Source organism: Neisseria subflava, from assembly GCF_003044645.1.
Classification (GTDB): Bacteria; Pseudomonadota; Gammaproteobacteria; order Burkholderiales; family Neisseriaceae; genus Neisseria; species Neisseria subflava_B.
Genome location: NZ_POXL01000008.1, coordinates 1 through 56,233, shown reverse-complemented (window position 1 = coordinate 56,233; position 56,233 = coordinate 1). Strand labels below are relative to the sequence as shown.

The following is a 56,233-nucleotide window of genomic DNA, read 5'->3' as shown; positions in this document are numbered from 1 at the left end:
TGCATTGGGCAAAGTCTCAAGGATTTCACCCTGCATCTGTATGGTATCTTCTTTAGCCATAAGCCTACTTACGTGACAAAGATTTCATATCTGGACGACTCATCAAGTCTTCATACTGACTACTCATTCGATACGAATTGATTTGCGTCCTAAAATCCATTGTAACGACAACCAAAATAAGCAAAGATGTTCCACCTAAATAGAAAGGAACCTTCAATGCTGTCGTTAAAAATTCAGGTATCAGACAGATTGTAGTAATGTACAAAGCACCAAATAATGTCAGTCTCAGTACCACTTTTTCCAAATATCTAGAGGTTTGCTCACCTGGGCGAATACCTGGCACAAATGCACCACTCTTCTTCAAATTTTCAGCCATCTCTTTAGGGCTAAATACTAAAGCAGTATAGAAATAGCAGAAAAAGATGATAGTTGTGGCAAATAATACAATATATAAAGGCTGTCCGTGTTGCAGCATTGCAGCAACCTTATGAAGAACAGAATTCGTACTATTTGAACCAAACCAACCTAAAAGTGTAGATGGAAATAAAATAATACTGGAAGCAAAAATAGGAGGAATAACACCTGCCATATTTAGCTTGAACGGCATATGAATGCTTTGTCCCGGCATCATTCCAGAGCCAAACTGTCTTTTAGCATAATGCACAGGAACTTTACGCTGAGCACTCTCAAAATAAACTACAGCATAGATCAACAGCAAAATACCAATCACAATTGATACCGCCATCAACATACTCATAGAGCCTTGTTCAGTCAAAGTTAATAACCGAACAATACCGGATGGGATACCCGATACAATGCCTGCTGTAATAATTAAAGAAATACCATTACCAATACCACGCTCGGTAATTTGTTCCCCTAACCACATTAGAAACATAGTACCTGTAACCAAACAGACTACTGTAGAAATATGAAACTCAAGCGAACTAGTTACAACAACACCTTGTTGATAAACAAATGTTGCAACACCAAAGCTTTGCAATACAGCCAATAATACCGTCCCATACCTAGTATATTTCGTAATTATTTTCCTACCAGCCTCACCTTCCTTCTTTAAAGCTTTTAAAGAAGGAACAATTTCAGAAGCAAGCTGAACAATAATCGACGATGAAATATAAGGCATGATACCTATTGCAAATATACTAAAGCGCTCCAACGAACCACCCGAGAACATATTTAACATTCCGAATATGCCGTTTGCAGCGCCTTCGTATAACTTAGCTAATGCAACAGCATCTACGCCCGGTACCGGTATATGAGCACCAATACGGAAAACGACTAAAGCACCTAAAAGGAACACCAGACGTTTTTTCAGATCACCAAATTTGGATAATCCTGATAAAGATTGTTGATTAGCCACTGTAGTGCAAGCCTTATTCTTCTACTTTACCACCGGTAGCTTCAATAGCAGCTTTAGCACCTTTAGTAGCTTTTACACCTTTCAAGGTAACTGCTTTTGAGATTTCACCAGAAGCAATAACTTTTACATTAGAAGCAGTTACAGGAATCAGACCAGCTTGTTTAAGAACCAAGACATCAATCTCGTTCACAGCAATCAGATTCAATTCACTCAAACGAACTTCAGCATTAGCGGCTGCAGTCAAAGATTTGAAACCACGTTTCGGCAGACGACGTTGCAAAGGCATTTGACCGCCTTCAAAACCTACCTTGTGGAAGCCACCAGAACGGCTTTTTTGACCTTTATGACCACGACCACCTGTCTTACCCAAGCCGCTACCAATACCACGGCCTACACGACGACTAGCGTGAGTAGCACCCTCAGCAGGTTGAATAGTATTCAAAAACATATTAAGACTCCACTTTCAACAAGTAGCTGATTTTATTGATCATGCCACGGTTTTCAGGGGTATCCAAAACCTCTACAGTATGTTCACGGCGGCGCAAACCTAAACCACGAGCACATGCACGATGAGATTCTATTGTACCAATCAGGCTCTTAACCAATGTAACTTTAATCTTTTTTTGCTCAGTCATGGTTAGCTCCCAAAATATCTTCTACTGTCAAGCCACGTTTAGCAGCAATATCAGCAGGGGTATACAGTTTAGACAAACCGTCTAATGTAGCGCGTACAATATTGTAAGGATTAGTAGAACCATGTACTTTAGCTGAAATGTTATGGATACCCATAGCATCAAATACTAAACGCATTGGACCACCAGCTTTTACACCGCTACCTTCTTTAGCAGGTTGCATAAATACCTTAGTAGCACCATGACGGCCAATAACCTCATGATGAATAGTACCGTTTTTCAAAGGTACTTTAATCATAGAGCGTCGAGCTTGATCCATTGCTTTTTGAACAGCAACTGGTACTTCTTTTGATTTACCTTTGCCCATACCGATCCGACCATCACCATCACCAACAACAGTCAGTGCAGAGAAAGCCATGATACGGCCACCTTTAACTACTTTAGTCACGCGATTAACTGCGACCATCTTTTCAATCAGGCCGTCACCGCGTTCTTCAATTTCATGTTTTGCCATCTGAAAGTCTCCAAATTTTAGAAGCTTAAACCATTTTCACGTGCAGCTTCAGCCAAAGCTTTCACACGACCGTGATATTGGAAACCTGAACGGTCAAAAGCAACTTTTTCAACACCCACTGCTTTAGCTTTTTCAGCAATACGCTTACCAACTACAGCCGCTGCTTCAACGTTGCTACCTGATTTCAGGCTACTACGTACTTCAGCTTCCAATGTAGAGGCTTGAGCCAATACTTTATCACCTTCAGCACTAATTACTTGAGCATAAATATGATTATTGCTGCGGAACACACATAATCTTACCATTTTCAAGTCCGCAATACGCGCACGGGTTTTACGTGCACGACGGAGTCGGGTTGTATGTTTATCCATTAGTGAACCTCAATTATTTTTTCTTGGCTTCTTTCATCACTACCACTTCACCTACATAACGAACACCTTTACCTTTATAAGGCTCAGGAGAACGGAATGCACGAATTTCAGCAGCGACTTGGCCAACCACTTGTTTATCTGCACCAGTCAAAACGATTTCTGTTTGGCTAGGAGTTTGAACAGAAACACCTTCAGGCATTTCATATACGATTGGATGAGAGAAACCCAAAGACAAGTTCAGAACTTTGCCTTGAGCTTGGGCACGATAACCCACACCAATCAATTGAAGTTTTTTCTCAAAACCTTCAGAAACACCCTTAACCATGTTATTAACCAATGCACGAGCAGTACCAGACATAGCATTAGCCTGTTTACTGTCATTTTTTGCAGCAAAAGTCAATTTACCATCGTTCAGTTCAATAGCAACATCGGAATGCAAAGGAAAAGACAATTCGCCGTTTTTACCTTTGATAACCAATGCATCTGTTCCGAATTTTACTTCTACACCAGCAGGAACAGTCACTGGGTTTTTTGCGACGCGTGACATTTACTTTTCTCCACTAGGCTACGATGCACAACAACTCACCACCAACACCCTCAGAACGGGCTTTGCGATCAGTCATTACACCTTTAGAAGTACTAACAATAGCGACACCCAGGCCATTCATTACGCTAGGGATCTCACTTGATGCTTTGTAAATACGCAAACCTGGACGTGAAACACGTTTAATTTGCTCAATCACAGGACGACCTGCATAGTATTTCAATTGAATTTCCAATACCGGTTTTGCATCAGCAGAAACCGCAAAATCCTCGATATAACCTTCTTCTTTCAGAACTTTTGCAATTGCACATTTCAGTTTAGAGGAAGGCATGGCAACTACTGCTTTATTAGCACGTTGCGCATTGCGAATACGAGTCAACATATCGGAAATAGGATCATGCATACTCATTATTTATACTCCTATTACCAGCTAGCTTTAACAACACCAGGGATCTCGCCACGCATAGCGATTTCACGGATTTTAATACGGCCCAAACCAAATTTACGGAAAGTGCCACGAGGACGACCTGTTAAAGCACAACGACGACGTTGACGTACAGGTGCTGCATTGCGAGGAATGGATTGAAATTTCAAACGTGCTTCAAAACGTTCTTCTTCAGTCGCATTAGCATCATTAATAACAGCGAAAATTGCCTCACGTTTAGCTGCAAACTTTTTCGCCAATGCTTGACGTTTCAGCTCACGATTAATAAGTGCTTTCTTAGCCATGATTATCCTTTAAACGGAAACTTAAACAGTGACAACAAAGCTTTCGCTTCTTCATCAGTTTTTGCAGTAGTTGTAATAGTAATATTCAAACCACGCAAAGCATCGATTTTATCGTATTCAATTTCCGGGAAAATAATTTGCTCACGAACGCCCATATTGTAATTGCCACGACCATCAAATGATTTACCGCTTACACCACGGAAGTCACGTACACGAGGCAACGCAATAGTAATCAAACGATCCAAGAATTCAAACATTTGATCACGACGCAATGTTACTTTGCAACCAACTGGATAGTTATCACGGATTTTAAAACCTGCGATAGATTTACGAGCAACAGTAACAACTGGTTTTTGACCAGCAATTTTCTCTAAATCAGAAACAGCGTGTTCCATAACTTTTTTATCAGCAACGGCTTCGCCTACACCCATATTCAAGGTGATTTTTTCAATACGCGGAACTTCCATTACTGATTTGTAACCAAATTGTTTAACCAATTCAGGAACAACTGTATCTTTATAAAACTCTCTCAAACGAGCCATGTTATCTCCTTATGCTCCAATGATAGAGCCATTTGATTTGAAGAAACGAACGCGTTTAACTTTGCCTTCATTTTCAATCAGCTTAATACCAACACGGTCTGCTTTATTAGTTTCCGGATTCAGGATAGCAATATTAGAAATATCCAAAGGCATTTCTTTAGTAATAATACCACCCTCAATACCACGCATTGGATTAGGTTTTTGATGGCGTTTCACAACATTAACACCCTCAACAACAACTTTATCACCCAACACTCGAACTACTTGACCTTGCTTACCTTTATCTTTACCGGTAATCACTACAACCTGATCGCCTTTAATGATCTTATTCATCGCGCTATTCCTTATAATACTTCAGGCGCCAATGAAACGATTTTCATAAATCGCTCAGTACGCAATTCACGGGTTACCGGACCAAAAATACGGGTACCCAGAGGTTCAAGTTTATTATTCAACAACACAGCAGCATTGTTATCGAATTTAATTAACGCACCATCAGGACGACGCACACCCTTAGCAGTACGAACAACTACCGCATTGTATACATCACCTTTTTTGACACGACCACGTGGGGCTGCATCTTTAACTGCAACTTTAATAATGTCGCCAACAGAAGCGTAGCGACGCTTAGATCCGCCCAATACTTTGATGCACATTACGCGACGCGCACCAGAGTTATCAGCCACATCTAAGATGGTCTGCATTTGAATCATATTAGTACCTTTAAATTAACCAACTTAATTTACCACTTTCATATAACTCGCACCTTACTTTAAGCTGCTTATTAAATGAAACCATCACGGTTCTAGTAAACCAGTCTTGGATCCCGAAGGGAGAGAAACTTCCATAAGAAGCTGGAAGATAAGAAACGAAGTTTACACGCAAATTAACTTTGCTGCAAGACTTCGTTTCTTATTAAGCTACATTACTGTGTTTTAAATCAAACAGTACGTGCTTTCTCAACCAATTCTTTTACAACCCAAGACTTGGTTTTTGACAAAGGACGAGATTCCTCGATTACCACTACATCACCAATGCCATATTGATTGTTTTCATCATGAGCATGGATTTTAGTTGATAAACGAATAATTTTACCGTACAGAGGATGTTTAACTTTACGTTCAACCAATACTGTAACAGTTTTGTCCATTTTGTCGCTTACCACTTTGCCTTGCAAAGTACGAACATTTTTAGCTTCGCTCATTACTTAGCACCTTTTTCAGTTAAAATGGTTTTAATACGAGCAATATCGCGACGTACACGTTTCAACTCGCTAGATTTACCCAACTGACCGGTTGCATTTTGCATGCGTAAGCCAAACTGAGCTTTCAACAAGTCCAACAAATCAGAGTTTAATTGCTCAATAGATTTGTCTTTCAATTCATTTGCTTTCATTATTGACCCACCTGTCTTACTACAAAGGTTGTAGGAATAGGCAATTTGGCAGCGGCCAATTCAAATGCTTCACGAGCCAAAGACTCAGGAACACCGTCCATTTCGTACAATACTTTGCCTGGTTTAACTTCAGCAATGTAATATTCCACATTACCTTTACCGCCACCCATACGAACTTGGATAGGTTTCTCAGTAATTGGTTTATCAGGGAATACACGAATCCAAATACGACCGCCACGTTTAATATGACGAGTCATAGTACGACGAGCAGCTTCGATTTGGCGGGCAGTCAAACGACCACGGCCTACGGCTTTCAAACCGAACTCACCGAAACTTACTTTGTTACCGCGAGTAGCAATACCGGTGTTACGGCCTTTTTGTTGCTTGCGATATTTCAGTCTAGTTGGCTGCAGCATTACGTCCACCTGCCTTTCTTTGTTTCTTCTCATGCTCAGGTTTAGAAGATTTAATATTACCTTCTGTATAAACCCAAACTTTCAGACCCAGTACACCATAAGTAGTGTGTGCTTCGCTAGTTGCATAATCTACGTTCGCACGCAAAGTATGCAAAGGCACGCGACCTTCACGGTACCATTCGCTACGAGCGATATCTGCACCATTCAGACGGCCTGAAGTCATGATCTTGATGCCTTTAGCACCAGAACGCATTGCATTTTGCATTGCACGTTTCATAGCGCGACGGAATTGAACACGTTTTTCAAGCTGCTGTGCAATACCATCAGCAATGATTTGCGCATCCAATTCAGGACGACGAATCTCTTCAATATTTACATGAACAGGCACACCCATCAGAGCTTGCAAGTCACGTTTCAAGATTTCGATATCCTCACCTTTTTTACCAATAACCACACCTGGACGAGCAGAGTGAATGGTAATACGTGCAGATTTAGCAGGACGTTCAATCACTACGCGACCAACTGAAGCATTGGCCAGTTTTTTACGCAAGTAATTACGAACATCAATATCTTGTTTCAAAACAGTAGAAAAGTCGGTGCTTTTAGCAAACCATTTTGAAGCCCAGTCTTTAGTTACCGCCAGGCGAAAGCCTGTAGGGTTAATCTTTTGTCCCATAGCTTTTCCTTAGTTGCCCACTGTCACGTTAATATGACAAGTTTGTTTCTCGATGCGGTTACCGCGACCTTTGGCACGAGCTTGGAAACGTTTCAAGCTTGGGCCTTTGTCAACAAAGATAGTTACCACTTTCAGTTCGTCAATGTCAGCACCATTATTGTGCTCGGCATTGGCGATTGCTGATTCCAATACTTTTTTAATCAGCTCAGCACCTTTTTTAGGGCTGAATGCCAAGATATTCAAAGCTTGGGCAACGTCTTTACCACGAATCAAATCAGCTACCAAACGAGCTTTTTGAGCTGAAATACGGGCGTTTTTATGTTGTGCACTTACTCTCATGATTCACCTTATTTCTTTTTAGCCTTTTTATCAGCCAAGTGGCCTTTAAAGGTACGGGTCAATGAGAACTCACCTAATTTATGACCAACCATGTTGTCGCTGATGAATACAGGCACGTGAGTGCGACCGTTGTGAACAGCGATAGTCAGACCGATGAAATCAGGCAAAATGGTAGAACGACGTGACCAAGTTTTAATTGGGCGTTTGTCGTTGCTTGCACGAGCAGCATCTACTTTTTTCAGCAAATGCAGGTCTACATATGGGCCTTTTTTTAATGAACGAGCCATACTAATTAACCTTTATTTGAGTAACGACGACGAACAATCATGTTATCCGTGCGTTTGTTATTACGAGTGCGGTAGCCCTTAGCAGGAGTACCCCATGGGCTAACCGGTTCGCGAGCCTCACCAGTACGGCCTTCACCACCACCATGTGGGTGATCAACAGGGTTCATTACAACACCACGAACGGTCGGACGAATACCACGCCAGCGGTTAGCACCAGCTTTACCGATTTTTTTCAGGCTTTGTTCTTCGTTACCAACTTCACCGATAGTTGCACGGCAATTTACGCTAATTTTGCGCACTTCACCAGAACGCAAACGAACTTGTGCGTAAGCACCTTCTTTTGCAAGCAATACCGCAGAAGCACCAGCAGAACGTGCAATTTGTGCACCTTTACCTGGTTTCATTTCGATACAGTGAATAGTTGTACCAACAGGAATATTGCGGATCGGCAGAGTGTTACCTACTTTGATAGCAGCTTCAGCACCGGAAACCAATACTGCACCGGCTTGAATACCACGAGGAGCAATGATGTAGCGACGCTCACCATCTGCATAGCACAACAGCGCAATAAATGCAGTACGGTTAGGGTCATATTCGATACGCTCTACTTTTGCAGGGATACCGTCTTTGTTACGTTTAAAATCTACAACGCGGTAATGATGTTTATGACCACCACCTTTATGACGAGTAGTGATATGACCATTGTTGTTACGACCGGCAGTAGAATTTTTCTTTTCCAGCAGAGGTGCATAAGGTGCACCTTTGTGCAAACCTTCTGTTACCACGCGAACCATGCCGCGACGGCCTGCAGAGGTCGGCTTCATTTTAACGATTGCCATTTTGTTTATTCCTTATCTGCAGCTGCAGCAGCGGCTTCCAAATCCAACTCTTGACCGGCAGCCAGGCTTACATAAGCCTTTTTAACATCGCTGCGACGACCTAAAGTGCGACCAAAACGTTTAACTTTACCTTTAATGGTAACAGTAGTAACGTCTGCAACTTGAACGCCGAATAGCAGCTCAACAGCCGCTTTAATTTCAGGTTTGGTTGCATTTGCCAAAACTTTAAACGTCATTTGGTTACGTTTTTCAGCCAATACGTTGCTTTTTTCAGAAACGATAGGTGCCAAGATTACTTGAGTCAAACGTTGTTGATTCATACCCATTGCTCCTCTAATTGTGCAACTGCATCTTTAGTGATAACGACTTTTTTGTAACGCAGCAAGCTGTAAGGATCAACTTGTTGAGCTTCCAAAACCAATACGTTAGGCAAGTTGCGTGAAGCCAAGTAAACATTCTCGTCGAGCTGTTTAGTTACAAACAGAACTTGCTCCAAACCCAAATTTTTCACTTGTTCAGCAAAAACTTTGGTTTTAGGAGTTTCAGCAGTCAATGCTTCGATTGCAAACAAACGTTCATCACGAGCCAATTGGGATAAAATAGTCGCCATACCGGCACGATACATTTTACGGTTCACTTTTTGAGTGAAGTTTTCGTCAGGTTTGTTTGGGAATGCACGACCACCTTTACGCCACAGCGGAGAAGAAGTCATACCGGAACGAGCACGACCGGTACCTTTTTGGCGCCATGGCTTTTTAGTAGAGTGGTTTACTTCGGCACGAGTTTTTTGAGCACGATTACCAGAACGGGCATTTGCCAAGTAAGCAGTAACCAGTTGGTGAACCAAAGCTTCATTGTATTCACGAGCAAACAAAGCATCAGAAACAGCCAAGCTGCCAGATACTTGTCCTTTAGCGTCAATTACTTTCAATTCCATTACGCACCTACTTTCACGCTAGGACGAACCACGACGTCGCTGTTAACCGAACCCGGAACAGCACCTTTAACCAACAAGAGTTGGCGTTCAGCATCAACACGTACAACTTCCAATTTTTGAACAGTTGCTTTAGTGTTACCGTATTGACCTGCCATACGTTTACCAGGGAACACGCGACCAGGGTCTTGTGCCATACCGATAGAACCAGGAACACGGTGAGAACGGGAGTTACCGTGGGAAGTACGTTGAGCACCGAAGTTATGACGTTTGATCGTACCAGAGAAACCTTTACCTTTAGAGGTACCGGTTACATCTACCAATTGACCAACTTCAAACATAGAAACGGTAATTTCATCACCGGCTTTCAATTCAGCCAGTTTTTCTTCAGTCAAAGCAAACTCAACCAAACCGCGACCAGCTTCAACACCTGCTTTAGCAAAGTGACCGGCTTCAGTTTTGTTGACACGATTAGCTTTTTTCTGACCAAAGGTAACTTGTACAGCAGTGTAGCCGTCAGTATCTTTGGATTTCACTTGTGTAACGCGGTTGGCAGACATATCCAAAACGGTTACCGGAACAGAAACACCCTGTTCGTCGAACACGCGAGTCATACCAACTTTGCGTCCAACCAGACCTAAAGTCATGATTATTTTCCTTTTAAGTAAAGGGGCGGGCTACGATTGGCCTGCCTTTCAGACAAAGTTAAACTTGATACGGATGTACCAAGTCCGCCATTATAATTGACAAATCAAAGAAATATCAACAAAAATTTCAATTTTACTTCTTAAACCCATCATTTTTTTCGGATGAAGTGTTGCCAAATATCTGAAAATTTTCAGACGGCCTAAGAATTCTATAAAAAACCGAACAGCCAAGCTGTTCGGTTTTTTAGTTCTTATTGAACTTTAATTTCTACATCCACACCTGCTGGAAGATCCAGTTTCATCAGTGCATCAGTAGTTTTGTCAGTCCAATCCACGATGTCCATCAGACGCAAGTGGGTACGGATTTCCAATTGTTCACGAGAAGTTTTGTTCACGTGGGGAGAACGCAAGATGTTGAAACGTTCGATTTTAGTTGGCAAAGGAATCGGACCTTTAACAACAGCGCCAGTACGTTTGGCAGTTTCAACAATTTCTTGCGCAGAACGGTCAATCAGACTGTAATCATAAGCTTTCAGGCGGATACGGATTTTTTGGTTTGCCATTTATCAATATCCCTCAATTAAGCAATTACAGAAGAAACCACACCCGCACCTACGGTACGACCACCTTCGCGAATCGCAAAGCGCAGACCTTCTTCCATAGCGATTGGCGCAATCAGTTCTACAGTAATGGTTACGTTCTCACCTGGCATTACCATTTCTACGCCTTCTTCCAAAGTAACTGCACCAGTTACGTCAGTAGTACGGAAGTAGAATTGTGGACGGTAGTTAGCGAAGAATGGAGTGTGACGACCACCCTCTTCTTTGCTCAGTACGTATACTTCTGCTTTGAACTTGGTGTGAGGAGTGATAGTACCTGGTTTAGCCAATACTTGACCACGCTCTACGTCTTCACGTTTAGTACCACGCAGCAATACGCCTACGTTGTCACCCGCTTGACCTTCGTCCAGCAGTTTGCGGAACATTTCAACGCCGGTGCAAGTGGTTTTTTGGGTTTCTTTCAAACCTACGATTTCGATCTCGTCACCAACGTGGATGATACCGCGCTCTACACGACCGGTTACTACTGTACCACGGCCGGAGATAGAGAATACGTCTTCGATAGGCAACAAGAAAGGTTTGTCCACAGCACGCTCAGGTGTTGGGATGTAGCTGTCCAAGGCAGCAGCCAATTCGAAGATTTTTTCTTCGTAAGCAGCATCACCTTCCAAAGCTTTCAGTGCAGAACCTTGTACGATTGGGCAGTCGTCGCCAGGGAAGTCGTAGCTTGACAACAAGTCACGGATTTCCATTTCAACCAGTTCCAACAGCTCGGCATCGTCAACCATGTCGCATTTGTTCATGAATACGATGATGTAAGGTACACCTACTTGGCGAGCCAACAGGATGTGTTCGCGAGTTTGAGGCATAGGACCGTCAGCGGCAGAACATACCAAGATCGCGCCGTCCATTTGGGCAGCACCGGTAATCATGTTTTTAACGTAGTCGGCGTGGCCCGGGCAGTCTACGTGTGCGTAGTGGCGGGTTTCAGTTTCGTATTCTACGTGTGAGGTATTAATGGTAATACCACGAGCTTTTTCTTCAGGAGCGTTGTCGATTTGGTCGTAAGCTTTTGCAGCGCCACCGAATTTTTTAGCCAAAATAGTAGTCAAAGCAGCAGTCAGAGTGGTTTTACCATGGTCAACGTGACCGATGGTGCCAACGTTTACGTGCGGTTTGCTACGTTCAAATTTTTCCTTAGCCATGAGCTAATTCCTTTACATATAAAGATCGATTAAAGAACAATGGCCGTCTGAAAATTTATTTTCAGTTTCAGACGGCCTTTTCTGATTAGCCTTTGCGGGCTTCAGTTACAGCAGCAGCTACGTGAGCAGGAGCTTCAGCGTATTTTTTGAACTCCATGGAGTAAGTAGCGCGACCTTGGGTTGCAGAACGCAAGTCGGTTGAGTAACCGAACATTTCTGCCAGAGGTACTTCGGCGCGAACTTTCTTACCACCGATACCGTCATCATCCATACCCAATACAACGCCACGACGACGGTTCAAGTCGCCCATTACGTCACCCATGTATTCTTCAGGTGTTTCCACCTCAACTGCCATGATTGGCTCCAACAAAGCTGGATTGGCTTTACGCATACCTTCTTTGAAGGCTTGAGACGCAGCCAATTCGAAGGCCAGTTGAGAGGAGTCAACATCGTGTGAAGAACCGAAGATCAGACGCACACGTACGTCAACTACTGGGTAACCGGCAACGATACCGTTAGGCAAAGTATCGCGAATACCTTTATCGACAGACGGAATAAATTCGCGAGGAATCACACCACCTTTAATTTCATCGATAAATTCGTAGCCCGCACCACCCGGCTCCATAGGTTCCATTTTGATCACAACGTGACCGTATTGACCTTTACCACCAGATTGTTTGGCATGTTTGTATTCAGCTTCAACTTCTTTGCGGATGGTTTCACGGTAAGCCACTTGAGGCGCACCGATGTTTGCTTCCACGCCGAATTCGCGTTTCATACGGTCAACAATAATTTCCAAGTGCAGCTCACCCATACCGGAAATAATGGTTTGACCGGACTCTTCGTCTGTACGAACGCGGAAAGAAGGGTCTTCTTTCGCCAGACGGTTCAGGGCGATACCCATTTTCTCTTGGTCGGCTTTGGTTTTCGGCTCAACGGCAATATGGATTACCGGCTCAGGGAATTCCATGCGTTCCAAGATGATCGGTGCACTTTCTGCACACAAAGTTTCACCAGTGGTAACGTCTTTCAGACCGATAGCGGCTGCGATATCGCCAGCGCGTACTTCTTCAATTTCAGTACGGTCTGCAGCAGTCATTTGCACCAAGCGACCGATACGTTCGCGAGTACCTTTTACAGAGTTCAATACGGTATCACCGGATTTCACCACACCAGAGTAAACGCGGATAAATGTCAATTGACCAACGTATTTATCATTCAACATTTTGAACGCCAATGCAGAGAATTTCTCTTCATCGCTGGCTTGACGGCTGTCAGCTTCTTCAGTGTTAGGGTTAACACCTTGAACTGGAGGAATGTCGGTAGGAGCAGGCAGTAATTCTACAACTGCATCCAGCATACGTTGAACACCTTTGTTTTTAAATGCTGAACCGCACAACATTGGTTGAATTTCACCGGCCAAAGTACGTTGACGCAATGCGCCTACGATTTCTTCTTCAGTCAGCTCATCACCGCCCAAGTATTTGTCCATCAATTCTTCGCTGGCTTCTGCTGCAGCTTCAATCATGTTTTGACGCCATTCTTCAGCAATCTCAACCAATTCAGCAGGAATATCGCCATAGGTAAAGGTTGTACCTTTATCGGCTTCATTCCAAATAATGGATTTCATTTTCAACAGGTCAACGACACCGCTGAAGCTGTCTTCCGCACCAACCGGGATCACGATAGGTACTGGATTTGCGCGCAAACGGGTTTTCATTTGCTCAACAACGCGGAAGAAGTTGGCACCTTGACGGTCCATTTTGTTTACAAATGCCAAGCGAGGTACTTGGTATTTGTTAGCTTGACGCCATACGGTTTCAGATTGAGGTTGAACACCGCCTACTGCACAGTAAACCATTACCGCGCCGTCCAATACACGCATAGAACGCTCTACCTCTACAGTAAAGTCAACGTGTCCCGGGGTGTCGATGATGTTGAAACGGTGCTCAGGAAACTGTTTCGCCATACCAGACCAATAAGAAGTCACAGCAGCAGAAGTAATGGTAATACCACGCTCTTGCTCTTGTTCCATGTAGTCGGTAGTAGCCGCGCCGTCATGCACTTCGCCCAATTTATGAGTCAAACCTGTATAGAACAAAATACGTTCTGTTGTGGTTGTTTTACCCGCGTCAATATGGGCAGAAATACCGATATTGCGATACAGGCTGATAGGGGTCTTACGAGCCATTTTGTTAGCCTTTCGATATTAGAAACGGAAGTGAGAGAATGCTTTGTTAGCTTCAGCCATGCGGTGTACTTCTTCACGTTTTTTCAACGCACCGCCACGACCTTCAGCCGCATCAATCAATTCGCCTGCCAAACGCAGGTCCATAGATTTCTCACCACGTTTACGGGCAGCATCGCGAACCCAGCGCATTGCCAAGGCCAGACGACGTGAAGGACGAACTTCAACAGGAACTTGGTAGTTTGCACCACCTACACGGCGGCTTTTCACTTCCACGATAGGTTTGGCGTTTGCAATGGCTTCGTTAAATACTTCGATTGCTACTTTGCCGGTTTTTTTCTCAATTTGTTCCAGTGCACCGTAAACGATACGTTCTGCAACAGATTTTTTACCGTCAATCATCAATACGTTCATGAATTTAGTCAGCTCAACGCTGCCGAATTTAGGATCTGGCAGTACGTCGCGCTTAGGGACTTCTCTACGTCTTGGCATTTTAATTTCCTTTAGTCTATTCAGTTGGGTCAATTCCCATGAATACCCAATTGAGTATTCACTTACTCGGCCGTTGTTCAGCTTAGGCGGCCGACGTGCCTATTTGAGTCCCGATAATTATTTAGGACGCTTAGCACCGTATTTAGAACGGGCTTGTTTACGGTCTTTAACACCTGCAGTATCCAAAGAACCGCGTACAGTGTGGTAACGTACACCTGGCAAGTCTTTTACACGACCACCGCGAATCAATACAACGCTGTGCTCTTGCAGGTTGTGGCCTTCACCGCCGATATATGAAATTACTTCAAAACCGTTGGTCAGGCGAACTTTACATACTTTACGCAATGCAGAGTTAGGTTTTTTAGGGGTAGTTGTGTATACACGGGTGCACACGCCGCGTTTTTGCGGGCAAGCTTCCAGTGCAGGCACTTTGTTTACGTACACAGGCTTTTGACGGCCTTTGCGTACCAATTGGTTAATAGTTGGCATATTTTCTCGTCCTGTTGAGTTAAATACTTGCCGACACCATGTCGACAAGATTGGAATTATATTTTTATTGCAAGGGTTTAGTCAAGCAAATGACTGATAAAGTTTGGTGTTTTCCAATTTATGCCTAAATTTTAGAAACAAAGGCCGTCTGAAATATTCAGACGGCCTTTGCCATTTTAAATAAGTCCGCAATTTGGTTCTCTACTTATTTTCTCCATTGCTTTCCTTATTTATTCAGACGGCCTTAATCTTTACCCTCTTTTAAGCCCTCTATAAAATAAAACCGCAAGACTGGCTTGCGGTTTTATTTTCACGAAAATCCTTCCGGATCATTCATCTGAAGCTTCGATTTCAGAAGTTTCTTGATCGGCTTGCTGCCATTGTTGGTGACGGCTGCGGTGGTAGGTCAAGCCTGTACCGGCAGGAATCAAACGACCGACAATTACGTTCTCTTTCAAACCGCGTAGCTCGTCTTGTTTGCCCATAATAGCGGCCTCTGTCAAGACGCGAGTTGTTTCTTGGAACGATGCCGCAGAAATGAAGCTGTCTGTAGACAAGGAAGCTTTGGTAATACCCAACAACACGTTTTCATAACGTGCAGGCTCTTTGTCTTCAGCCATGGCTTTTTCATTGGCAAGCATCACATCGCCACGCTCAACTTGTTCGCCGGTAATGAACTCTGTATCACCGGAATCGACAATGTTCACTCGACGCAGCATTTGACGGATGATGACTTCGATGTGTTTATCGGAAATCTTCACACCTTGCAGGCGGTAAACCTCTTGCACCTCTTGAACAATGTAGCGGGCCAATGCTTCGATACCTTGCAGACGCAGAATGTCGTGTGGATCTACGGCACCGTCTACGATGGTTTCACCACGGTTTACCACTTGACCATCGTGTACCAAAATCTGTTTCTCTTTAGAAATCAGCGTTTCGTATGCTACACCGTCTACATCGGTAATAATCAGACGCTGTTTACCTTTGGTTTCTTTACCGAAGGAAACGGTACCGGTAATTTCAGCCAACATGCCGGCATCTTTCGGCACGCGTGCTTCAAACAACTCAGCAACGCGCGGCAAACCACCGGTAATATCGCGGGTTTTAGAAGACGCTTGAGGAATACGCGCCAGCACATCACCCTTACCGACTTCCTGACCTTCACGGATGGTAATCACCGCACCGACCGGGAATGCCATAGAAACTGGGGTAGTCGTACCAGGGATGCAAATTTCCAAACCATTTTCATCCAACAGTTTGACAGTCGGACGCAACAGTTTAGAAGCACTAGAAGAACGACGTTTACCGTCAATCACGACCAAAGTAGACAAACCGGTTACATCGTCAGTTTGTTTCGCAACGGTAACACCCTCTTCCACGTTTTCGAATTTCACCATACCTGCGTGTTCGGTAATCATCGGACGGGTATGCGGATCCCAAGTTGCCAAGGTTTGACCGGCTTTAATGGCTTCGCCGTCTTGTACCAGCAGGATCGCACCGTAAGGTACTTTGTGACGTTCACGTTCGCGACCAATATCGTCGTGAATCACTACTTCACAAGAACGACCGATGACAACCAACTCGCCTTTGTTGTTGGCAACGTAACGCATTTGGCTACTGAAACGAGCTGTACCATTGGATTTGGCTTCCACTTGGCTGGCAGCAGCCGCACGAGATGCCGCACCACCGATGTGGAACGTACGCATGGTCAGCTGAGTACCTGGCTCACCAATGGATTGTGCAGCAATCACACCTACAGCTTCACCAGAGTTAACCAGTTTACCGCGCGCCAAGTCGCGGCCATAACAGTGTGCACACAAACCATGACGGGTTTTACAAGTAATTGGCGTACGGACTTTAACCTCGTCAACACCAGATTGGTCAATGATATCAACTAATTTCTCAGTCAGCAGTGTACCTGCCTCAACCAATGTTTCTCCTGTTGAAGGATCAACAACATCTGATGCTGTAACACGGCCTAAAATACGATCGCGCAACGCTTCAATTACGTCACCGCCTTGTACTACTGCTTTCATGACAAAGCCGTCTGAAGTACCGCAATCATCTTCAACAACGACCAAGTCTTGAGTTACGTCTACCAGACGACGGGTCAGGTAACCAGAGTTTGCCGTTTTCAACGCGGTATCCGCCAAACCTTTACGCGCACCGTGGGTCGCAATAAAGTATTGCAATACGGTCAAACCTTCGCGGAAGTTAGAGGTAATCGGCGTTTCGATAATAGAGCCGTCAGGTTTGGCCATCAAACCACGCATACCGGACAACTGTTTAATCTGAGCTGCAGAACCACGGGCACCAGAGTCGGCCATCATGTAAATAGAGTTGAAGGACTCTTGATCAACTTCGTTGCCGTCACGGTCGATGACTTTTTGTTTGGACAGGTTGTCCATCATCGCTTTAGCGATCTTATCGCCGGCACGACCCCAAATATCGACCACTTTGTTGTAACGTTCGCCGTTGGTCACCAAACCTTGACGGTATTGGTCTTCGATTTCTTTAACTTCGGCATTAGCCTCGGCCAGCAAGGCTGCTTTTTCTTTCGGAATTTCCATATCGTCAACCGCAATGGAAATACCGCCTTTAGCCGCAAAACCGAAACCGGTATACATCAAGTGGTCGGCGAAAATAACTGTATCACGCAAGCCGCACAGACGGAATGATGCGTTAATCAGTTTAGAAATTTCTTTTTTCTTCAGCGCTTTGTTGATGTACTCAAATGGCAGGCCTTTAGGCAAGATTTCGCTCAACAATGCACGACCGACAGTAGTTTCGTAACGGTTAACGACAGGCTCAAACTCACCTGCTTCGTTTTTCACCCATTCACGCAGACGTACGGTAATTTTCGTACCCAGTTCAACCTGTTTGGTATGGTATGCACGATGCACTTCTTTCACATCGGCAAACAGGCTACCTTCGCCTTTAGCATTGATACGGTCGCGGGTCATGTAGTACAGACCCAATACGATATCTTGAGAAGGTACGATGATTGGTTCGCCGTTGGCTGGAGACAATACGTTGTTTGAAGCCAGCATCAGCGTGCGTGCTTCCATTTGTGCTTCCAAGCTCAATGGAACGTGTACAGCCATTTGGTCACCGTCAAAGTCGGCGTTAAATGCGGCACACACCAATGGGTGCAACTGAATCGCTTTACCTTCGATCAGGATAGGTTCGAACGCTTGAATACCCAAACGGTGCAGGGTTGGCGCACGGTTCAGCATAATCGGATGTTCTCGGATCACTTCTTCCAAGATATCCCATACTTCAGGTACTTCTTGTTCTACCAATTTTTTCGCAGCTTTAACGGTAGACGCCAAACCTTGTTTTTCCAATTTGTGGAAAATAAATGGTTTGAACAGTTCCAACGCCATTTTTTTCGGCAGACCACATTGGTGCAGACGCAGGTATGGGCCTACGGTAATCACGGAACGACCGGAGTAGTCCACACGTTTACCCAGCAGGTTTTGACGGAAGCGGCCGCCTTTACCTTTAATCATATCTGCCAATGATTTCAGCGGACGTTTGTTGGCACCAGTCATGGCTTTACCGCGACGGCCGTTATCCAACAGGGAATCAACCGCTTCTTGCAACATACGTTTTTCGTTACGAACGATGATGTCAGGCGCATGCAGTTCCAACAGACGTTTCAGACGGTTGTTACGGTTGATAACGCGGCGGTACAAATCGTTCAAATCGGAAGTGGCAAAACGACCACCATCCAATGGAACCAACGGACGCAAATCAGGCGGCAATACCGGCAGCACATCCATAATCATCCATTCCAGCTTCATGCCGGAACGATGGAAGGCTTCCAATACTTTCAAACGTTTGGCGATTTTTTTGATTTTGGTATCAGAACCGGTAGACTCCAACTCTTGACGCAGGATTTCGATTTCGCCGGTAATGTCCAAGGTACGCAGCAATTCGCGGATACCTTCTGCACCCATTTTTGCATCGAAGTCGTCGCCGTACTCGTCCAGTTTGTTATAGTAATCGTCTTCAGTCAGCAATTGACGACGTTGCAACGGAGTCATGCCGGGATCGGTTACCACAAATGCTTCAAAGTACAATACGCGTTCGATGTCGCGCAAAGTCATGTCCAGTACCATACCCAAGCGGGAAGGCAGGGATTTCAAGAACCAAATATGGGCAACTGGTGCTGCCAATTCAATGTGGCCCATGCGCTCGCGGCGCACTTTGGACAGGGTCACTTCTACGCCACATTTTTCACAGGTTACGCCTTTAAATTTCAAGCGTTTGTATTTACCGCACAAACATTCATAGTCTTTGACCGGGCCAAAGATTTTGGCACAGAACAAACCGTCACGCTCAGGTTTGAACGTACGGTAGTTGATGGTTTCAGGTTTTTTAACTTCGCCATAAGACCATGAGCGGATGGTTTCGGGAGAGGCAATACCGATTTTGATGGCATCAAACTCTTCTTCCATGCCGGCAGTTTGCAACGGATTAAATAAGTTCAACAAATTCATTTTTGCTCCTTGAAGGAAGTATTTTTACCGCATGGCGGATTTTCGATATTGGGAAACGGTACTTTTGATTTCAGACGGCCTAAATGCCGATTGCTTCATTCTTATTCTGAAACCGCTTTTTCAGACGACCTTAAAAGGCCGTCTGAAAACTTCTGTTTAGTAACGTTCCAAATCGATATCCAAGCCCAGTGAGCGAATCTCTTTAACCAATACGTTGAAGGATTCAGGCATACCGGCATCGATTTTGTGTTCGCCTTTGACGATGTTTTCGTACATTTTGGTACGGCCGTTCACGTCATCAGACTTCACAGTCAGCATCTCTTGCAGCGTGTATGCCGCGCCGTATGCTTCCAATGCCCAAACCTCCATCTCACCGAAACGTTGGCCACCGAACTGAGCTTTACCGCCCAGAGGCTGCTGGGTAACCAGACTGTATGGACCGGTAGAACGAGCATGCATTTTTTCGTCAACCAAGTGGTGCAGTTTCAGATAGTGCATCACACCGACTGTAACCTTACGGTCAAATGCTTCGCCTGAACGGCCGTCATACAACGTGATTTGCGTTTTACTGTCGTTAAAGCCCAGTTTTTCAACCTCAGGATCTTCGCTTGGGTAAGCCAAGTTCAACATTTCGCGGATTTCAGACTCTTTCGCACCATCGAATACAGGAGAGGCGAAAGATGCACCTTTGCGCAGGTTAGAAGCCAATTCGATGATTTCTTCATCTGTCAGGCTGTCCAAATCTTCTTTCTTACCGCTACCGTTGTAGAGCTTGTTCAAGAATTCGCGCAGCTCGCTGGCTTTGCGTTGCTCTTTCAGCATACGGTCGATGCGTTCACCGATACCTTTTGCCGCCCAACCCAAGTGAACTTCCAAAATCTGACCGATGTTCATACGAGAAGGTACGCCCAACGGGTTCAGTACGATGTCTACCGGACGGCCGTCAGCCATGTAAGGCATGTCTTCCACTGGCAGAATGCGTGATACCACGCCTTTGTTACCGTGGCGACCCGCCATTTTGTCACCGGCTTGCAGACGGCGTTTGATGGCGATAAATACTTTCACCATTTTTTGTACGCCCGGTTGCAGCTCGTCGCCTTGGGTCAGTTTTTTCTTCTTGATCTCATACAACTCATCCGCTTCTTCGCGTTTTTGTTGCAGGCTCAATTTAATCAGTTCCAACTGTTTGGCCAAATCTTCGTCAGCCAGACGGATGTCAAACCAATCATGTTTGCTGGACAGGCTTGCCAAATATTCGGTAGTGATTTCGCTGCCTTTAGCCAGCTTCATCGGACCACCATTGGCTTTTTGACCCACAATCATACGTTCGATACGGTCGAATGCGTCATTATCGAAAATACGCAATTGATCACCCAAATCTTGACGGTAACGTTTCAATTCAGAATCAATAATGGATTGAGCACGTTTGTCGCGTTGAATACCTTCACGAGTAAAGACTTGAACGTCGATAACGGTACCGCTCATGCCGGTAGGCATACGCAATGAAGTATCTTTTACATCAGATGCTTTTTCACCGAAGATGGCACGCAGCAGTTTTTCTTCAGGAGTCAGTTGGGTTTCGCCTTTAGGTGTTACTTTACCTACCAAGACGTCACCTGCTTCTACTTCTGCACCGATATACACGATACCGGATTCATCCAAACGGTTTTGCATACGCTCAGACAAGTTCGGAATATCGCGGGTAATGTCTTCCGCACCCAATTTAGTATCACGTGCAACAACGTTCAACTCTTCAATGTGAATCGAAGTATAACGATCGTCCGCAGCCACTTTTTCTGAAATCAGAATCGAGTCTTCGTAGTTGTAACCGTTCCATGGCATAAAGGCGATGGTCATGTTTTGACCCAAAGCCAACTCGCCCAAGTCGGTAGATGCACCGTCGGCCACCAAGTCACCACGTTGCAACACATCGCCTGCTTTTACGGCCGGACGTTGGTTGATGTTGGTAGATTGGTTGGAACGGGTGAATTTAACCAAGTTGTAAATATCGACACCCACTTCACCGGCAGTCGCTTCATCATCATGAACACGAACTACAACACGGTTGGCATCTACATACTCAACCACACCGCCGCGGCGGGCAACGATTGCAGTTGCAGAGTCAACGGCAACAGAGCGCTCGATACCGGTACCAACCATCGGTTTTTCAGGGCGCAGACACGGTACGGCCTGACGTTGCATGTTGGCACCCATCAATGCACGGTTCGCGTCATCATGTTCCAAGAATGGAATCAGAGATGCTGCAACGGATACCACTTGACCGGTTGCCACGTCCATATATTGAACGCGGTCAGGCGTTGCCATAATGGTTTCGCCTTTTTCACGACAAGTGACCAAGTCGCCAATCAAATTACCATCTTTGTCCAAATCGGCATTCGCCTGTGCAATCACATAACGGCCTTCTTCGATAGCAGACAAGTAGTCGATTTCTTCAGTTACTTTACCATCGACAACACGGCGGTAAGGAGTTTCCAAGAAACCATAATCATTGGTACGCGCATAAACGGACAATGAGTTGATCAAACCAATGTTTGGACCTTCAGGTGTTTCAATAGGACATACACGGCCATAGTGGGTCGGATGTACGTCTCGCACCTCAAAGCCTGCACGTTCGCGAGTCAAACCGCCCGGACCCAATGCAGATACACGGCGTTTATGGGTTACTTCAGACAATGGGTTGGTCTGATCCATAAATTGGCTCAATTGGCTGGAACCGAAGAATTCTTTAATCGCGGCAGAAACAGGTTTCGCATTGATCAAGTCATGCGGCATCAAGTTCTCAGATTCTGCTTGGTTCAAACGCTCTTTAACTGCACGTTCTACACGAGCCAAACCGCTGCGGAATTGATTTTCAGTCAACTCACCCACAGAACGAACACGACGATTACCCAAGTGGTCAATATCGTCTACTTCGCCATGACCGTTACGCAGTTCAACCAATGTAGCAATGGAAGCAACGATGTCTTCAACGCTCAGAACGTAACCGCCTTTTTCAGATGCACCAGCCAAAGTTTCGTTCAGCAAACGGCCATACCAAGAATTTTGTTGTGCTTCAGACAATTTTTGCTCGTATGTGCGCGTATTAAATTTCATGCGGCCTACGCGAGACAAATCATAGCTGTCTTCACTGAAGAACAAACGGTTGAAGAGCTGCTCAACAGCTTCTTCGGTAGGCGGTTCGCCAGGACGCATCATACGGTAAATCGCTACGCGTGCAGCCTGCTGATCAGCAGTTTCATCTGTACGCAGAGTGCTGGAGATGTAACCGCCTTGATCCAATTCATTGATATAAAGGGTCGTAATTTCTTTTACACCATGGATATCAAGTTTGGCCAACAGTTCTTCTGTAATTTCATCGTTAGCAGAAGCCAATACTTCGCCAGTTTCCGGATCAATCAGATCAGCAGCCAATGCTTTGCCTATCAAGCTTTCTGGCTCTACATCCAAACGAGTCAAGCCTGCATTGGTAATATCACGGATATTTTTCGCAGTAATGCGTTTACCTTTGGCAACCAGTACATTACCTTCTTTATCCAAGATATCAACTTTGGCAGTTTCACCTTTCAGACGGCCTACAACCAGATCAGTTTGAACACCGTTTGAAGACAAATAGAAAGTTTCTTTGTCGTAGAAAATATCCAAGATTTGTTCATTGTTGTAGCCCAAAGCTTTCAACAAAATCGTAACCGGCATTTTACGGCGACGGTCGATACGGAAATACAGCAAATCTTTCGGATCAAATTCAAAATCCAACCATGAACCACGGTAAGGAATAATACGAGCAGAGAACAACAACTTACCGGAAGAATGTGTTTTACCACGGTCATGCTCAAAGAACACGCCAGGAGAACGGTGCAGCTGGGAAACAATCACACGCTCAGTACCATTAATGACAAAAGAGCCGCTTGGTGTCATCAATGGGATTTCACCCATATATACTTCGTTTTCACGAACTTCTTTTACAGTCGGCTTAGATGCTTCTTTATCCAAAATTACCAAACGGATACGGGCACGCAATGGAGCCGCGTAAGTAATGCCGCGCAATTGACATTCAGGAATATCGAATAAAGGCTCGCCCAATGTGTAATGCACAAACTCCAAGCGCGCATAACCATTATGGCTCACAATCGGGAAAATAGAATTAAATGCTGCTTGCAGACCATCATCAGTGCGTTGGTCAAAAGCATTTTCCAGCTGCAAAAATTTCGCATAAGAATCAATTTGGGTTGCCAGCAGGAAAGGAACATCTAAGACATTCTCTCGCTTTGCAAAACTCTTACGGATACGTTTTTTCTCGGTAAACGAATAGCTCATATACACTCCGAAAAGCAATTTTAAATAATAGGCCGTCTGAAACAACGGCATGCATCAACCTGATATTTACATTTATTTGCAATGATTTTATAAAGACTATGCAAATAAATGTAAACAATGCCTGATGCTTATTTTAAGAAGCAAAATAAGGCTGGCAGAAAACTGCCAGCCTTCATAGGAAGCACCAAATTATTTGATTTCGACTTTAGCGCCGGCTTCTTCCAGTTGTTTTTGGATGTCTTCAGCTTCAGCTTTAGAAACACCTTCTTTCAGAGTTTTAGGTGCACCGTCAACGATGTCTTTAGCTTCTTTCAGACCCAAACCAGTGATAGCGCGGACAACTTTAATCACGCCAACTTTTTGATCACCGGCAGAAGCCAATACTACGTCGAATTCAGTTTTTTCTTCAGCAGCAGCTGCACCAGCACCTGCAGGGCCTGCAACTGCAACTGCAGCAGCAGAAACGCCAAATTTTTCTTCAAAAGCTTTAACCAGGTCGTTCAATTCCATTACGGTCAAAGAACCAACGGCTTCCAAAATGTCTTCTTTAGTAATAGCCATGCTATTTATACTCCAAATATTGTATTAAAAAATAATTGATTAAATGAAACAAAATCGATTAAGCGGCTTCTTCGCCAGCTTTTTTCTCTGCCAAAGCAGCCAAACCACGTGCAAAGCCTGATACGGGAGCTTGCATAACGAACAACAGTTTGGACAACAGCTCTTCGCGACTTGGAATAGAAGCCAACTCAGCAACCTGAGCAGGATTCATCACTTCGCCATTGTAAGAACCGGCTTTAACGATAATTTTGTCATCTTTTTTCGCGAATTGGTGCAGCACTTTAGCAGCAGCAACAGCATCTTCAGAAGCAGCATAAACCAATGGACCAACCATTTGATCGGCCAAATCTGCGAATGAAGTACCTTCTACTGCGCGACGAGCCAGAGTATTTTTCAGAACGCGCAAGTAAACGCCTTCTTTACGTGCATTCGCACGAAGCTCAGTCATGCTGGAAACACTGATACCGCGATATTCAGCGACTACGAGAGTTTGAGCGTTAGCAATTGCTGCGCTAATTTCCTCTACGGCCACTTTCTTGGTTTCAATATTGAGACTCAAGGTCTACCTCCCACTGTTTATAAACAGGATACCGAAATGATATCCCACCAGCGCGGTAACCTAAAAAGACATCTTACAAGCAATCTTGCAATGTGTTTCAGGACTACCGTCTGCGTAGGGCAGTTACGATTAAATCTTACGATCCCTACGGTCTTGGACATCTACTTAATTTTAAGTAGCCCAAATTCAGGCAATCCAGAAAACCGGATCACCTGAAAATTTCTTAGTTGTTCACGCTTGCAGTATCAACGCGAACACCCAAACCCATAGTGCTGGATACAGCAACTTTTTTCAGGTACTGACCTTTAGCAGCGGCAGGTTTGGCTTTAACGATAGCATCCAGCAACGCATTGAAGTTTTCTTTCAAGTCAGCTTCAGCAAAAGAAGCACGACCGATAGTTGCATGAACGATACCGGCTTTATCTGTACGGTATTGTACTTGACCTGCTTTTGCATTTTTAACTGCTTCAGCAACGTTAGGAGTAACAGTACCTACTTTAGGGTTTGGCATCAGACCACGAGGACCCAAGATGGTACCCAATTGACCAACGATACGCATTGCATCAGGAGAAGCAATAACAACGTCAAAGTTCAGATTACCAGCTTTAATTTCAGCAGCCAGATCTTCAAAACCGACAATATCTGCACCAGCTTCTTTAGCAGCATCTGCATTTGCACCTTGAGTAAACACAGCTACGCGAGTTGTCTTACCGGTACCTTTAGGCAGAACGACTGAACCACGAATAACTTGGTCAGATTTACGAGGATCAACACCCAGGTTGAAAGATACGTCAACAGACTCGTCAAATTTAGCGGTAGCAGCTTTTTTAACCAGAGCAATTGCTTCGTCGATTGCGTACAGTTTGTTAGCTTCAACAGAAGAGCGCAGAGCTTTCAAGCGTTTAGATACTTTAGCCATTATACAACACCCTCCACATCCAAGCCCATTGAGCGAGCAGAGCCAGCGATAGTACGAACAGCCGCATCCAAGTCGGCAGCAGTCAAATCAGGCTCTTTAGTTTTAGCAATTTCTTCCAACTGAGCACGAGTCAATTTACCCACTTTGTTAGTCAGAGGATTAGAACTACCTTTTTGCAGACCAGCAGCTTTTTTCAACAAGATAGAAGCTGGTGGTGTTTTCATCACAAATGTGAATGACTTATCTGCAAATGCAGTAATCACGACTGGAATTGGCAAACCAGGTTCCATACCTTGGGTTGCAGCATTAAATGCTTTACAGAATTCCATGATGTTCAAACCACGTTGACCCAAGGCTGGACCAACTGGGGGAGATGGATTGGCTTTACCTGCAGGAATTTGCAGTTTGATGTAGCCGATAATTTTCTTTGCCACTTAAGGACTCCTAAAAACGGGTATAACGCGGAACCATTCCGCTTCCCAAACAGAATTTGCGATTATATCTGCTTAAAAAAAAATTTTCAAGCGAATTAAACCACTTAAATCTTTTCAACCTGACCGAACTCTAATTCAACCGGTGTTTCCCGACCAAAAATTTGAACTGAAACACGCAGTCTATTACGCTCGTAGTTAACTTCATCAACAATTCCATTGAAATCAGCAAATGGACCTTCATTCACACGAACCTGCTGACCCACTTCGAATTCAACTTTTGGTTTTGGCTTCTCAACACCTGTTTTGGCTTGTTGCAAAATAGCATCTGCATCTTTTTGAGAAATTGGGATTGGACGATTTCCGCTACCACCTACAAAACCATTTACTCGAGGGGTACTCTTAACCAAGTGCCATGAATCATCGGTCATTTCCATTTCAACCAACACATAGCCTGGATAGAATTTACGCTCACTGATGGTTTTTCGGCCATTCTTGATATCTACCACTTCCTCTACAGGAACGAGAATCTGACCGAAATATTCTTCCATGTTTTCACGAGCAATACGCTCTTTCAATGTTTTTTGAACATTTTTCTCGAAACCGGAATAGGCCTGTACCACATACCAACGCTTTGACATCTTTACCCTTTCCTATTTAATAAAACATCAAAAAACAACCATGAAATAATTGTATCTGCCGCATAAATGAAGGCTGCTAAAACTGCAACGAAGATAATCACAAATACAGTCATTTTGACCGCTTCATCACGACTCGGCCAAACCACTTTCTTGAACTCGGTCCAAGAGCTCTTAAAATATGCAAACAGACCTTCTTTCTTCTCAGTAGCTGGTTTACTGCTTACCACTACTTCCTTTTTCTGATGGTCTTCTTTGTGTCCAGACGGATGTTCTGTCATCTTTACTCACTTATCAATGCCCCACCCACCATCCATTTTAGATGGAAACATTGATCCATATAATTAATTCTAGATAATCTTAAAACTTAAGTACAAAAAAATTAACCGGCACAAGGCCGGTTAATTTTTTATTTGGCAGGCCAAGAGGGTCTCGAACCCCCAACCCTCGGTTTTGGAGACCGATACTCTACCAATTGAGCTATTGGCCTCTAAACTTAAGCGATAATAGAAGAAACCACACCCGCACCTACGGTACGACCACCTTCGCGAATCGCAAAGCGCAGACCTTCTTCCATAGCGATAGGCGCAATCAGTTCTACAGTAATGGTTACGTTCTCACCCGGCATTACCATTTCTACGCCTTCTTCCAAAGTAACTGCACCAGTTACGTCAGTAGTACGGAAGTAGAATTGTGGACGGTAGTTAGCGAAGAATGGAGTGTGACGACCACCCTCTTCTTTGCTCAGTACGTATACTTCTGCTTTGAACTTGGTATGAGGAGTGATAGTACCTGGTTTAGCCAATACTTGACCACGCTCTACGTCTTCACGTTTAGTACCACGCAGCAATACACCTACGTTGTCACCAGCTTGACCTTCGTCCAGCAGTTTGCGGAACATTTCAACACCGGTACAAGTGGTTTTTTGAGTTTCTTTCAGACCTACGATTTCGATCTCATCACCAACGTGGATGATACCGCGCTCTACACGACCGGTTACTACTGTACCACGGCCAGAGATAGAGAATACGTCTTCGATAGGCAACAAGAAAGGTTTGTCCACAGCACGCTCAGGTGTTGGGATGTAGCTGTCCAAGGCAGCAGCCAATTCGAAGATTTTTTCTTCGTAAGCAGCGTCACCTTCCAAAGCTTTCAGTGCAGAACCTTGTACGATTGGGCAGTCGTCGCCTGGGAAGTCGTAGCTTGACAATAAGTCACGGATTTCCATTTCAACCAGTTCCAACAGCTCGGCATCGTCAACCATGTCGCATTTGTTCATGAATACGATGATGTAAGGCACACCTACTTGGCGAGCCAACAGGATGTGTTCACGAGTTTGTGGCATAGGACCGTCAGCTGCGGAACATACCAAGATAGCGCCGTCCATTTGGGCAGCACCGGTAATCATGTTTTTAACGTAGTCGGCGTGCCCCGGGCAGTCTACGTGTGCGTAGTGACGGGTTTCAGTTTCGTATTCTACGTGTGAGGTATTAATGGTAATACCACGAGCTTTTTCTTCAGGAGCGTTGTCGATTTGGTCGTAAGCTTTTGCAGCACCACCGAATTTTTTAGCCAAAATAGTAGTCAAAGCAGCAGTCAGAGTGGTTTTACCATGGTCAACGTGACCGATGGTGCCAACGTTTACGTGCGGTTTGCTACGTTCAAATTTTTCCTTAGCCATGGCAATATCCTATAATCTAAGCTTTTGAAAGAAAGGGTAATAATGAGATGGTGCCCATGGGCAGATTTGAACTGCCGACCTCTCCCTTACCAAGGGAGTGCTCTACCCCTGAGCTACATGGGCGAAATTGTTTGGAGCGGGTGAAGGGAATCGAACCCTCACCGTAAGCTTGGAAGGCTTCTGCTCTACCATTGAGCTACACCCGCATACTCACTATTTGCTCCAAGTAAGAATTTTTGGTGGAGGGAGAAGGATTCGAACCTTCGAAGCTCACGCAACAGATTTACAGTCTGCCCCCTTTGACCGCTCGGGAATCCCTCCAAAAGAGAACGCTAGTTTATTGGCAACTCAGATTTCCGTCAAGATTTTTTTTCATTTATTTCTTTAAAAATATCCAAGCTTTTGCTTTTAAACACTATTTACTTAAACTGAATGATTTTTTCGTACTTGGCCATCAGTTCTTCGTGCGTTTCAGGATGTTCTTCATCGATCAAGATACAGTCGACAGGACATACCTGTTGGCACTGCGGCTCATCGTAATGGCCCACACATTGCGTACACAAATTTGGATTGATTTCGTAAATTTCTTCACCTTGCGAAATGGCATCATTAGGGCATTCCGGCTCGCACACATCGCAGTTAATGCACTCATCTGTAATAAAGAGCGACATTTCTATTTCCTTTTTTCTTAAATTATCAAAACCGATTGGGCGCGGATTATAGCACAAATGACGTCGGAACAATCCGTTTGAAAGAATGTTTTACACCTTGGGAATGATTCTCAAATTCTATACTATTCAGCAACTTGCGAATAGAGCAACAATTCAAACCTACTCATTCCCGCCTTTCCTTCCCGATAAATTTCCAGCCAATCCGGTTTTTCAGGCAGCTTCCCTGCTTCAATATAGACCATTGCCCCATTTTTCAAGTGGCTTTGCAATCGGATAAACAGATTTTGCCAATCTTCCCATGCAAACGGCGGATCAAGGAACACAACATCAAATTTTTCAGACGGCCTTGTCAGATAAGCCATGCTGTCTGAACACTCAATTTTCGCCTGTTTCAAACCTAATTCACGAACATTTTTCTGAAGTGTTTGCACAGTTTGGCGGTGGTTATCGACCATTACCACTTTTGCCGCATGACGAGAAGCCGCCTCCATTCCCAAAGCACCACTGCCGCTGAATAAATCTAATACTGTTTTGCCGGTTAAATCCTGACTCAACCAGTTAAACAGTTTTTCACGCACGCTATCAGGTGTCGGACGCAAACCATCTGCGGACAGAAAAGTTAACTTTCTTCCCCTACATTGTCCACCGATGATGCGTACTTGATTAGTGTGTTTGGAATGTTTGTTGTTTGCCATGATTCTTAAAAGATGCCGGGTTTTCAGACGGCCTCAATTATATAGTGAAACTACTACTAAACCGTATTCCCTTCTATCCTTTACAATACAAAAAGGCCGTCTGAAAATCATTTTTCAGACGGCCTAGGCTTTTACTTCTGCACAGAAGCAGCCAACTGCCTTAACAACTCAATTTCCTTATCCTTCTGCTCCAGCATTTCCCGGCAATGTTTTAACTCCTGATTCAACAACTCCAATTTCATAGCTATATCACTTGAGGCATATAAAGCGATATCGCCTCCACTGTCTCCTTCATTAATCTGCAAAACCATCCCGTTATTACTTGATTTTAACAAATCCCACATATCTACTTTAAAGATAGCCGCCAACTGCTCCAGTCTTGGAATATTCAATTGTGTCTCACCTCGCTCAATCTTAGCGTATCCGCCGGCAGACATGGCTAACTTTTCCGCCATTTCTTCCTGAGACCATTTATTTAATTCGCGTATCAAGCGGATCTTTTCGTGAGTTTCCATAGGCTAAACTTTCTGTATAGATGGTTGAATTATTGGGATAGATTTTAAACTTTTAACAGCTGGTTATGCAATATTCAATTAGATACCATTATTTTAATATTTATTCTAGATATCTTCTTTTATAACCCAGTCTTATTCTTTTTTTAATATACGAAATGAAAATTACACCTATATCACATACATCTATAGACACACAAACGGCTAACTCCGAAATCCTAAATTTGAAAAAATTAGGTAAATTCTATTGTTTTTATAGTGCAGAATACGATACCAATATTTGGTATAATTCTGAAATCAATACACAATCAAACAATAACGACCGTCAAATAACCGATGATCCTCTTTTAAACATAATTAAAAGCAGAGGAATAAAATGGTTATATCATTTTACTCCTAAGTCGAATATAACTGATATATTGAATAATGGATTAAAGACTAGAGATTTAATTCCCATTAATGCCAAGGTTACAGATAGTCATCGTTTTGATAAATATTCAAATACTATTTGCCTTTCAATCGGTAAACCTAATTATTGGATGCTTAAGCGCAAACAAAATAATGGTTTGGATCTATGTCTGCTTCTTGTAGACTCTTCTATTCTGATCAATAAGAAATGTGCTTTTTTTCCACATAATGCAGCTACAGCCTGTTATAGAAAATTTTCATTCGAAGAAATGACTGGTGCCGACCGCTTTGAAGCAATGTTTGCACCATCAGTGAGTATAGAAAAAGCTAATGGCTCCATTAATACCTTTACTCGAAAAACGTATTTTTTAGATTACGAACCTACCTCAGACCAAGCAGAAATTCAGTGCTGCGAGAATATTGAGCCTAAATATATCCATTTTATTATTATGGATAATTTTCCTATTAATGCATCTGACTTACAGAAACTTGCTGAAACACTGACAGAACAAAAGTTAAAAGAAAATTCTACCATATCTAATCTACCATACCTAGGAGGACATAAAATTAACTCCCAAAAAGAAGAATCTTCTGAGTTACGTCACCAGGAAAGAGAAAAATTACTTAAATCATTAGTAGTACGTAATGAAAGTATAAATAGACAAGATAAAATCCAATACACCAACAAATCTCATATTAATAAAAATGAAGGTAAATCTAACTCAACATTCTCGAACACAACCAATAATCTAAAAAAACATGACTACAAAACAAGTTCGACCAATGATCGTGATACCTTCTCCCCATCTTCAAGTTTCAATGACGGCTGTGCAACTTTGATTATTATTGCGGTCATTATAATTTGGTTACTATTTTAATAAGGATATATGATGAACAACAATGCCAAAAAAAAGAGTATTGGATCCACTACCCGACCTATTTTTGTACCTGACTCCCAAAGTATTGGTGTCAAAGAAATAAATATTAGCTTTGACTGGCATATGGGCATGACAAAAATTGTCAGACAACGGTCTATTGATAGCTTGCATGAAAACGCAAAAAAACAAGGATTTGAAAGGATATTAGAAGCATCCAGCAAATCAAAGCAAAGCATCGGTATTCAACTAAGTGCTTTTTTTCTAAAAAATGAAAATAGAATTCCTGTTGAAAATCTGTTTCAAAGTAGTAAAGTTTTTGAGAAAGGTGGACCCTTTTTAGATCTATTGAGAAAAATGCCACGAGATGCCAAACGTGATGAGCGACTAAGATCTCATGGAAAAATGATCCGTTTCACATATGAAAATCGTGATTTCCCCTTAGACCCAAAAAGTTTATTCTATGACTGGTTATATATTAAAACTCTTTTCGATTGCCAAAATAATTATGATTTAAAAGAAGAGTTCATAGATAGAAATTTTCAAGCATTTAGTGATATTGAATTTAATCCAACAAAATCTTTTAGTTGTCAAGCAAGAACATTAGCACTGACAATGTCGCTTTATCAAAATGAAAGCATAAAAGATTTTATCTATGATCCAGTAAAGTTTTCTCAAGAATTTAATTTATATCCATCACCACTAGGAGAAACAGAACAACTATTCTAATTCTAACAAGGCCGTCTGAAAATCATTTTTCAGACGGCCTTTTGCTATCCAAGCTTTAAGCAATTACTCTTTCGGTGCAGGCGGTTCAATCTGTTCTTTCCAGCCGCATTCTTTTTGCGGGCAGACTTTTTCGACGCCCCAGCGTTTGGTGGTTTTGATGGTTAAAACCGGCCATGCACATTTCGGACAAGTTTCTGCAATGGGCGGATTCCATGTGGCGTAGTTGCAATCCGGATAAGTGCTGCAACTGTAAAACAGTTTGCCGTAGCGGGATTTGCGCTCGACGAGGTTGCCTTTTTTACATTGCGGGCATTGGACACCGGTATCTTTCGGTTTTTCCAGCGGCTCGACGTGTTTGCATTTCGGATAGTTGGCGCAGCCGATGAATTTGCTGCCGGTGCGGCTGTATTTGTACACTAGGCGACCGCCGCATTTAGGGCATTCGCGTCCGTCAAGTTCGGCTTGCTCTGCTTCAGCTTTGGCGATGCGCTCGGCGGCTTCTTCGGCGGTTTCGTTAACGTTGCGCGTGTAGCTGCACTCGGGATAACCGGCACACGCGACGAAACGACCCATTTTGCCGAATTTGATTTGCAGTTTGTGTTCGCCGCATTTCGGACAGGTTTCGTCGAGTTCCTGCGTGGTAAATTTGGCGCGTTCGATGCCCTCTTTTTCTTCCACTTGCTTGATAAACGGCTTCCAGAATTTATCCATAACAGGAATCCATTGGCGTTTGCCGTTGGCAATTTCGTCAAGCTGGTCTTCAAGTTTGGCGGTGAAGTGGTAGTCGACGTATTGGGCGAAGTGTTCGGTCAAGAATTTATTGACGATGTCGCCTGTATCGGTAGGCATGAAGCGTTTTTGCTCAAGGGTAACGTATTCACGGTCTTTGAGCGTGGAAATAATGCTGGCGTAGGTGGAAGGGCGGCCGATACCGTATTCTTCGAGGGCTTTAACCAGTGTGGCTTCGTTGTAGCGTGGAGGCGGAGTGGTGAAGTGTTGTTCGCCGTAAAGTTTGTCCACAGGCAATTTGTCGCCTTCGCTCATTTCGGGCAGTTTTTTGCTGTCTTCGCCTTCTTCATCATCGCTGCTTTCTTCATAAACGCTCAAGAAGCCTGCGAAAGTTTGCACTTGTCCGGTTACGCGGAACACGCCTTTGCCGACGGTAATATCGACGGTGGTTTGGTCAAATTTGGCGGGCGTCATCTGACAGGCAACGGTGCGCTGCCAAATCATTTGATACAGTTTGAACTGGTCTGCGCTCAGGAAGGGTTTGACGCTTTCAGGCGTGCGGTACACGGAAGTCGGACGGATGGCTTCGTGGGCTTCTTGGGCGTTTTTGGATTTGGTTTTGTACTGCTTGGCCGAACTTGGCAGATATTCTTTGCCGATTTTGTTTTCGATGTAATGGCGAATTTCAGTTAACGCTTCATCAGCCAAATTCACGCTGTCGGTACGCATATAGGTAATCAGACCGATGGCGCCCTGCCCTACGTCTATACCTTCGTAAAGCTGCTGGGCGGTACGCATGGTACGGTCGGTGGTAAAGCCGAGTTTGCGCACGGCATCCTGCTGCATGGTAGAAGTGGTGAACGGCGCGGCAGGATTGCGGCTGCGCTTTTTCTTTTCGATGGCGGTAACGACGGCCTCTTTGCCTTCGAGTTCTTTCAACACGTCAGCTTGAGCGGCTTCGTTCGGCAGATCGAATTGCTCGAGTTTCGCGCCGTTGTATTGGGCGAGTTTGGCGGTGAACTTGCTGCGGCCTTTGTGGCTATCGAGATGTACCGTCCAATATTCCTGCGCTTCAAACGCGCGGATTTCATTTTCGCGTTCGCAAATCAAACGCAGTGCGGGACTTTGCACGCGGCCTGCGCTCAAACCGCGGCGGATTTTTTTCCATAACAATGGCGAAAGGTTGAAACCGACCAGATAGTCCAAAGCACGACGGGCTTGTTGCGCATCAACCAAGTCCATTTCGATTTCGCGCGGATGGGCAACGGCATCGAGGACGGCGTTTTTGGTAATTTCGTGGAACACGACACGCTGCGGCTTGATGTTTTTCAAGCCGCGTTTGGATTTGAGGATTTCCAAAAGATGCCAAGAAATGGCTTCGCCTTCCCTATCCGGGTCGGTTGCGAGGTAAATGTTTTCGGCTTCTTTGGCACCGGCGACGATGGCATCGACGTGTTTGCTGTTGCGGCTGATCAATTGGTATTTCATGGCAAAGCCGTTGTCAGGATCGACTGCTCCGCTTTTCGGAACCAAATCGCGGACGTGGCCGTAAGACGCCAAAATTTCAAAATCACCGCCTAGATATTTCTTCAGGGTTTTGGCTTTAGACGGGGATTCGACGATTAATAGGTTTTTCGCCATTGTTGTTCTCTTTTGGATGTATTGGATTTATGTTTCAGACGGCCTTTATGATTGAGGCCGTCTGAAAAAAGGTTTAGTGCATCACGTTTTGCCCGGTCAACGCACTCATCAAGTCGTCGCCAATCAGGACGGGCAACTCGCTCTTGTGCATCCACAACACCAGCAATACCAACACTTTGGCGGTATCGAGGGTGATTTCGTCCGATGGAATGTGCATCAGGGCGTGAATGACGATTTCGCGTTGCTCATAAGTAATTGCGTGTTCGGTAACCAAATATTGCATCAAGCCCATGACTTCCTGCGGCAGGTTTTCAGCTTCTTCACGGCAGAATACGCGCAGGGAGTCGCTGTTAAACGGCTCGGCATAGAATTCTGACGTATTGAACAAGACTTCCATCATCATCAATGTATTGCCGATTTCCGTAGCATCAAAACCCGCATCTTCCAAGAGGCGACCCAAATCCTCCGGAGGCGGACAATTGTCGAAATCTTGGAAGTGTTCAATTAAATAGGCAATGACTTCGGTCATGCTGGTTCCTTAAATATAGATAATTTATGCTTTGACACGCTGATAACGACCACCCGGCAAGGCGGCGACGATACCGTCAAGTTCGTATTCCAAAAGCTGTGCGTACACGTCTGCCGCTGCCGTATTGGTTTGTTGCGCCAAAATATCGGGATGTATCGGGTCGTAACCCATTGCTTCCAATAAAGCGCTTGTTGATGGGGCGGCAGATAGGTTTTCAGACGGCCTTTGCGGTTCATCCGCTATTGTTTTTTGTTGCAGATGTTTGGTTTGATCGTTTTTCAGTTTTACCGTCTTATTTATAGAATATGATGGAACAGGCGTATTTTGCAATAGCTGCGGACACTCATGGAGAATATCGTCCAGACATTCCACCAGTTTTGCCCCGTCTTTAATCAGCTTGTGGCAGCCTTTGCTGTGCGGATTGTCTATCGAACCGGGCACCGCCATCACTTCGCGCCCCATCTCCGCCGCTAGCTTGGCAGTAATCAATGAGCCGGATTCCAATGCCGCCTCGACCACCAATGTCAGCTGCGACAATGCGGCAATCAGACGGTTGCGGCGCGGGAAGTTGCCCGCAAACGGGCGCGTATCCAAAGGAAACTCGCTGACAATCAATCCTTTTTCAGCAATTTCATAGGCAAGGTTTTTATTGGATGGCGGATAAATGCGGTCTATACCGGTTCCCCAGACGGCAATGGTACCGCCACCTGCCTGCAATGCGCCCTGATGGGCGGCGGTATCGATACCCGAAGCCATACCCGATACGACGGGAATGCCTTTTTCACTCAACGCCCTGCCGAAATCTTTGGCAATCCGCATTGCCTGCGGTGTGGCATGGCGGCTGCCGACAATCGCGGCAGAAGGTGTGTGCAACAACTCTGCATTGCCGCGTAAAAACAAGACCGGCGGCGCGGTAATGCCTTGTGTCAGCATTTCGGGGAAATCATCATCTTGCAGCAGCAACAGACGGCAACCGTCCTGCATTTCCCATTGTAAAGCGGCTTCGGCAGACCGCTGCGCCAAAGCCCGTTTGTCTGCATTACGCCACGACTCGGCTGCCTGCTTATGGCGTACCAACGCGGCAATTTTGTCTGCCGGCGCATTCAAGGCTGCTTGTGCACTACCGAATTGCTGCAACAGCACCAAAAAACTTTCTGCGCCGATATAGGGCGTAAATGCCAGTTGCAACCAAGCAAAACGCTCGTTTTCCGTCATCAATCTGTTCCCTTTTCGTAATGGTTGTTCAGACGGCCCGAAGTAAATCGAGGCCGTCTGAAAATTTTATTGATATAAAACTTCTTTCGGCTTAAAAGGCAAAATAACACCTCCGAGCCATATCATTATTTTTATAAAGTATCGCTTGTCTAAGCAAACCGTCAAATGACGATGCCGTCTGAAAAACCTGATGGCTTTCAGACGGCCTCTTTTGTGTTTGAACCGATATTGCGCTTATTCTTCGGATTTATCGGCGCTGCGGCGCGATACGCTGATACCGAGTTGTTTGAGTTTGCGGTAAAGGTGTGTACGTTCCAAACCGACCTTTTGCGCCACGCGGCTCATATTTTGGCCTTCTTGGGCGATGTGGTACTCAAAGTAGCGGCGCTCGACTTCTTCCCTCAATTCGCGCAAAGGCATATTGAAATTGAAGCCGCCGATGATTTCTGTCGCCGTCGCGTTTTCCTTCTGACCCAAAGCCACAGCAACGGCCTGCTCGTCCACTTCTTTGCCGTCCGATTCCAACATGATGTTTTTCACCGTTTCGGCAAGCTGGTCGTAATTGCCCGGCCAATCGTATTGGCGCAAAACCACCAACGCGCTGTCGCTGAATTTTACCGGCTGGATTTTTTGACTTTCGGCCAAATCGGTCATGATGCGGTTGATTAAAAAGACGATATCGTCTGGTTGACTGCGCAAAGAAGGAACATTGATGCGCTCTTTCAACAGCTCCGCCAGTCGGCCGGCAACGACGTCATCGGCGCTCTCACCGCGTTTAAAGCCGCATGAAGCAATCACACGGACATTGTAGCGGTCGGCTTTCTCCAGCAAGAAAGCAATGCCGTTTTGGATATTTTTGCTGTAACGGGCAATATCACCGACATACAAAATGCCGCCTGATGCCTTTTGCAACAGCTCCATCGGCGTATCGACAATGTGTTCGACACGGTCGGTTGCCACCCAAGGCGTACCGCTTTTGTGCAGATAGCGGGCGACAATTTCAAACGGCGAGCCTGCCTCACCGGCCAACAACAGCGGGCGGTTGTGTTTGGCGGCCGCTTCAATGCTGCCGTTCATTTCTTGAATGACGGAACTGTTGCCCAGTTTGTCCAAAGTCATGCCGGAGGCCGTCTGAACTTCGCCATGTTTCAAGGCGCGTTCTACTGCGGACAAGAGTTTTTGCAGGGCAATCGGTTTTTCCAGAAAATCGAGCGCGCCGATTTTGGTGGCCTCAACCGCAGTATCAATGCTGGCATGGCCGCTCATCATCACCACAGGCATATTGAGTTGGCCGTTTTTCGCCCACTCTTTCAACAAAGTGATGCCGTCGCAATCGGGCATCCAAATGTCCAGCAACACCATGGCCGGACGCGTTTGGTAACGCAATTGGCGCGCTTCTTCGGCATTTTCGGCCAAAGTGACGGTATAGCCTTCGTCTTGAAGGATTTCGGAGAGCAGGTCGCGGATGCCTACTTCATCATCTACAATCAAAATATCACTGCTTCGCATAAGTTTCTGCCATTTCCGGTAAAGCTATTTTGACACACGCGCCGCCGCTGTTCTGATTGCTCAGGCTGATACGGCCGCCATGCTCCTCAATAATTTTTTTCACAACGGGCAAACCCAGCCCCGTTCCTGTCGGTTTGTCGGTAACGTACGGCTCAAAAGCATTGTGCAGCATTTCTTTGCTGAAACTTTTACCGTTGTTGCAGACGGTCAGGAAAACCTGTCCGCCTTCGCGCCCTGTTTCGACGTTTACTTGCGGCGCTTCGTCCGACTCTGCCGCTTCTGCGGCATTCTTAAATAGGTTATGCAACACTTGGCGCATCGCCGTCGTATCGGCGGCAATCGGCAGGGCGTCGGCGCTGAGCCGTGCATTAAATTTGCACGCGCCGGCCTCATATAATACCAATACTTCCGACACCAAACCGTTTAAATCTTGTTTTTCTAAATTCAGCGACGGCGCACGCGCATAATTGCGGAATGCTTCGACCATTTCTTTCAGCGCGGCAACCTGTTTGACGATGGTATCGGTTGAACGGCTGAGGATTTGGGCGTCTTGTTCATCAAGTTTATCATGCAATTTCCATGCCAATCTCTCGGCGGAAAGCTGTATAGGCGTAAGCGGATTACGGATTTCGTGCGCCAAACGTTTCGCCACTTCGCCCCATGCGGCCTCTTTTTGCGCGCGTATCAAGACGGTAATGTCATCAATCACCATCACCACGCCGTTATCGTTGTCTTCCGGCAGGATGGTGGCCTTGCCCAATAAGATTCGGGCATCATCGGGCGCGGCATATTCGACTTGGACGGGTTTGTCGCTGTCGGCGGTTTCATTAATGGCGGCAAACACATCGGCCAACAGGGTTTGCTGCGGCGATTTGCCGTGCCATTGATGCCAGTTGCTGCCCCACAAAGACACCAGCGAAACGCCCAAAATCTGTTCGGCGGCCTTGTTAAAGGTTTTCAGACGGCCGTCGGCATCCAAAGTAATCACGCCTGTGGTCAAACTTTCCAACACGCATTCCAAATAATGGCGGGCGGCTTCTTCGCGCAAACGGTTGCGCTCGTCCGCCTCTTTGGCAATCGATAATTGTTCGGTCATGTGGTTGAACAATTGGGTCAAACGGCCGAACTCGTCATTGCGGAATACCGGCCGGGTCTGGCTGAAGTCGCCCTGAGCCACCGCCCGCGCGCCCTCTGCCAACGACAACACCGGTGCCACAAAACGGCGGGCAAAATACAAAGCCATCACCAGCGCCAAAAAAATGGCCAACAATGTCGCGACCAACAGCGTGGACAGAAAAAAGGTTTGCAGGCCTTTTTTGGTATAACTCAGCTCGGCATATTTGGCTCGGGCCGCTTCAATCAACGTCGCGTCTTGGGCAACATCTTTCGGAATCGGCTGCCGGAAAAACAACGCATAATCCTGATTTTTATGCGTACCGATCAGCATCCAACCTTGAGCATACAGCACGCCGCCGATGTTTTCCAAGCTGCGTACCGAGCCTGTCTGCTCCAGTTGCTCCCATCCTTCTTTGTTGAGCTCGGGTTGATTTAGTTTCAGGGGATTGATGCTTTTCTCGGCTTTATGGGTAGTCGCGTTGTAAAGCGCCAGCTGGGCAAAGTCGGAAGTAAGCGCGGATTTTGCCAGCGCTTGCCCTAAGTTGCCGTCCAGCGAAGCGGCGCTGATTAAGTCGATCTGCACCGGCGTGGCGTTGCTGACGGCGTTGTCCACCGCCAAGTTCAGCGCGGATTTGCTCAAGTTTAAGCTGCGCTCTAGAGCCTCATGGGTATCGTTGCCAAACCAAGAATTAATCGTACCGTTAATAAACTGGGCGGAAATACCGAACAAAAACACGCCCGGCAATACGGCAACCAAAGTAAACATCCCCGACAGCCGACGCGCAATCTGCGAACCGAACACGCTTTTGCTGTTGTCGCGCATCAAAAGCACGACATAGCGCACCAACACCGCTGCCAACACCAGCAACAGCAAACCGCACAAGGCGACAATCCACCAGAAATAATCGGACAATACGTTGCTGCTTCCCGTTGCAACAGTCAGACCGTACAACAAAACAACGGCGAATACGGCGGCAATCAGAAGAAAGCGGCGCATGGTTTACTCCTGCACGACCGACAAGGATTTCCAACCGGAATCCAAATGCCAGTTTTTAGAAGTCAGGGCATTGATTTGGAACGGTTTGGGCAGCTTGGCGGTTGTCAGCAGCAGGCGGATTTCAGCCTTCGTGTCTTTGGCGGCCACATCACTCAGCGCGCCCTTGGACAAAACCTTCCAATTTGCGACCGCACCCACTGCGCGCAAGGCGGTTTCAAGCGTGTCGTACTCGGTAGAAAACGTACCGACGGTAACGCGATAGCGGTTGGTCAGCGGATGGAAGGATAATTTATATTGAATCGTGCTGTCGTTGTTGAGCAGCTGGTCGAACTTGAATTTATAAGACGACATAGACGGCGCCGACAGCTGCCAACTTAAATTGAAATGCAGAGGGACGCCCTGTTTGAGTGCTTCTTTGAGCTGATCGGGCAGATCGGTGCGGAAACGGCTGCTGACGGAAAGCTGTCCGGCATGGGTCAGCTTTGCCTCGGCACGGGTCGCACTGATGCCCTCGCCCGCCGCGTTCAGCGACACGGCGAGCAAGAGCGGTACAATCAGCGTTTTACTGCTTTTTAATAAGCGCGTAATAAAAGCCATCTTGATGTTTGTTCGGTAAAAGCACATGCGATTCGATCAACTCGGCATCGGCATGGCGGTTAAGGAATTTTTGCAACTGACCGTCGTTTTCTTCGACAAAGACCGAGCAGGTAGCCAGCAACATCCTGCCGTTTTTCGTCAGGGTCTGCCACAGCGCGTCTAATAATGCTTCCTGTTGGCGTGCGGTTTTGACGGCATCGGTCGGCCGGCGCAGCCATTTTACGTCGGGATTGCGGCGCGCCACGCCCGAAGCAGTACACGGCACATCGGCCAAGACAGCGTCAAAGGCCTTGCCATCATACCACGCTGTCAAGTCCTGCGCATCGGCACAAGTCAAAGAGGCCTTTTGAAAGCCTAAACGGTCAAGATTGCTCTTCACCCTGTTCAGACGGCCCTCGTCTATATCCAAAGCGGTAACATGACAATCTGCCAGTTCCAAGATATGGCCTGTCTTGCCGCCCGGCGCCGCACAGGCATCGAGAATGCGTTCGCCGTCTTTCGGGTTCAACAAATAGGCAGCACGTTGCGCACCAAAATCCTGCACCGACACCAGGCCGTCTGAAAAACCGGGCAGGCGGCTTACCGGCACAGCTTCTTCCAACATCACGGCGTATTCGTCCAAAGCCCTGGCCGCAATACCTTCCGCAGCCAGTTTTTCCAAATAGCTTTCGGCATTGCCGTGTCGGCGGTTGACGCGCAAAGTCATCGGCGGATGCGATTGCAGCGCAGTGGTGATATTGTGCCAATGTTTCGGATAATGGTTTTTCAAATAAGCCACCCACCACAGCGGCAAATTGTGTTTCGCTGCATCGTCTTTTTTACAGGAAGCCTCGAGTTTGTCACGTTCGCGCAAAAAGCGGCGTAAAATCGCATTGGCAAACGAGCGGAACTGGCCGCGGCCGATTTTGGCAATGCTTTCCACCGCCTCATTGACCACGGCATGAGGCGCATTGCGCGTATAATGCAGTTGGTACATCGCCGCCAAAAGCAGGCTTTCGAGCTGCGGATTGTCAATCGGCTTCTTCAGCATTTGACCAAGCATGTGCTTCAAACTACCCAAATAACGTTGGCAACCGTAGGCAATATCCTGCAACGCGCCGTTTTCCTGCGCCGTCAGCTGCGGATGCGCCGCGCGGATTTCCGCCAAAACATCCTGAAGATTGCGCCCTTCGGCAACCGCGGCAACGCTGTCAGCGGCCAGTTTTTGGGCGAGGGACATACTCATATTTTTGCTTTCTGATTTATATTTGATTTCAAGTGTTCGGAGGATTTCAGACGGCCTGTTCGGCAGCCAGCAATGCCCGATAATATTCGGCATCTGTTTTGGAAAAACAGCAAAAGATGATTTTTTCCACTGCCGGACATTGCGGCAGGGTTTGCTTCAAACTCTCCAAAGCGATACGCGCGGCAGCTTCGGCCGGGAAGCGGTACACCCCAGTGCTGATGCACGGAAAGGCGATGCTATGAAGCTCGTGTTTCTGGGCAAGCAGCAAAGAATTGGCATAGGATTGTGCCAATTTGGCCTCTTCATTTTGTTGTCCGCCAAACCATACCGGCCCGACCGTGTGGATGACAAAACGTGCAGGCAAACGGTAGCCTTTGGTTATTTTGGCTTCGCCTGTGCGGCAACCGCCCAAAGTGCGGCACTCGTCCAGCAGCTCTTTGCCTGCGGCGCGGTGTATCGCACCGTCTACGCCGCCACCGCCCAACAGCGATGAATTGGCAGCATTGACAATCGCATCGACTGCCAATCGGGTAATATCGCCCTCAACCACTTCAAAAACAGCCATTGTTTTCTTTCCTCTACGTTTGTTTCCAGCCTGTTACAAAACCGTTCCAACTTCAATCGTCCGGCCTGCCGCAAATGCCTGTATGCTCATGCGTTTGCTGCCGGAAGGCTGCAATTCAGTGATGTTCAGCGCATTTTCACCGCACGCCACCAGCAGGCCGTCTGAAGTGCAAGACAATACTTCGCCAGCCTTACCCTGTTTGGCCACGACTTCGGCACGCCAGATTTTCATCGGTTTGCCTTGATACTCGACCCACGCGGCAGGTACAGGGTTGAAAGCACGGATTTTGCGCTCAATCACAGCCGCGCTTTCATTCCAATCGATACGCGCCTCTTCTTTGCTTAATTTTTGGGCGTAGGTAACGCCTTCTTCAGGCTGTTTGACAGCATTCAGACGGCCTTCAGCCTGCAGACGCTGCAAGTCGGCAACAATCGCTTCCGCACCCAAACCCATCAGCGCATCATGCACTTCGTTGGCGGTATCTGTAGGTTGGATGGCGTAGCGGTGTTCGCTGACCACATCGCCGGTATCCAAGCCGATGTCCATCTGCATGATGCACACGCCGGTTTCGGCATCGCCGGCTTCAATCGCACGTTGAATCGGTGCCGCGCCGCGCCAACGGGGTAACAGCGAAGCGTGGATATTGAGGCAGCCGTGTTTGGGCGTATCCAACACATCCTGCGGCAAAATCAAGCCATACGCGGCCACCATCATCACATCCGCGCCCGTATCTTTGAGCATTTGCAGGGCTTCGGCGTTATTGCGCAACTTTTCCGGCTGCGCCACGGTCAAACCCAATTCTAAGGCAGCCTGTTTGACCGGCGATGCGGTCAACTGCATGCCGCGGCCTTTTGGGCGGTCGGGCTGGGTCAACACCAGCGGAATTTCAAAACCTGCGGCGGCGATGGCTTTCAAAGCGGCGGCGGCAAAATCGGGCGTACCGGCAAAGATGACTTTCATGTTGTGTCCTTGTGAAAATGGTTTGAATGGGCGCGTTGGGCAAACTGTTTCAGCTAAAAAGGCCGTCTGAAAGATTGAAAACCGAAGTCTGCCTTCTGTTTTGTCTTTTCAGACGGCCTTTAAGCGATGCTTAGGTCAGATGGTGTGTTTCTGACGTTTTTTCAGTTTGGTTTTGATGCGGCCTTGTTTCAGCTGCGACAGGTGTTCGACAAACACGATGCCCATCAGGTGGTCCAATTCGTGCTGCACGCAGATTGCCAACAGGCCGTCTGCCTCCAGTGTGAATTTCTCGCCTTTTTCGTTCAAAGCCTCGACTTTGACGCGCTCGGCACGGGTTACGGTATCGTAAATGCCCGGCACGGACAGGCAGCCTTCTTCGTAAGTCGTCTCGCCATCTTTTTCGACAATAACGGGATTGATGAACACGCGCGGCTCGCTGCGGTCTTCGGTCAAATCCATCACGACGATGCGCTCGTGTACGTCAACCTGAGTGGCCGCCAAGCCGATACCGCGTGCTTCGTACATGGTTTCAAACATATCGGCAACCAATTTTTGGATGCGCTCGTCGATTTTCTCAACAGGTTTGGCGACCGTGTGCAAACGCTCGTCAGGGTATTGGAGGATGTTCAGTAAAGCCATAATATTCTCGTTTTATAAAGCTGATGTGTGATTTTCATACAGATTTGGTTTCCGCCGCCACAATCTCCTGTCATGACAGCAACATTCAATGCTAAAATAACGCCGAAAAATGTTAAGATAGCGCGACAGAGGCCGTTCGTTATCGTATTGACGGATGGGCGGCAGTTTCGCAAACTCCAGCCTTCTCTGTTTATCATCTGAAGACAAACCGAATCGATTTCAAGGGGAACGGTTATGCAACAACGTATTATAACCCTGCTTTGCATGGCAGGCATGGCTATTTCTGCCCACACTCAGGCAGCTTCTTTAAAAATCCGACCCAATGCGCCACAACGCTACGTCGTTAAAAACGGTGATACCTTGTGGGGCATTTCCGGCAAATATCTGTACAGCCCGTGGCAATGGAACCGCCTTTGGGGCGCCAACCGCAACGCCATCCGCAATCCGCATCTGATCTATCCGGGTCAGGTGTTGGTTTTACGCTACGTCAACGGCCAGCCGCGACTGGGTTTTGAGCACGCCCAAACCCGTTCAGACGGCATTCCCGTGATCAAACTGCATCCGCGCGTACGCGAAACTTCCGGCTACGGCATTCCGACCGTCAACGTCAACCTCTACCGCATGTTTATGAAACATCCGCAGATTATCGCTCCGGAAGAAACCGCCAACGCGCCGCGCCTGATTGCGGGCCCCGACAACCGCGTCCTCTACACCCAAGGCAACCGCGTGTACGCATACGGCCTGACCGAACCCGGCCGCTACCTGACCTACCGCGTCAATAAAAACATCACCGATCCGGAAACCGGCAAATTCCTCGGCCAAGAAGTCGTGTTCAGCGGCATCGCCAACACGCTGCCTTACACCGACTCCGCCTTGGAACACCGTACCCGCGCTTCTGACGAAAAACTCAAAAGCAACGAGTATTACACCCAAGTCAACAAAGTTATGAAACTGCGCACCCAGTCCGCGCAACCTTTGGTTATCGAAGAAGCCGTTTCCGAAATCCGCAAAGACGACTATCTGCTGAAACTGCCCGAAGGCCTCGACAGCTTCAACGTGATGCCTCACGCCCCTGCCCGTCCGATTCAGGCCAAAGTCGTTTCCATCTTCGACGGCGTGGGCGAAGCCGGCCAGTTCCAAACCATTACTTTGGATAAAGGCGAACTCGACGGCTTGGACAAAGGCACGGTGGTCAGCCTCTACAAACGCGGCCGCCAAGTCCGTGTCAATCTGTCCAACAACCTGATTCGCAAGCCGAAAGACAAAGATACGGTTGAATTGGTTTCCATTCCGGCGGAAGAAATCGGTTTGGCAATGGTGTACCGCACATCCGACCATCTGGCCTCCGCCATTATTTTGGAAAGCCTGAACAGCGTTTCCATCGGCGATACCGCCTCCGAACCCGGCCGCGATTTGGACAATATGGCTGATGAAAAAACCATGGATAAACCGGCCGAAGACGAACAAGAAAGAGAAATCGAACTGGAAGTCCGCAGCTGATTGGGCTTTCTTAGCAGCCATCCGGCAAACAAAGGCTGTCTGAAAACCTGTTTTTCAGACGGCCTTTTGATTTCCGCCCATAAATAAATTTGGTAACGCGTTGTTTAAAGCGCAAACAATATTTCATGTCTTCAGCTATTTATCGGCTATCCCCTTTTCCATTTGTCTTTCTGCTCTGCCATTCAAATCAGAAATATGAAAAGCCCAATACGCCATTTATTGCCTATTGATTGTTCCATCTGTTCCTTCCAATCAAAAAGGCCGTCTGAAATCTTCAGACGGCCTTTTTATCTACAACTCAAATCCGATTATTTGAATTTGTAAGTGTATTGCAAGCCCAAGATGTCTGCTTTGTTTTTGAAGCGTGCAGAAGATGCACCGCGGCTGTCTACGTCGTTGCCGCTGGCTTTGCCGGTGCGGTAAACCGTGTCATTGATGTGGATATGGCTGTACGCCGCATCGATAACATGGTTTTTACCCAGTTGATATTTGGCACCGACGGAGAACCAGATACGGTTGCCGTCAGGCAGGCTGTTCATGCGGTCTTCGGCGCTTTTAACCGGTGATTTATCGAAAGCGATACCGGCACGCAGTTGCAATGGTTCGGTAACTTGGTAAGAGCCGCCGAATGCAACTTTATAAGTGTTGCGCCAGTTAGGCGTAATGACGGTACGGTCAGATTGGCCGTTGACAACTTTTTTGGTGTTTTCAAACACCAGCTCCGCTTTGTTGAAGCGGCTGTGGCGCGTCCAAGTCACATCGCCGAACAAATTGGTTTTGTCGGTGGCGCGGTACATACCATGAACAGACAAAGACTCAGGCGTAACGATTTTTACGCTGGCTTTTTCGTTCGGCACATAACCACGTGCAGCCATTGCACCCAAATCCCAAGCGCGTTTTGCATATGCGCCGTCTGCTTCCCAATCGGCAGTGCCTTTCAACGTATGCGATACTTTGGAACGGTAGTTCACACCCACGCGTGCGCGATCGTTGATGTCCCACATCCATGCCAGTTGGTAGCCGAAGCCCCAATCGTGGCCTTTTACATCGGCATGACCGTCAGCTTTGCCGGTCGCATCGACAGCGACTGGACGCCCTGCTTGACGGGAAGCCAAGCCGCTGGCCAATTGGCTGATGGCGCCGGAAGCGTCCCAGTCGGAGTATTTGCGCAATTCGGCTTTGGAATATTGGGCAATCAAACCGGCACCAACAGCGTGCTGCTCATTCAGTTTCCATGCGACTACCGGCTCGATGGCGATAGTGGTCAAACCCAGTTTGTTGATGTTGTGGCGCAATACGGAATTTTTTTCGTATTCGGTTGCAGAGCCGAAGGGAACGTACACGCCCAAACCCAAAGTTACATCGTCGCTGGCTTTGTACGCGCCATAAACGTGTGGAGCAACGGTGGTTTCGGTAATTTTGCCGCTGGTCGAGCCGCTGACATCGGCACCCGTGCGGAAGTGTTTTGCAGATTCTGCCTCATAATGAATGCTTGGGAAAACGATATTGGCGTTGACGGAAATTTGGCTGCTGTCGATTTTGCTCAAACCGGCCGGGTTGTAGAAAATGGTTGATGCATCGGCGGCTTCGGCGGCGGCGGCGTTGGCCGTGCCTTGTGCGTTAACGGATTGTGTGCCGAAGTGGTAGCCGGAGGCTTGGACGGCGGTAGATAACAGTGCTGCGCTTAAAATAAATGCTGTTTTTTTCAGATTGAAATGAATCATTTTGGTTTACCGTGAAAGTAGCGGACAAAGAAAAAGGCCGTCTGAAACGTCCTTTATTGATTTAGTATAGGCACTCAATTCTATACTACATCATTATTTTTGCCTAATCTTTTCTTTTTTTACACAAAAAAAGCAGGCTAAAACAGCCTGCTTTTCCAATCATCGGATCACTGCAATTATTTAACCTGCAACACTTCCAGCGTATTGGTCGAACCGGATTCGCGCATTTGCGAACCGCTGGTGATAATGTATTGGTCGCCGCTTTGGAGGATTTTGTGTTCTACCAACATGGCTTCCACTTCGTTCAGCGCGGTATCGTGATCGGTACTGGTTGCCAAAATCAACGGACGTACACCGCGGTACATCGCCATGCGGCGTTGCGCTGAAACACTCGGCGTCAGGGCAAAAATCGGCAGGGTGATGTTGTGGCGGCTGACTTCGAAGGCGGTTGAACCGCTTTCAGTCAGGGCAACGATGGCTTTGGCGTGAACTGCTCGCGCCACGCTGACTGCACCGCCGGCAATCGCCAAGTTGGTGCTGACGGCTTCGGGATACTCGACCTGTTCGGCAACGCCGTTGAGCGAATCTTGTTCTTTTTCCGCAGCCGCACAAATAATCGCCATTTGGCTGACGGTTTCAAACGGATACGCGCCGACGGCGGTTTCGGCGGAACACATCACCGCATCGGTACCGTCCAATACCGCGTTAGCCACGTCGCTGACTTCCGCGCGGGTCGGTACGGGGTTGGTAATCATCGATTCCATCATTTGAGTTGCCGTAATACTGAAGCGGCGCAACTCACGGGCGCGGCGGATCATGCGTTTTTGTAGGGCAGGTACGGCGGCATGGCCGACTTCCACTGCCAAGTCGCCGCGGGCAACCATAATACCATCGCTGGCAAGGATGATTTCGTCCAGGTTTTCAATGGCTTCTACGCGCTCGATTTTGGAAACCAAACCGGGGCGTACGGCAGTGCTGCCTTTCATTTCTTCTTCGACTTTGGCGCGTGCGATGTGCAAATCTTCAGCAGATTTCACAAAGCTGATGGCCAAGTAGTCGCAACCGATGGCAATTGCCGTTTTCAGGTCGCGGAAGTCTTTTTCGGTCAACGCGCCGGCAGACAGGCCGCCGCCGCGTTTGTTGATACCTTTGTTGCTTTTCAGCACATGGCTGTTTTCTACCCTTGTAATAATCTTACTTCCTTCAACCGCTTCAACGGTCAAAGTCAACAGGCCGTCGTCCAGCCACAAAACATCGCCGGCAGCGACGTCATTCGGCAAATCACGGTAGTCCAAACCCACCGCTTCGCGTGTACCTTCGCCTTCAAGTGCGGCATCCAAAATCAAAGTTTCATCTTTATTCAACTCGATGCTGCCGCCGGCAATTTTACCGACACGGATTTTAGGCCCTTGCAAGTCGGCAAGAATGGCGATTTCCTGACCCGCACGTTTCGCGGCTTCGCGTACGATACGGGCATTTTCTTCATGAAACTCCGGCGTACCATGGCTGAAATTGAAACGGACGACATTAAGGCCGCCGACACGGATCATGTCTTCCAACAATTGTACATTGTTGCTGCCCGGACCCAGTGTGGCAACAATTTTGGTATTGTGGCTGATACGGGTTAAATCACGTTGCAATTGGCTCATGTAAACGTCCTTTCCTGTTGATTTCACGTTTGATAATGAAGAGGATTGTACTCTTAATGCAATAATGTTGGCGTAAAATTACATCATTTTCTGACTTAAACTAAATTTATTTTTGCATTAACCTACTTTCCTATCGGATACAATATACCCTCACGTCGTCATGTTTAATTTTCAGACGACCTCACTCATCCGAATAGAATACTGAAATATCCGACCGATCCATGAAACGTTTTCTGACTCCTCTGCCCATCGGCATCGTTTTGGCCGACCTGATATACGGTTTCGTCCTGAATGTGATGCAAGGCTTAAACTTGCAACAAACTGCATCCAACCAGTCCGGCACGCTTTCCGTTACGCCCGACATCGCCTTCAACAGCCTGCAAATTGTCGCCAACGGCGGCATGGTCTGCATTATCGGCTTCGGCTTGATTGTCTTGTTCCAACTCAACCGCGCCGTATTGCGCCAACAAATTCTGCCCATCGGCATTTTCCGAACCCTCGGCCTGTTGGCCGTTTTGGCATTCAGCATTTCGTCTTTGTGGGAATGGTTGCATGCCGCTTTGTCGCTGCTTTCCGGCCGCAATGTTTTAAACTTCAGCAACCCGCGTTATCTGGTTACCGCAGCCTGCATGCCCATTATTGCTTTCTTGTGCATCTTGCGCCTGTACAATTGGTATCGCCTGCATCGGACTGTTGCCACCGACGATGCCTCCGCTACCCTCTAATCAAGCTGCAAAAAGGCCGTCTGAAACAGAAAAACCTATTTCAGACGGCCTTGTCATTGTATATCTCAACGTTGATGGCTGGTTTCTACACCTGCCTTAATCTCACCATACATTTGCGAGCTGCCTCCGCTGCCTGATGCGCAGGCCGCCAAGCTCAGTGTCAAAACAGCCGCGGTCAAAATCTTCAACATTGATTTCTCTCTTTCCACAAAAATTATTTCGGATCGCAACGGAAATGGTACGCACAAATTTCAAATCCGTTTTTGAAGTAGAGACGATGCGCACCTGCACGGTCATGGTTCACATGGACATTCAGATGGATTTTGGTCGCACCCGTTTCCGCACCGATTTTACGTACTTCTTCCAACAAGCGTGAAGCATAACCTTTTTGGCGGCATTGCGGCATGGTTACGAGATCATCAATATGGATATGGTAACCACTGGCCAAGTTATGTGCAGTATGGAAACCGCATACGGCCACAGCATTTTGTTTGCCTTCTTCAAAAATACCCAACAGGCGGTAGCCGGTTTTGCGCTGGTGCTCGTTGATTTGTTCGACGAAACGGTGAATATCAGTCAAAGAAGAACGCAAAATGCTCAGTGCCGCAAAAGCAGTCGCGGTTTCTTCCGGCGGAATTTCACGCAATACGCCGACCACAGGAGCGGCAGCTTGAGGCTCAGGCTGCGCATTGGCCGCCTCCGCACGCTCGGCGGCATGTTTTTCTTCAATCGCCTGCGCCAACAAAACGCGCTCGACCGGCACTTCGCCCTGCTGTTTGCTCTCTTGCTCTTTAAGCAAGGCTTTGCAGTCAATCACGCGCAAATCATTATCCGCCGCAAAGTCCATCAAGAAACGGAACATTTGCGGATTGTCTTCTTCCAGTTTTTTATCGACTGCCACACAACGGACATTGTCCACCAAAATCGGACGCACCCAATTCGAATAGGAAAGGCGGTTGTCTTTAGTAAAGGAAGACAAAATACCGCACAGGCGCTCCGCCCAGTCGCTTGGTCGGAAAATCTTGCCTTTGCTGGTCGTACCATGGATCACAACTTCATAAGGATTACACACTAACATAAGCAGCTTCCTGAGAGTAAATGGCTGAAGGAATATTTCGCCAGTGCCAACATCAGAAAAAGTTCCGATACATAGCAACAGATTATTGAAAAAATATCAGTAAGGTTTTGAAATACGACAATGATGAGACGGCTTGCCGATCCTGACAATCCGTTTCGAATTCTTTGATTATTATACCCGATACGCCTCTTTTTCTTCAAAAATCATTTGAAAAATAACAACAGGCCGTCTGAAAACAAGTATTTCGGTTTCAGACGGCCTGCATATTTTGAATATCAATACAACAATTTCTTGCGGGGCTTTTGCTCGCCATTGGATTTAATTTCTGACAAATTGAAATTCAATATGCTCAAATCCAAGACGCTTTCAGAAGTGCATTGATCGCCAAAGGCATTTTCATAAGTGGCCTTCAGTTTCAACACGCCGCCAAATGTCTGGTCCGGCAATTCGGCAGCCAGCGCAAACATGCTTGCAAACACGCCGCCATACAATTCGCCCGATGCCAGCATATCCACGCCTCCTGAAAACATCTCCAAGCGCATAACTGCATCGGCAACCAGCTTGCTCGGCAAGTGATCCGGCAAAGCCTCAGCCTCAAAGCGCACATTCTTCGCCAAGCCCTTACCGCTATTGCGGACAACCAAAACCAATAAATCCGTTTGCCCGTCAGAACGCTGCAACGTCGCATGCAAAACCGGATGAATGCTCTCTTTTTGAATCAGCTGCTCACGGTGCAACATCTTGCTTTTAGCTTTGGATCGCGCAGATACGACGGCCCAAATCAACCAAACAAATGCAACGGCAGAAATGGCTGTAACCAAAAGGGGAAGATTGGTCAAATAGGCTTGCTGATTAAACCAAACTTGTGCGGCTAAAAATCCGGCAAAGAAAATCAAGACGTATAAAATTGGGGCAAACCGGCTTTGTATGGATGAGTGCATAAGTTTTCCTACATTTCGTGTCGTGTTATAAAAAATAATACCTTTTGAGCAAATGATGTCATCAACTCAGAAGGCATTATTTTAACGTAATTTTAACGCAATTTGCTTAATATCTTGCTTTTTATGAAACTGATGTATCAAGCAGACAACTCAAACCGCACAGCTGTGTTTTCAGACGGCCTGAGATTTTTATCAGGCTTCGGCAACCGAATCACGCGAGAAGGTTTTTTCGCAATAATGGCATTTCAAACGCGTCTGACCATTATGTGAACGGACATAAAAACGGCTGATGACCGGCTCTCCATGACTGGCACAATTGGTATTCGGGCAGCGGAATACTTCCGAAATTTCGTCCGGCAATGACAAATGCTGTTTGTCGATCACTTTAAACTGATCAATTTTGTTTACCACTGCTTCAGGGGCAAATAAAGCCAAACGGTTGGCCGCATTGGCATCCAACCATACGCCGCTGACTTTGATAATGTCTTTGCTTCCCTGCGTTTTGCTGGGCAAATTAAAGCCGACCGTAACCGCACTGCCATAATGCAGCAACTTAAACTGCCTTAAAATAGCCAAGCCTTTACCGGCAGGAATATGGTCAATTACCGTACCTTGTTCGATCGCTTCAACGCTGAGTTTTGAGTTTTCCATCTTTCGCTCCTTAAACTTCTTCGTTCAATACCAAAGACAAAATCGCCATCCGTGCATACATGCCGTTGGTTGCCTGTTCAAAATAATAGGCATGAGGCGTTTTATCCACATCCGGATGAATTTCATCTACCCTCGGTAAAGGATGCAAGACACGCAAATTGGGTTTGGCGTTTGCCAACATCGGCGCATCAAGATTGAATTTACCCTGAATTTTGGCAAATTCCTGCTCATCAAAACGTTCGCGCTGAACGCGGGTCATGTACAAAATATCCGCCCATTCGACCGCTTCTTCCAAACTGGACAAAACTTGGTAAGGGCAACCGGCCTCCTCCAGCTCTTCAGTAATATAGTCCGGCATCGCCAAGCTGGGAGGGGATACAAATGCAAACTCACAACCCCAACGCTTCAATGCCTGACACAATGAGTGTACCGTACGGCCATATTTCAAATCACCGGCCATCGCAATCTTCAAATTGCTCAAACTACCTTGTGTTTCATAAATCGTTACCAAATCCAAAAGCGTCTGGCTCGGATGTTGGTTGGTACCATCGCCGGCATTAATCACAGGTACGCTCGAAAACTCGGCCGCCACACGGGCCGCACCGTCTTTAGGGTGTCGCTGAATAATCGCATCCGTATAGCTGGAAATAATCCTCGCAGTATCTGCAAGCGTTTCACCCTTTTTCGCGCTGGTATTGGCACCATCGGAAAAACCGATAACTTTTCCACCCAAACGCTGTACCGCCGTTTCAAAAGACAAACGCGTACGGGTGGACGGTTCAAAAAAGCACGAACCAATCAATTTGCCTTCAAGCAAATCTTCACGAGGCTGCTTTTTCAACTTCAAGGCCGTCTGAAGCAGTAATTCGAGCTGCTCCGTCGTCAAATCTGAAATTGAAATAATATGTTGCCGATAAAGCGGATTAGGCATGACCATTCCTTCCCATAAAAAAGCCCGCAACAGGCGGGCGTTTCAAGCAAACCGATTCCATCGTTGTCCGGCATGATTCCCACCGGACAGTCTCAACCATGTTTCTACCACACCCATGAAATCCCCCGCATTATCTCATATTTAACAGACGGCCGCTTCTTTCAAGTTTTCAGACGGCCTGAGGCATTTACAAAATAGTCCCGTACTCAACAACAGAAACCCAAACACAGGGATTCAATTGTTTTCAGTTATTACCCAATAAAAGCCCCCACTGGTCCAAACTCTCATTACCACTGCCCATACAAAGCCGCCCGTCAACCCGAACCGGCAAACGGTTCAGCCTCGGGGCGGCGTATACGGCAGTTAACCGTCAGACTTATTTTTTCACGGCAGGCTGGGCGACCTTAGGCGCAGCAGAAGAAACCGTCGCCTCCGCCTTTAACTTGTTCAGCACCGCATCACCGATACCCTTCACGTTTTTCAGCTCCTCCACCGATTTGAACGCACCGTTCTTCTGACGGTATTCCACAATTGATTTCGCCTTAGCCGGGCCGATACCCGGCAAGGCCTCCAGTTCGGCAGAAGATGCGGTATTGATGTTCACGGCGGCCAAAGAGAATGCTGCACAGACGGCGGCAAATGCACCAAATAAAAATTTCTTCATCAGATTTTTTTCCATAACATATTTGATTGAATCAGTCAGGAAGTCTACCGAATGGTTTTACGGTATTATGTAGCAGTTGCAAAAAGTCTGAAAATTGACTAATTTACTGCATAAATTTGAAATACAAAATTATTTAATGGAAGTGGAAACAAAAATAGCGGTATTTCTACTGCTATTTAAATTTACAAGGATTGATAAGTATAATTCTTTTCCTGCTGTAATCCTAAAAGAAATACTTCATGTGGTGTTGCAATATCATAATTAGAATCAGTAAAAGAAAATTTAGAATTTAATTCATTACTCATTTTATCCTGTTCTAGATCGATTGTTTTAGAAAGCAAGTATTCTAAATCTTGTTGTGTATAGCTCATTATTACCCCTTTTCCTCAATGGATTTAGGTCTTCTGTAACCAAAAACTATAAGAATTTCCTGAGAAAACATTCTCATAAACTCTCTCAAACTATCTCTTAATTGTTCACAATCGTTACACATTTCAATGTTGTCACTAAAGTCATCAATTTTTATATTTAGCTCTTCTGTAAGAGTCTTTATACCAATATAACGACCATGAGAATGCCACCGCTTATTATCACCAAGTTTTTCAGCTATATCTCTAGCACGAGCCTCTTTATCTCCTTGAGTTACATCTTCCCTTGATGTTTCCTTTTTAGTCCAATCTTTAAATTTATATTTTACTAACCAAGTTTTTAATAGTGCTTTGGATAACTCGGCAGCCTGTTCATATGATCTAATAGTACCTAAATTCTGATTTTTTAACAACATTAACTCAGCTTGCGTTAGACTACCTTCTTTAGATTTACGTACAAATTCATCTATTTTATCCAGAAAACCTAAAGCTGGAACCCATCTTCCTTCTGGAGTTGGTACTTGTGGATCTATAGGACCTAGAGATGAAGCATAATTCATGTAAATTTTATCACCTGACATTGCCCAAATAGTTCCAGCAGACATTGCTTGATCTAAGATTACAAAATAAACCTCATCATAGAAATATCTAGTTATTTCAACCATTTTTTCTACAGCACTGGCACTACCACCATTTGTAGATAAAAATACCACTAGAGTTGATATCCCATTACTTTTAGCTGTTCTACCATTTTCCTGAACTCTAGTTTTCCAGTAATCTATACTAGACTCATTAATACTTCCCATGTAAGAGATTATATCGCACTCTTTAAAGTATTTTTCGGCAAAGCTACCTAATTGCCAAGCAATAAAGCTAACTGATTGATTACTTAATGTACTCATTACGAAAATGTTTCTATAAAAATTTTTATTGAATTTTAATCGAAAAAGTAGGGATAATCAATTAAACAACATTTGTGGAACAGAAATATAACTGGATATCTACTACTAATTTTATTCTTATTCCAACGGCTTTAACCGCCAAAATCTAAACCCATTTTAGACATTCCCCTTTTACGTAACTTCACCAGTATACGATTCACCACATTATAATGCTCATCCGCCATATCAACAAACTGCGGCATTCCTACCAACTCCAAAGTTTTCTCAGCAATTTCCGCACAAAACATCCGATCTGGATTTTTACGTAGGGCTTGCGTAACTAATCGCATTGTAATCAAAGGTTGGTTCTTTGTTCTTTTAGCTTTAATAGACGTTCGAGCAATTCGTGTTTAGCAGCTTTTGTGCCATAATGGAAAGTCCCTATTGAGTTAAAATTCCAATAGGGATTTTAAGATTCTTAATCGGTTAAATCTTTGTGCAACTGCTACATAATACCGTGGTTCTACTCCACTCTGTAAACACTGTTACATATACGGATAGGGCAACAGCCCATGCCCATATAAATGCATACGACATAATAACGCAAATAACGTTCGATTTCAAACATTCCAAACGGTTAACCGTAACTTTCGGTACTTTTGTTCAAGAATAACAACAGGGTAACCATACATAATTCAAATAC

At 46.0% G+C, this 56,233-nt stretch carries 64 protein-coding genes and 4 tRNA genes (1 of these 68 cut by a window edge); 4 read left to right on the top strand and 64 right to left on the bottom strand.

All coding sequences use genetic code 11. The annotated features are described in order from the left end of the window. From infA to DBY97_RS09160, 43 genes are all read right to left on the bottom strand, one after another. Positions 1-60, bottom strand: the 5' portion of a protein-coding gene (gene infA / locus DBY97_RS09375) for a translation initiation factor IF-1 (protein WP_003684714.1). It extends 159 nt beyond the left edge of the window; only the first 60 of its 219 coding nucleotides appear in the window; the start codon lies at positions 58-60; its stop codon lies off the left edge, out of view. A gap of 4 nt (positions 61-64) precedes the next feature. After that, complete coding sequence (gene secY / locus DBY97_RS09370; protein WP_107858163.1) at positions 65-1,378, bottom strand: preprotein translocase subunit SecY; 1,314 nt, start codon at positions 1,376-1,378, stop codon at positions 65-67. Positions 1,379-1,391: 13 nt separating this feature from the next. Beyond that, positions 1,392-1,826, bottom strand: coding sequence for a 50S ribosomal protein L15 (gene rplO, locus DBY97_RS09365; protein ID WP_107858162.1), 435 nt, complete (start codon positions 1,824-1,826; stop codon positions 1,392-1,394). A gap of 1 nt (position 1,827) precedes the next feature. Next, positions 1,828-2,013 (bottom strand): 50S ribosomal protein L30, encoded by a 186-nt coding sequence (gene rpmD, locus DBY97_RS09360; protein WP_003684808.1) that lies wholly within the window; start codon positions 2,011-2,013, stop codon positions 1,828-1,830. Next, positions 2,006-2,524 (bottom strand): 30S ribosomal protein S5, encoded by a 519-nt coding sequence (gene rpsE, locus DBY97_RS09355; RefSeq protein ID WP_003684704.1) that lies wholly within the window; start codon positions 2,522-2,524, stop codon positions 2,006-2,008. The genes rpmD and rpsE overlap by 8 nt, the downstream gene beginning before the upstream one ends. Before the next feature lie 17 nt (positions 2,525-2,541). After that, positions 2,542-2,895 carry a 50S ribosomal protein L18 gene (gene rplR, locus DBY97_RS09350; protein ID WP_003749287.1) on the bottom strand — a complete coding sequence of 118 codons (354 nt, stop codon included), beginning with the start codon at positions 2,893-2,895 and terminating at the stop codon, positions 2,542-2,544. A gap of 13 nt (positions 2,896-2,908) precedes the next feature. Then, positions 2,909-3,442, bottom strand: coding sequence for a 50S ribosomal protein L6 (gene rplF, locus DBY97_RS09345; protein WP_004464590.1), 534 nt, complete (start codon positions 3,440-3,442; stop codon positions 2,909-2,911). A 13-nt stretch (positions 3,443-3,455) separates the two neighbouring features. Beyond that, entirely contained in the window at positions 3,456-3,848 is a 393-nt protein-coding gene (rpsH, locus tag DBY97_RS09340) for a 30S ribosomal protein S8 (protein ID WP_063075320.1), read from the bottom strand. Positions 3,849-3,862: 14 nt separating this feature from the next. Then, positions 3,863-4,168 carry a 30S ribosomal protein S14 gene (gene rpsN / locus DBY97_RS09335; RefSeq protein WP_003684736.1) on the bottom strand — a complete coding sequence of 102 codons (306 nt, stop codon included), beginning with the start codon at positions 4,166-4,168 and terminating at the stop codon, positions 3,863-3,865. 2 nt (positions 4,169-4,170) lie between these two features. Then, positions 4,171-4,710 carry a 50S ribosomal protein L5 gene (rplE, locus tag DBY97_RS09330; RefSeq protein WP_003684750.1) on the bottom strand — a complete coding sequence of 180 codons (540 nt, stop codon included), beginning with the start codon at positions 4,708-4,710 and terminating at the stop codon, positions 4,171-4,173. A 9-nt stretch (positions 4,711-4,719) separates the two neighbouring features. Next, positions 4,720-5,043 carry a 50S ribosomal protein L24 gene (gene rplX / locus DBY97_RS09325; RefSeq protein WP_003684754.1) on the bottom strand — a complete coding sequence of 108 codons (324 nt, stop codon included), beginning with the start codon at positions 5,041-5,043 and terminating at the stop codon, positions 4,720-4,722. A gap of 11 nt (positions 5,044-5,054) precedes the next feature. Beyond that, the gene (gene rplN / locus DBY97_RS09320; RefSeq protein WP_002215434.1) at positions 5,055-5,423 is read right to left on the bottom strand and encodes a 50S ribosomal protein L14; all 369 of its coding nucleotides are present in this window, start codon (positions 5,421-5,423) and stop codon (positions 5,055-5,057) included. Between the two features lie 227 nt (positions 5,424-5,650). Then, on the bottom strand, positions 5,651-5,914 hold the full coding sequence (gene rpsQ / locus DBY97_RS09315) for a 30S ribosomal protein S17 (RefSeq protein ID WP_003684766.1): 264 nt from the start codon (positions 5,912-5,914) through the stop codon (positions 5,651-5,653). Further along, entirely contained in the window at positions 5,914-6,105 is a 192-nt protein-coding gene (gene rpmC, locus DBY97_RS09310) for a 50S ribosomal protein L29 (protein ID WP_003684705.1), read from the bottom strand. Before rpmC ends, rpsQ begins: the two co-directional genes overlap by 1 nt. Beyond that, positions 6,105-6,521: a 50S ribosomal protein L16 gene (gene rplP, locus DBY97_RS09305; protein ID WP_003684741.1), complete on the bottom strand. Its 417-nt coding sequence runs from the start codon at positions 6,519-6,521 to the stop codon at positions 6,105-6,107. Before rplP ends, rpmC begins: the two co-directional genes overlap by 1 nt. Next, complete coding sequence (gene rpsC / locus DBY97_RS09300; protein WP_003684753.1) at positions 6,505-7,197, bottom strand: 30S ribosomal protein S3; 693 nt, start codon at positions 7,195-7,197, stop codon at positions 6,505-6,507. Before rpsC ends, rplP begins: the two co-directional genes overlap by 17 nt. 9 nt (positions 7,198-7,206) lie before the next feature. Next, a complete protein-coding gene (rplV, locus tag DBY97_RS09295) occupies positions 7,207-7,536 on the bottom strand; it encodes a 50S ribosomal protein L22 (RefSeq protein ID WP_003749277.1) in 330 nt (109 codons plus the stop codon). 8 nt (positions 7,537-7,544) lie between these two features. Further along, a complete protein-coding gene (gene rpsS / locus DBY97_RS09290) occupies positions 7,545-7,823 on the bottom strand; it encodes a 30S ribosomal protein S19 (RefSeq protein WP_002215422.1) in 279 nt (92 codons plus the stop codon). A gap of 5 nt (positions 7,824-7,828) precedes the next feature. Further along, a complete protein-coding gene (gene rplB, locus DBY97_RS09285; protein WP_003684813.1) occupies positions 7,829-8,662 on the bottom strand; it encodes a 50S ribosomal protein L2 in 834 nt (277 codons plus the stop codon). Positions 8,663-8,667: 5 nt separating this feature from the next. Beyond that, entirely contained in the window at positions 8,668-8,982 is a 315-nt protein-coding gene (rplW, locus tag DBY97_RS09280; RefSeq protein ID WP_002243944.1) for a 50S ribosomal protein L23, read from the bottom strand. Continuing rightward, a complete protein-coding gene (gene rplD, locus DBY97_RS09275) occupies positions 8,979-9,599 on the bottom strand; it encodes a 50S ribosomal protein L4 (protein WP_003684798.1) in 621 nt (206 codons plus the stop codon). The genes rplW and rplD overlap by 4 nt, the downstream gene beginning before the upstream one ends. Then, positions 9,599-10,243 carry a 50S ribosomal protein L3 gene (gene rplC / locus DBY97_RS09270; RefSeq protein ID WP_004464584.1) on the bottom strand — a complete coding sequence of 215 codons (645 nt, stop codon included), beginning with the start codon at positions 10,241-10,243 and terminating at the stop codon, positions 9,599-9,601. The genes rplD and rplC overlap by 1 nt, the downstream gene beginning before the upstream one ends. A gap of 251 nt (positions 10,244-10,494) precedes the next feature. Further along, positions 10,495-10,806, bottom strand: a complete 312-nt coding sequence (rpsJ, locus tag DBY97_RS09265) for a 30S ribosomal protein S10 (protein WP_002642322.1) — start codon at positions 10,804-10,806, stop codon at positions 10,495-10,497. Positions 10,807-10,823: 17 nt separating this feature from the next. Continuing rightward, complete coding sequence (tuf, locus tag DBY97_RS09260; protein ID WP_002215366.1) at positions 10,824-12,008, bottom strand: elongation factor Tu; 1,185 nt, start codon at positions 12,006-12,008, stop codon at positions 10,824-10,826. Positions 12,009-12,093: 85 nt separating this feature from the next. Next, positions 12,094-14,199, bottom strand: a complete 2,106-nt coding sequence (gene fusA / locus DBY97_RS09255) for an elongation factor G (RefSeq protein ID WP_107858161.1) — start codon at positions 14,197-14,199, stop codon at positions 12,094-12,096. Between the two features lie 18 nt (positions 14,200-14,217). Beyond that, complete coding sequence (gene rpsG, locus DBY97_RS09250; protein WP_002240962.1) at positions 14,218-14,688, bottom strand: 30S ribosomal protein S7; 471 nt, start codon at positions 14,686-14,688, stop codon at positions 14,218-14,220. Between the two features lie 117 nt (positions 14,689-14,805). Beyond that, entirely contained in the window at positions 14,806-15,177 is a 372-nt protein-coding gene (rpsL, locus tag DBY97_RS09245; protein WP_002218431.1) for a 30S ribosomal protein S12, read from the bottom strand. Positions 15,178-15,506: 329 nt separating this feature from the next. Further along, positions 15,507-19,682 carry a DNA-directed RNA polymerase subunit beta' gene (gene rpoC / locus DBY97_RS09240; RefSeq protein ID WP_107858160.1) on the bottom strand — a complete coding sequence of 1,392 codons (4,176 nt, stop codon included), beginning with the start codon at positions 19,680-19,682 and terminating at the stop codon, positions 15,507-15,509. A 156-nt stretch (positions 19,683-19,838) separates the two neighbouring features. Beyond that, the gene (rpoB, locus tag DBY97_RS09235; protein ID WP_107858159.1) at positions 19,839-24,017 is read right to left on the bottom strand and encodes a DNA-directed RNA polymerase subunit beta; all 4,179 of its coding nucleotides are present in this window, start codon (positions 24,015-24,017) and stop codon (positions 19,839-19,841) included. A gap of 189 nt (positions 24,018-24,206) precedes the next feature. Then, entirely contained in the window at positions 24,207-24,578 is a 372-nt protein-coding gene (rplL, locus tag DBY97_RS09230; protein ID WP_003677916.1) for a 50S ribosomal protein L7/L12, read from the bottom strand. A gap of 58 nt (positions 24,579-24,636) precedes the next feature. After that, positions 24,637-25,137: a 50S ribosomal protein L10 gene (gene rplJ, locus DBY97_RS09225; RefSeq protein WP_107858158.1), complete on the bottom strand. Its 501-nt coding sequence runs from the start codon at positions 25,135-25,137 to the stop codon at positions 24,637-24,639. A gap of 223 nt (positions 25,138-25,360) precedes the next feature. Continuing rightward, positions 25,361-26,056 carry a 50S ribosomal protein L1 gene (gene rplA, locus DBY97_RS09215; protein ID WP_003677918.1) on the bottom strand — a complete coding sequence of 232 codons (696 nt, stop codon included), beginning with the start codon at positions 26,054-26,056 and terminating at the stop codon, positions 25,361-25,363. Next, on the bottom strand, positions 26,056-26,490 hold the full coding sequence (gene rplK, locus DBY97_RS09210) for a 50S ribosomal protein L11 (RefSeq protein ID WP_002220151.1): 435 nt from the start codon (positions 26,488-26,490) through the stop codon (positions 26,056-26,058). Before rplK ends, rplA begins: the two co-directional genes overlap by 1 nt. Before the next feature lie 104 nt (positions 26,491-26,594). Further along, positions 26,595-27,128, bottom strand: a complete 534-nt coding sequence (gene nusG / locus DBY97_RS09205; RefSeq protein ID WP_003680697.1) for a transcription termination/antitermination protein NusG — start codon at positions 27,126-27,128, stop codon at positions 26,595-26,597. A 2-nt stretch (positions 27,129-27,130) separates the two neighbouring features. Further along, positions 27,131-27,406 (bottom strand): preprotein translocase subunit SecE, encoded by a 276-nt coding sequence (secE, locus tag DBY97_RS09200; protein WP_107858157.1) that lies wholly within the window; start codon positions 27,404-27,406, stop codon positions 27,131-27,133. A gap of 133 nt (positions 27,407-27,539) precedes the next feature. Beyond that, positions 27,540-27,615: transfer RNA gene (locus tag DBY97_RS09195), tRNA-Trp, on the bottom strand. 6 nt (positions 27,616-27,621) lie between these two features. After that, the gene (gene tuf, locus DBY97_RS09190; RefSeq protein ID WP_003684779.1) at positions 27,622-28,806 is read right to left on the bottom strand and encodes an elongation factor Tu; all 1,185 of its coding nucleotides are present in this window, start codon (positions 28,804-28,806) and stop codon (positions 27,622-27,624) included. 48 nt (positions 28,807-28,854) lie between these two features. After that, positions 28,855-28,929: transfer RNA gene (locus DBY97_RS09185), tRNA-Thr, on the bottom strand. A gap of 9 nt (positions 28,930-28,938) precedes the next feature. Continuing rightward, positions 28,939-29,012, bottom strand: a tRNA-Gly gene (locus tag DBY97_RS09180). Between the two features lie 31 nt (positions 29,013-29,043). Then, a tRNA-Tyr gene (locus DBY97_RS09175) sits at positions 29,044-29,127 on the bottom strand. 98 nt (positions 29,128-29,225) lie between these two features. Beyond that, positions 29,226-29,477: a YfhL family 4Fe-4S dicluster ferredoxin gene (locus DBY97_RS09170; RefSeq protein ID WP_003679513.1), complete on the bottom strand. Its 252-nt coding sequence runs from the start codon at positions 29,475-29,477 to the stop codon at positions 29,226-29,228. A gap of 122 nt (positions 29,478-29,599) precedes the next feature. Continuing rightward, positions 29,600-30,172 carry a 16S rRNA (guanine(966)-N(2))-methyltransferase RsmD gene (gene rsmD, locus DBY97_RS09165; RefSeq protein ID WP_107858156.1) on the bottom strand — a complete coding sequence of 191 codons (573 nt, stop codon included), beginning with the start codon at positions 30,170-30,172 and terminating at the stop codon, positions 29,600-29,602. 131 nt (positions 30,173-30,303) lie between these two features. Then, on the bottom strand, positions 30,304-30,687 hold the full coding sequence (locus DBY97_RS09160) for a helix-turn-helix domain-containing protein (RefSeq protein ID WP_107858155.1): 384 nt from the start codon (positions 30,685-30,687) through the stop codon (positions 30,304-30,306). A gap of 155 nt (positions 30,688-30,842) precedes the next feature. On the opposite strand from DBY97_RS09160, the gene DBY97_RS09155 reads away from it, so the two are divergent. Together DBY97_RS09155 and DBY97_RS09150 are read left to right on the top strand one after the other, a co-directional pair. Further along, positions 30,843-31,970 (top strand): DarT ssDNA thymidine ADP-ribosyltransferase family protein, encoded by a 1,128-nt coding sequence (locus DBY97_RS09155; RefSeq protein ID WP_107858154.1) that lies wholly within the window; start codon positions 30,843-30,845, stop codon positions 31,968-31,970. A 9-nt stretch (positions 31,971-31,979) separates the two neighbouring features. Then, the gene (locus DBY97_RS09150) at positions 31,980-32,696 is read left to right on the top strand and encodes a DarT1-associated NADAR antitoxin family protein (RefSeq protein WP_159069489.1); all 717 of its coding nucleotides are present in this window, start codon (positions 31,980-31,982) and stop codon (positions 32,694-32,696) included. A 63-nt stretch (positions 32,697-32,759) separates the two neighbouring features. Here the strand turns inward: DBY97_RS09150 and topA are convergent, their stop codons facing one another. From topA to def, 10 genes are all read right to left on the bottom strand, one after another. Next, positions 32,760-35,066, bottom strand: a complete 2,307-nt coding sequence (gene topA / locus DBY97_RS09145) for a type I DNA topoisomerase (RefSeq protein WP_070711747.1) — start codon at positions 35,064-35,066, stop codon at positions 32,760-32,762. A gap of 73 nt (positions 35,067-35,139) precedes the next feature. Beyond that, complete coding sequence (locus tag DBY97_RS09140; RefSeq protein WP_003679497.1) at positions 35,140-35,595, bottom strand: DUF494 family protein; 456 nt, start codon at positions 35,593-35,595, stop codon at positions 35,140-35,142. Positions 35,596-35,619: 24 nt separating this feature from the next. Beyond that, positions 35,620-36,810 carry a DNA-processing protein DprA gene (dprA, locus tag DBY97_RS09135; protein WP_107858152.1) on the bottom strand — a complete coding sequence of 397 codons (1,191 nt, stop codon included), beginning with the start codon at positions 36,808-36,810 and terminating at the stop codon, positions 35,620-35,622. Between the two features lie 234 nt (positions 36,811-37,044). Further along, on the bottom strand, positions 37,045-38,319 hold the full coding sequence (locus DBY97_RS09130) for a sigma-54-dependent transcriptional regulator (RefSeq protein WP_101756370.1): 1,275 nt from the start codon (positions 38,317-38,319) through the stop codon (positions 37,045-37,047). Further along, on the bottom strand, positions 38,306-40,432 hold the full coding sequence (locus tag DBY97_RS09125) for a sensor histidine kinase (RefSeq protein WP_107858151.1): 2,127 nt from the start codon (positions 40,430-40,432) through the stop codon (positions 38,306-38,308). Before DBY97_RS09125 ends, DBY97_RS09130 begins: the two co-directional genes overlap by 14 nt. Positions 40,433-40,435: 3 nt before the next feature. Then, on the bottom strand, positions 40,436-41,029 hold the full coding sequence (locus DBY97_RS09120; RefSeq protein ID WP_004520180.1) for a DUF4390 domain-containing protein: 594 nt from the start codon (positions 41,027-41,029) through the stop codon (positions 40,436-40,438). Next, a complete protein-coding gene (gene rsmB, locus DBY97_RS09115) occupies positions 40,995-42,254 on the bottom strand; it encodes a 16S rRNA (cytosine(967)-C(5))-methyltransferase RsmB (protein ID WP_107858150.1) in 1,260 nt (419 codons plus the stop codon). Before rsmB ends, DBY97_RS09120 begins: the two co-directional genes overlap by 35 nt. Before the next feature lie 46 nt (positions 42,255-42,300). After that, positions 42,301-42,819, bottom strand: coding sequence for an O-acetyl-ADP-ribose deacetylase (locus DBY97_RS09110; protein ID WP_063068084.1), 519 nt, complete (start codon positions 42,817-42,819; stop codon positions 42,301-42,303). A 33-nt stretch (positions 42,820-42,852) separates the two neighbouring features. After that, positions 42,853-43,779, bottom strand: a complete 927-nt coding sequence (fmt, locus tag DBY97_RS09105) for a methionyl-tRNA formyltransferase (RefSeq protein ID WP_107858149.1) — start codon at positions 43,777-43,779, stop codon at positions 42,853-42,855. 135 nt (positions 43,780-43,914) lie between these two features. Continuing rightward, entirely contained in the window at positions 43,915-44,418 is a 504-nt protein-coding gene (def, locus tag DBY97_RS09100) for a peptide deformylase (RefSeq protein WP_070583279.1), read from the bottom strand. A 234-nt stretch (positions 44,419-44,652) separates the two neighbouring features. On the opposite strand from def, the gene DBY97_RS09095 reads away from it, so the two are divergent. After that, positions 44,653-45,918 (top strand): LysM peptidoglycan-binding domain-containing protein, encoded by a 1,266-nt coding sequence (locus tag DBY97_RS09095; protein WP_003749229.1) that lies wholly within the window; start codon positions 44,653-44,655, stop codon positions 45,916-45,918. Positions 45,919-46,226: 308 nt separating this feature from the next. Here DBY97_RS09095 and DBY97_RS09090 read toward each other — a convergent pair whose 3' ends face one another. After that, positions 46,227-47,642 carry an OmpP1/FadL family transporter gene (locus DBY97_RS09090; RefSeq protein WP_107858148.1) on the bottom strand — a complete coding sequence of 472 codons (1,416 nt, stop codon included), beginning with the start codon at positions 47,640-47,642 and terminating at the stop codon, positions 46,227-46,229. A gap of 176 nt (positions 47,643-47,818) precedes the next feature. Further along, positions 47,819-49,291 carry a pyruvate kinase gene (gene pyk, locus DBY97_RS09085; protein ID WP_049337966.1) on the bottom strand — a complete coding sequence of 491 codons (1,473 nt, stop codon included), beginning with the start codon at positions 49,289-49,291 and terminating at the stop codon, positions 47,819-47,821. Positions 49,292-49,512: 221 nt separating this feature from the next. Here pyk and DBY97_RS09080 point away from each other — a divergent pair, with 221 nt between their 5' ends. Next, positions 49,513-50,016, top strand: a complete 504-nt coding sequence (locus DBY97_RS09080; protein ID WP_107858147.1) for a hypothetical protein — start codon at positions 49,513-49,515, stop codon at positions 50,014-50,016. Positions 50,017-50,081: 65 nt separating this feature from the next. Here DBY97_RS09080 and DBY97_RS11595 read toward each other — a convergent pair whose 3' ends face one another. The 9 genes from DBY97_RS11595 to DBY97_RS09040 form a co-directional block, all read right to left on the bottom strand. After that, positions 50,082-50,207 (bottom strand): hypothetical protein, encoded by a 126-nt coding sequence (locus DBY97_RS11595; RefSeq protein WP_003684698.1) that lies wholly within the window; start codon positions 50,205-50,207, stop codon positions 50,082-50,084. 23 nt (positions 50,208-50,230) lie between these two features. Next, the gene (locus tag DBY97_RS09075; protein WP_049336349.1) at positions 50,231-51,094 is read right to left on the bottom strand and encodes a GNAT family N-acetyltransferase; all 864 of its coding nucleotides are present in this window, start codon (positions 51,092-51,094) and stop codon (positions 50,231-50,233) included. A gap of 275 nt (positions 51,095-51,369) precedes the next feature. Further along, the gene (locus DBY97_RS09070) at positions 51,370-52,035 is read right to left on the bottom strand and encodes a hypothetical protein (protein WP_107858146.1); all 666 of its coding nucleotides are present in this window, start codon (positions 52,033-52,035) and stop codon (positions 51,370-51,372) included. Positions 52,036-52,227: 192 nt separating this feature from the next. Then, positions 52,228-52,686 (bottom strand): aspartate carbamoyltransferase regulatory subunit, encoded by a 459-nt coding sequence (gene pyrI / locus DBY97_RS09065; protein WP_003684689.1) that lies wholly within the window; start codon positions 52,684-52,686, stop codon positions 52,228-52,230. Between the two features lie 10 nt (positions 52,687-52,696). Continuing rightward, positions 52,697-53,617, bottom strand: coding sequence for an aspartate carbamoyltransferase (gene pyrB / locus DBY97_RS09060; protein WP_107858145.1), 921 nt, complete (start codon positions 53,615-53,617; stop codon positions 52,697-52,699). Between the two features lie 376 nt (positions 53,618-53,993). Beyond that, positions 53,994-54,281 (bottom strand): ComEA family DNA-binding protein, encoded by a 288-nt coding sequence (locus DBY97_RS09055; protein WP_107858214.1) that lies wholly within the window; start codon positions 54,279-54,281, stop codon positions 53,994-53,996. A gap of 182 nt (positions 54,282-54,463) precedes the next feature. After that, positions 54,464-54,652 carry a hypothetical protein gene (locus DBY97_RS09050; RefSeq protein WP_107858144.1) on the bottom strand — a complete coding sequence of 63 codons (189 nt, stop codon included), beginning with the start codon at positions 54,650-54,652 and terminating at the stop codon, positions 54,464-54,466. Between the two features lie 2 nt (positions 54,653-54,654). Further along, positions 54,655-55,551, bottom strand: a complete 897-nt coding sequence (locus DBY97_RS09045) for an SDH family Clp fold serine proteinase (RefSeq protein WP_107858143.1) — start codon at positions 55,549-55,551, stop codon at positions 54,655-54,657. 131 nt (positions 55,552-55,682) lie between these two features. Beyond that, positions 55,683-55,889 carry a hypothetical protein gene (locus DBY97_RS09040; protein ID WP_199900763.1) on the bottom strand — a complete coding sequence of 69 codons (207 nt, stop codon included), beginning with the start codon at positions 55,887-55,889 and terminating at the stop codon, positions 55,683-55,685. Between the last annotated feature and the right edge of the window lie 344 nt (positions 55,890-56,233).

Bases quoted from the DNA above. Each gene is read 5' to 3' on its own strand.
- nusG (WP_003680697.1), bottom strand. From the start codon at position 27,128: ATGTCAAAGCGTTGGTATGTGGTACAGGCCTATTCCGGTTTCGAGAAA.
- fusA (WP_107858161.1), bottom strand. From the start codon at position 14,199: ATGGCTCGTAAGACCCCTATCAGCCTGTATCGCAATATCGGTATTTCT.
- rplN (WP_002215434.1), bottom strand. From the start codon at position 5,423: ATGATTCAAATGCAGACCATCTTAGATGTGGCTGATAACTCTGGTGCG.
- rplW (WP_002243944.1), bottom strand. From the start codon at position 8,982: ATGAATCAACAACGTTTGACTCAAGTAATCTTGGCACCTATCGTTTCT.
- rplL (WP_003677916.1), bottom strand. From the start codon at position 24,578: ATGGCTATTACTAAAGAAGACATTTTGGAAGCCGTTGGTTCTTTGACC.
- DBY97_RS09045 (WP_107858143.1), bottom strand. From the start codon at position 55,551: ATGAGTACATTAAGTAATCAATCAGTTAGCTTTATTGCTTGGCAATTA.
- rpsJ (WP_002642322.1), bottom strand. From the start codon at position 10,806: ATGGCAAACCAAAAAATCCGTATCCGCCTGAAAGCTTATGATTACAGT.
- DBY97_RS09130 (WP_101756370.1), bottom strand. From the start codon at position 38,319: ATGCGAAGCAGTGATATTTTGATTGTAGATGATGAAGTAGGCATCCGC.
- secE (WP_107858157.1), bottom strand. From the start codon at position 27,406: ATGACAGAACATCCGTCTGGACACAAAGAAGACCATCAGAAAAAGGAA.
- rpsG (WP_002240962.1), bottom strand. From the start codon at position 14,688: ATGCCAAGACGTAGAGAAGTCCCTAAGCGCGACGTACTGCCAGATCCT.
- rsmB (WP_107858150.1), bottom strand. From the start codon at position 42,254: ATGAGTATGTCCCTCGCCCAAAAACTGGCCGCTGACAGCGTTGCCGCG.
- rplE (WP_003684750.1), bottom strand. From the start codon at position 4,710: ATGGCTCGTTTGAGAGAGTTTTATAAAGATACAGTTGTTCCTGAATTG.
- rpmD (WP_003684808.1), bottom strand. From the start codon at position 2,013: ATGACTGAGCAAAAAAAGATTAAAGTTACATTGGTTAAGAGCCTGATT.
- rplP (WP_003684741.1), bottom strand. From the start codon at position 6,521: ATGCTGCAGCCAACTAGACTGAAATATCGCAAGCAACAAAAAGGCCGT.
- DBY97_RS09125 (WP_107858151.1), bottom strand. From the start codon at position 40,432: ATGCGCCGCTTTCTTCTGATTGCCGCCGTATTCGCCGTTGTTTTGTTG.
- rplR (WP_003749287.1), bottom strand. From the start codon at position 2,895: ATGGATAAACATACAACCCGACTCCGTCGTGCACGTAAAACCCGTGCG.
- rplD (WP_003684798.1), bottom strand. From the start codon at position 9,599: ATGGAATTGAAAGTAATTGACGCTAAAGGACAAGTATCTGGCAGCTTG.
- fmt (WP_107858149.1), bottom strand. From the start codon at position 43,779: ATGAAAGTCATCTTTGCCGGTACGCCCGATTTTGCCGCCGCCGCTTTG.
- rplF (WP_004464590.1), bottom strand. From the start codon at position 3,442: ATGTCACGCGTCGCAAAAAACCCAGTGACTGTTCCTGCTGGTGTAGAA.
- DBY97_RS11595 (WP_003684698.1), bottom strand. From the start codon at position 50,207: ATGTTGAAGATTTTGACCGCGGCTGTTTTGACACTGAGCTTGGCGGCC.
- rplA (WP_003677918.1), bottom strand. From the start codon at position 26,056: ATGGCTAAAGTATCTAAACGCTTGAAAGCTCTGCGCTCTTCTGTTGAA.
- rpoC (WP_107858160.1), bottom strand. From the start codon at position 19,682: ATGAATTTGTTGAACTTATTTAATCCGTTGCAAACTGCCGGCATGGAA.
- rpsN (WP_003684736.1), bottom strand. From the start codon at position 4,168: ATGGCTAAGAAAGCACTTATTAATCGTGAGCTGAAACGTCAAGCATTG.
- rpsE (WP_003684704.1), bottom strand. From the start codon at position 2,524: ATGGCAAAACATGAAATTGAAGAACGCGGTGACGGCCTGATTGAAAAG.
- rpsH (WP_063075320.1), bottom strand. From the start codon at position 3,848: ATGAGTATGCATGATCCTATTTCCGATATGTTGACTCGTATTCGCAAT.
- DBY97_RS09090 (WP_107858148.1), bottom strand. From the start codon at position 47,642: ATGATTCATTTCAATCTGAAAAAAACAGCATTTATTTTAAGCGCAGCA.
- DBY97_RS09155 (WP_107858154.1), top strand. From the start codon at position 30,843: ATGAAAATTACACCTATATCACATACATCTATAGACACACAAACGGCT.
- DBY97_RS09160 (WP_107858155.1), bottom strand. From the start codon at position 30,687: ATGGAAACTCACGAAAAGATCCGCTTGATACGCGAATTAAATAAATGG.
- DBY97_RS09075 (WP_049336349.1), bottom strand. From the start codon at position 51,094: ATGTTAGTGTGTAATCCTTATGAAGTTGTGATCCATGGTACGACCAGC.
- rsmD (WP_107858156.1), bottom strand. From the start codon at position 30,172: ATGGCAAACAACAAACATTCCAAACACACTAATCAAGTACGCATCATC.
- rplB (WP_003684813.1), bottom strand. From the start codon at position 8,662: ATGGCAATCGTTAAAATGAAGCCGACCTCTGCAGGCCGTCGCGGCATG.
- DBY97_RS09070 (WP_107858146.1), bottom strand. From the start codon at position 52,035: ATGCACTCATCCATACAAAGCCGGTTTGCCCCAATTTTATACGTCTTG.
- rpsQ (WP_003684766.1), bottom strand. From the start codon at position 5,914: ATGAGCGAAGCTAAAAATGTTCGTACTTTGCAAGGCAAAGTGGTAAGC.
- topA (WP_070711747.1), bottom strand. From the start codon at position 35,066: ATGGCGAAAAACCTATTAATCGTCGAATCCCCGTCTAAAGCCAAAACC.
- pyk (WP_049337966.1), bottom strand. From the start codon at position 49,291: ATGAGCCAATTGCAACGTGATTTAACCCGTATCAGCCACAATACCAAA.
- DBY97_RS09150 (WP_159069489.1), top strand. From the start codon at position 31,980: ATGATGAACAACAATGCCAAAAAAAAGAGTATTGGATCCACTACCCGA.
- DBY97_RS09140 (WP_003679497.1), bottom strand. From the start codon at position 35,595: ATGACCGAAGTCATTGCCTATTTAATTGAACACTTCCAAGATTTCGAC.
- DBY97_RS09110 (WP_063068084.1), bottom strand. From the start codon at position 42,819: ATGGCTGTTTTTGAAGTGGTTGAGGGCGATATTACCCGATTGGCAGTC.
- def (WP_070583279.1), bottom strand. From the start codon at position 44,418: ATGGCTTTACTGAACATCCTCCAATACCCTGACGAGCGTTTGCACACG.
- rplO (WP_107858162.1), bottom strand. From the start codon at position 1,826: ATGTTTTTGAATACTATTCAACCTGCTGAGGGTGCTACTCACGCTAGT.
- tuf (WP_003684779.1), bottom strand. From the start codon at position 28,806: ATGGCTAAGGAAAAATTTGAACGTAGCAAACCGCACGTAAACGTTGGC.
- DBY97_RS09050 (WP_107858144.1), bottom strand. From the start codon at position 54,652: ATGAGCTATACACAACAAGATTTAGAATACTTGCTTTCTAAAACAATC.
- DBY97_RS09080 (WP_107858147.1), top strand. From the start codon at position 49,513: ATGAAACGTTTTCTGACTCCTCTGCCCATCGGCATCGTTTTGGCCGAC.
- DBY97_RS09120 (WP_004520180.1), bottom strand. From the start codon at position 41,029: ATGGCTTTTATTACGCGCTTATTAAAAAGCAGTAAAACGCTGATTGTA.
- rplX (WP_003684754.1), bottom strand. From the start codon at position 5,043: ATGAATAAGATCATTAAAGGCGATCAGGTTGTAGTGATTACCGGTAAA.
- pyrI (WP_003684689.1), bottom strand. From the start codon at position 52,686: ATGGAAAACTCAAAACTCAGCGTTGAAGCGATCGAACAAGGTACGGTA.
- DBY97_RS09170 (WP_003679513.1), bottom strand. From the start codon at position 29,477: ATGTCGCTCTTTATTACAGATGAGTGCATTAACTGCGATGTGTGCGAG.
- rpsC (WP_003684753.1), bottom strand. From the start codon at position 7,197: ATGGGACAAAAGATTAACCCTACAGGCTTTCGCCTGGCGGTAACTAAA.
- rpoB (WP_107858159.1), bottom strand. From the start codon at position 24,017: ATGAGCTATTCGTTTACCGAGAAAAAACGTATCCGTAAGAGTTTTGCA.
- dprA (WP_107858152.1), bottom strand. From the start codon at position 36,810: ATGACGGAAAACGAGCGTTTTGCTTGGTTGCAACTGGCATTTACGCCC.
- DBY97_RS09055 (WP_107858214.1), bottom strand. From the start codon at position 54,281: ATGAAGAAATTTTTATTTGGTGCATTTGCCGCCGTCTGTGCAGCATTC.
- rpsL (WP_002218431.1), bottom strand. From the start codon at position 15,177: ATGCCAACTATTAACCAATTGGTACGCAAAGGCCGTCAAAAGCCTGTG.
- tuf (WP_002215366.1), bottom strand. From the start codon at position 12,008: ATGGCTAAGGAAAAATTTGAACGTAGCAAACCGCACGTAAACGTTGGC.
- rpmC (WP_003684705.1), bottom strand. From the start codon at position 6,105: ATGAAAGCAAATGAATTGAAAGACAAATCTATTGAGCAATTAAACTCT.
- rplC (WP_004464584.1), bottom strand. From the start codon at position 10,243: ATGACTTTAGGTCTGGTTGGACGCAAAGTTGGTATGACTCGCGTGTTC.
- DBY97_RS09095 (WP_003749229.1), top strand. From the start codon at position 44,653: ATGCAACAACGTATTATAACCCTGCTTTGCATGGCAGGCATGGCTATT.
- pyrB (WP_107858145.1), bottom strand. From the start codon at position 53,617: ATGCCTAATCCGCTTTATCGGCAACATATTATTTCAATTTCAGATTTG.
- rplV (WP_003749277.1), bottom strand. From the start codon at position 7,536: ATGAGAGTAAGTGCACAACATAAAAACGCCCGTATTTCAGCTCAAAAA.
- rpsS (WP_002215422.1), bottom strand. From the start codon at position 7,823: ATGGCTCGTTCATTAAAAAAAGGCCCATATGTAGACCTGCATTTGCTG.